General features: G+C 46.3%; 45 protein-coding genes and 2 tRNA genes. 24 read left to right on the top strand and 23 right to left on the bottom strand.

Translation table 11 applies throughout. The features are described from left to right. Window positions 1–377: 377 nt before the first annotated feature. Window positions 378–2,555: an O-linked N-acetylglucosamine transferase, SPINDLY family protein gene (locus QZ918_RS07555; RefSeq protein WP_293333012.1), complete on the bottom strand. Its 2,178-nt coding sequence runs from the start codon at window positions 2,553–2,555 to the stop codon at window positions 378–380. Between the two features lie 99 nt (window positions 2,556–2,654). Between QZ918_RS07555 and QZ918_RS07550 the strand changes: the two genes are divergently transcribed. From QZ918_RS07550 to QZ918_RS07535, 4 genes are all read left to right on the top strand, one after another. Continuing rightward, window positions 2,655–3,317: a glycoside hydrolase family 108 protein gene (locus QZ918_RS07550; RefSeq protein WP_293333008.1), complete on the top strand. Its 663-nt coding sequence runs from the start codon at window positions 2,655–2,657 to the stop codon at window positions 3,315–3,317. 371 nt (window positions 3,318–3,688) lie between these two features. Beyond that, on the top strand, window positions 3,689–3,853 hold the full coding sequence (locus QZ918_RS07545) for a hypothetical protein (RefSeq protein ID WP_293333005.1): 165 nt from the start codon (window positions 3,689–3,691) through the stop codon (window positions 3,851–3,853). A 257-nt stretch (window positions 3,854–4,110) separates the two neighbouring features. Beyond that, entirely contained in the window at window positions 4,111–5,250 is a 1,140-nt protein-coding gene (locus tag QZ918_RS07540; RefSeq protein WP_293333002.1) for a serine/threonine-protein kinase, read from the top strand. 840 nt (window positions 5,251–6,090) lie between these two features. After that, complete coding sequence (locus tag QZ918_RS07535) at window positions 6,091–9,234, top strand: PAS domain S-box protein (RefSeq protein WP_293332999.1); 3,144 nt, start codon at window positions 6,091–6,093, stop codon at window positions 9,232–9,234. Between the two features lie 130 nt (window positions 9,235–9,364). Here the strand turns inward: QZ918_RS07535 and QZ918_RS07530 are convergent, their stop codons facing one another. Then, a complete protein-coding gene (locus QZ918_RS07530) occupies window positions 9,365–9,556 on the bottom strand; it encodes a hypothetical protein (protein ID WP_293332996.1) in 192 nt (63 codons plus the stop codon). Between the two features lie 39 nt (window positions 9,557–9,595). Here QZ918_RS07530 and QZ918_RS07525 point away from each other — a divergent pair, with 39 nt between their 5' ends. The 3 genes from QZ918_RS07525 to QZ918_RS07515 all read left to right on the top strand — a co-directional run bounded on the left by QZ918_RS07525 (window position 9,596) and on the right by QZ918_RS07515 (window position 15,568). Further along, window positions 9,596–10,867 carry an FAD-dependent hydroxylase gene (locus QZ918_RS07525; protein WP_293332993.1) on the top strand — a complete coding sequence of 424 codons (1,272 nt, stop codon included), beginning with the start codon at window positions 9,596–9,598 and terminating at the stop codon, window positions 10,865–10,867. Between the two features lie 342 nt (window positions 10,868–11,209). Then, a complete protein-coding gene (locus QZ918_RS07520) occupies window positions 11,210–11,887 on the top strand; it encodes a helix-turn-helix domain-containing protein (RefSeq protein WP_293332990.1) in 678 nt (225 codons plus the stop codon). 363 nt (window positions 11,888–12,250) lie between these two features. Continuing rightward, window positions 12,251–15,568 carry a CHAT domain-containing protein gene (locus QZ918_RS07515; protein ID WP_293332987.1) on the top strand — a complete coding sequence of 1,106 codons (3,318 nt, stop codon included), beginning with the start codon at window positions 12,251–12,253 and terminating at the stop codon, window positions 15,566–15,568. Here the strand turns inward: QZ918_RS07515 and QZ918_RS07510 are convergent. From QZ918_RS07510 to QZ918_RS07495, 4 genes are all read right to left on the bottom strand, one after another. Next, the gene (locus QZ918_RS07510; RefSeq protein WP_293332984.1) at window positions 15,565–15,942 is read right to left on the bottom strand and encodes a hypothetical protein; all 378 of its coding nucleotides are present in this window, start codon (window positions 15,940–15,942) and stop codon (window positions 15,565–15,567) included. The genes QZ918_RS07515 and QZ918_RS07510 overlap by 4 nt on opposite strands. A gap of 344 nt (window positions 15,943–16,286) precedes the next feature. Beyond that, entirely contained in the window at window positions 16,287–16,631 is a 345-nt protein-coding gene (mazF, locus tag QZ918_RS07505; RefSeq protein WP_293333157.1) for an endoribonuclease MazF, read from the bottom strand. After that, a complete protein-coding gene (locus tag QZ918_RS07500; RefSeq protein ID WP_293332981.1) occupies window positions 16,628–16,870 on the bottom strand; it encodes an AbrB/MazE/SpoVT family DNA-binding domain-containing protein in 243 nt (80 codons plus the stop codon). The genes mazF and QZ918_RS07500 overlap by 4 nt, the downstream gene beginning before the upstream one ends. Window positions 16,871–17,102: 232 nt before the next feature. Beyond that, a tRNA-Leu gene (locus QZ918_RS07495) sits at window positions 17,103–17,186 on the bottom strand. A gap of 229 nt (window positions 17,187–17,415) precedes the next feature. Between QZ918_RS07495 and accC the strand changes: the two genes are divergently transcribed. Beyond that, a complete protein-coding gene (gene accC / locus QZ918_RS07490) occupies window positions 17,416–18,768 on the top strand; it encodes an acetyl-CoA carboxylase biotin carboxylase subunit (RefSeq protein ID WP_293332978.1) in 1,353 nt (450 codons plus the stop codon). Window positions 18,769–19,038: 270 nt separating this feature from the next. Here accC and QZ918_RS07485 read toward each other — a convergent pair whose 3' ends face one another. Further along, window positions 19,039–19,323 (bottom strand): YggT family protein, encoded by a 285-nt coding sequence (locus tag QZ918_RS07485; RefSeq protein WP_293148966.1) that lies wholly within the window; start codon window positions 19,321–19,323, stop codon window positions 19,039–19,041. Window positions 19,324–19,605: 282 nt separating this feature from the next. Between QZ918_RS07485 and psbX the strand changes: the two genes are divergently transcribed. The 6 genes from psbX to QZ918_RS07455 all read left to right on the top strand — a co-directional run bounded on the left by psbX (window position 19,606) and on the right by QZ918_RS07455 (window position 26,593). Further along, window positions 19,606–19,725, top strand: a complete 120-nt coding sequence (gene psbX, locus QZ918_RS07480; RefSeq protein ID WP_293148964.1) for a photosystem II reaction center X protein — start codon at window positions 19,606–19,608, stop codon at window positions 19,723–19,725. Window positions 19,726–20,017: 292 nt separating this feature from the next. Then, window positions 20,018–20,833 (top strand): Ycf66 family protein, encoded by an 816-nt coding sequence (locus QZ918_RS07475; protein WP_293332975.1) that lies wholly within the window; start codon window positions 20,018–20,020, stop codon window positions 20,831–20,833. 461 nt (window positions 20,834–21,294) lie between these two features. Further along, window positions 21,295–22,728, top strand: coding sequence for an RNA-guided endonuclease InsQ/TnpB family protein (locus QZ918_RS07470; RefSeq protein ID WP_293332972.1), 1,434 nt, complete (start codon window positions 21,295–21,297; stop codon window positions 22,726–22,728). Window positions 22,729–23,022: 294 nt separating this feature from the next. After that, window positions 23,023–24,162 (top strand): redoxin domain-containing protein, encoded by a 1,140-nt coding sequence (locus QZ918_RS07465; RefSeq protein WP_293332969.1) that lies wholly within the window; start codon window positions 23,023–23,025, stop codon window positions 24,160–24,162. Between the two features lie 198 nt (window positions 24,163–24,360). Next, complete coding sequence (locus QZ918_RS07460; protein WP_293332966.1) at window positions 24,361–25,809, top strand: trypsin-like peptidase domain-containing protein; 1,449 nt, start codon at window positions 24,361–24,363, stop codon at window positions 25,807–25,809. Between the two features lie 151 nt (window positions 25,810–25,960). Then, window positions 25,961–26,593 (top strand): pre-peptidase C-terminal domain-containing protein, encoded by a 633-nt coding sequence (locus QZ918_RS07455; RefSeq protein ID WP_293332963.1) that lies wholly within the window; start codon window positions 25,961–25,963, stop codon window positions 26,591–26,593. Between the two features lie 31 nt (window positions 26,594–26,624). Here QZ918_RS07455 and QZ918_RS07450 read toward each other — a convergent pair whose 3' ends face one another. The 4 genes from QZ918_RS07450 to QZ918_RS07435 form a co-directional block, all read right to left on the bottom strand. Then, window positions 26,625–26,762, bottom strand: coding sequence for a hypothetical protein (locus QZ918_RS07450; protein WP_293332960.1), 138 nt, complete (start codon window positions 26,760–26,762; stop codon window positions 26,625–26,627). A 240-nt stretch (window positions 26,763–27,002) separates the two neighbouring features. Next, window positions 27,003–27,194 carry a CAB/ELIP/HLIP family chlorophyll-binding protein gene (locus QZ918_RS07445; protein ID WP_293332957.1) on the bottom strand — a complete coding sequence of 64 codons (192 nt, stop codon included), beginning with the start codon at window positions 27,192–27,194 and terminating at the stop codon, window positions 27,003–27,005. A gap of 5 nt (window positions 27,195–27,199) precedes the next feature. Beyond that, window positions 27,200–27,406 (bottom strand): hypothetical protein, encoded by a 207-nt coding sequence (locus tag QZ918_RS07440; RefSeq protein ID WP_293332954.1) that lies wholly within the window; start codon window positions 27,404–27,406, stop codon window positions 27,200–27,202. Between the two features lie 34 nt (window positions 27,407–27,440). Beyond that, window positions 27,441–28,457, bottom strand: coding sequence for a succinate dehydrogenase/fumarate reductase iron-sulfur subunit (locus QZ918_RS07435; RefSeq protein ID WP_293332951.1), 1,017 nt, complete (start codon window positions 28,455–28,457; stop codon window positions 27,441–27,443). 327 nt (window positions 28,458–28,784) lie between these two features. On the opposite strand from QZ918_RS07435, the gene QZ918_RS07430 reads away from it, so the two are divergent. Both QZ918_RS07430 and radC read left to right on the top strand, forming a co-directional pair. Then, on the top strand, window positions 28,785–28,943 hold the full coding sequence (locus QZ918_RS07430; protein ID WP_293332948.1) for a hypothetical protein: 159 nt from the start codon (window positions 28,785–28,787) through the stop codon (window positions 28,941–28,943). A gap of 265 nt (window positions 28,944–29,208) precedes the next feature. Then, complete coding sequence (gene radC, locus QZ918_RS07425) at window positions 29,209–29,940, top strand: RadC family protein (protein WP_293148944.1); 732 nt, start codon at window positions 29,209–29,211, stop codon at window positions 29,938–29,940. Window positions 29,941–29,972: 32 nt separating this feature from the next. Here radC and QZ918_RS07420 read toward each other — a convergent pair whose 3' ends face one another. Next, complete coding sequence (locus tag QZ918_RS07420) at window positions 29,973–30,104, bottom strand: hypothetical protein (RefSeq protein WP_293332945.1); 132 nt, start codon at window positions 30,102–30,104, stop codon at window positions 29,973–29,975. Window positions 30,105–30,258: 154 nt separating this feature from the next. On the opposite strand from QZ918_RS07420, the gene QZ918_RS07415 reads away from it, so the two are divergent. From QZ918_RS07415 to QZ918_RS07400, 4 genes are all read left to right on the top strand, one after another. After that, window positions 30,259–30,603: a DUF1815 family protein gene (locus QZ918_RS07415; RefSeq protein ID WP_293148941.1), complete on the top strand. Its 345-nt coding sequence runs from the start codon at window positions 30,259–30,261 to the stop codon at window positions 30,601–30,603. Window positions 30,604–31,558: 955 nt separating this feature from the next. After that, window positions 31,559–32,038 carry a DUF4079 domain-containing protein gene (locus tag QZ918_RS07410; RefSeq protein WP_293332942.1) on the top strand — a complete coding sequence of 160 codons (480 nt, stop codon included), beginning with the start codon at window positions 31,559–31,561 and terminating at the stop codon, window positions 32,036–32,038. A 670-nt stretch (window positions 32,039–32,708) separates the two neighbouring features. Further along, window positions 32,709–35,141: a ComEC/Rec2 family competence protein gene (locus tag QZ918_RS07405; RefSeq protein ID WP_367275278.1), complete on the top strand. Its 2,433-nt coding sequence runs from the start codon at window positions 32,709–32,711 to the stop codon at window positions 35,139–35,141. Between the two features lie 60 nt (window positions 35,142–35,201). Then, a tRNA-Ser gene (locus QZ918_RS07400) sits at window positions 35,202–35,288 on the top strand. Between the two features lie 656 nt (window positions 35,289–35,944). On the opposite strand, the gene QZ918_RS07395 is transcribed toward QZ918_RS07400, so the two are convergent. Next, window positions 35,945–36,106, bottom strand: a complete 162-nt coding sequence (locus QZ918_RS07395) for a hypothetical protein (RefSeq protein ID WP_293332936.1) — start codon at window positions 36,104–36,106, stop codon at window positions 35,945–35,947. A 550-nt stretch (window positions 36,107–36,656) separates the two neighbouring features. Between QZ918_RS07395 and QZ918_RS07390 the strand changes: the two genes are divergently transcribed. Together QZ918_RS07390 and QZ918_RS07385 are read left to right on the top strand one after the other, a co-directional pair. Then, window positions 36,657–38,030, top strand: a complete 1,374-nt coding sequence (locus QZ918_RS07390) for an ABC transporter substrate-binding protein (RefSeq protein WP_293332933.1) — start codon at window positions 36,657–36,659, stop codon at window positions 38,028–38,030. Between the two features lie 185 nt (window positions 38,031–38,215). Beyond that, window positions 38,216–39,454 (top strand): FAD/NAD(P)-binding protein, encoded by a 1,239-nt coding sequence (locus QZ918_RS07385; protein ID WP_293332930.1) that lies wholly within the window; start codon window positions 38,216–38,218, stop codon window positions 39,452–39,454. Here the strand turns inward: QZ918_RS07385 and QZ918_RS07380 are convergent, their stop codons facing one another. The 9 genes from QZ918_RS07380 to pilM form a co-directional block, all read right to left on the bottom strand. Next, window positions 39,455–39,877, bottom strand: coding sequence for a hypothetical protein (locus QZ918_RS07380; protein ID WP_293148931.1), 423 nt, complete (start codon window positions 39,875–39,877; stop codon window positions 39,455–39,457). Window positions 39,878–40,162: 285 nt separating this feature from the next. Then, window positions 40,163–41,638 (bottom strand): dihydrolipoyl dehydrogenase family protein, encoded by a 1,476-nt coding sequence (locus QZ918_RS07375; protein ID WP_293332927.1) that lies wholly within the window; start codon window positions 41,636–41,638, stop codon window positions 40,163–40,165. 109 nt (window positions 41,639–41,747) lie between these two features. Beyond that, window positions 41,748–41,909 (bottom strand): hypothetical protein, encoded by a 162-nt coding sequence (locus QZ918_RS07370; protein WP_293332924.1) that lies wholly within the window; start codon window positions 41,907–41,909, stop codon window positions 41,748–41,750. Between the two features lie 27 nt (window positions 41,910–41,936). Next, complete coding sequence (gene cobD, locus QZ918_RS07365) at window positions 41,937–43,073, bottom strand: threonine-phosphate decarboxylase CobD (RefSeq protein WP_293332921.1); 1,137 nt, start codon at window positions 43,071–43,073, stop codon at window positions 41,937–41,939. 15 nt (window positions 43,074–43,088) lie between these two features. Continuing rightward, window positions 43,089–43,382 carry a non-specific DNA-binding protein Hbs gene (hbs, locus tag QZ918_RS07360; RefSeq protein ID WP_293148925.1) on the bottom strand — a complete coding sequence of 98 codons (294 nt, stop codon included), beginning with the start codon at window positions 43,380–43,382 and terminating at the stop codon, window positions 43,089–43,091. Window positions 43,383–44,426: 1,044 nt separating this feature from the next. Beyond that, a complete protein-coding gene (locus QZ918_RS07355) occupies window positions 44,427–46,871 on the bottom strand; it encodes a type IV pilus secretin family protein (RefSeq protein ID WP_293332918.1) in 2,445 nt (814 codons plus the stop codon). Window positions 46,872–47,167: 296 nt separating this feature from the next. After that, complete coding sequence (locus QZ918_RS07350) at window positions 47,168–47,983, bottom strand: pilus assembly protein PilO (protein ID WP_293332915.1); 816 nt, start codon at window positions 47,981–47,983, stop codon at window positions 47,168–47,170. Then, complete coding sequence (locus tag QZ918_RS07345) at window positions 47,980–48,897, bottom strand: PilN domain-containing protein (RefSeq protein ID WP_293332912.1); 918 nt, start codon at window positions 48,895–48,897, stop codon at window positions 47,980–47,982. Before QZ918_RS07345 ends, QZ918_RS07350 begins: the two co-directional genes overlap by 4 nt. A gap of 443 nt (window positions 48,898–49,340) precedes the next feature. Next, complete coding sequence (gene pilM, locus QZ918_RS07340; RefSeq protein WP_293148917.1) at window positions 49,341–50,435, bottom strand: type IV pilus assembly protein PilM; 1,095 nt, start codon at window positions 50,433–50,435, stop codon at window positions 49,341–49,343. 62 nt (window positions 50,436–50,497) lie between these two features. Here pilM and QZ918_RS07335 point away from each other — a divergent pair, with 62 nt between their 5' ends. After that, entirely contained in the window at window positions 50,498–50,806 is a 309-nt protein-coding gene (locus QZ918_RS07335; RefSeq protein WP_293148915.1) for a hypothetical protein, read from the top strand. Window positions 50,807–50,823: 17 nt separating this feature from the next. Continuing rightward, window positions 50,824–52,107: an ABC transporter substrate-binding protein gene (locus tag QZ918_RS07330; RefSeq protein ID WP_293332909.1), complete on the top strand. Its 1,284-nt coding sequence runs from the start codon at window positions 50,824–50,826 to the stop codon at window positions 52,105–52,107. A gap of 448 nt (window positions 52,108–52,555) precedes the next feature. Here QZ918_RS07330 and QZ918_RS07325 read toward each other — a convergent pair whose 3' ends face one another. Beyond that, complete coding sequence (locus tag QZ918_RS07325; RefSeq protein ID WP_293332906.1) at window positions 52,556–53,008, bottom strand: transposase; 453 nt, start codon at window positions 53,006–53,008, stop codon at window positions 52,556–52,558. Window positions 53,009–53,118: the final 110 nt, after the last annotated feature.

Raw genomic sequence — 53,118 nt, 5'->3', positions numbered from 1 at the left:
ATAACCTTTCTCGCTTTGTTTGTAGTGAGGACTTTAGTCCTCTGATTGATGCGGACTGAAGTCCTCACTACAAACCTATTTAATCGCGGTCATTCCATCAGTAGTCAGTAATTAAATAGCCTTCGAGTAAATAACCTTTCTCGCTTTGTTTGTAGTGAGGACTTTAGTCCTCTGATTGATGCGGACTGAAGTCCTCACTACAAACCTATTTAATCGCGGTCATTCCATCAGTAGTCAGTAATTAAATAGCCTTCGAGCAAATAACCTTTCTCGCTTTGTTTGTAGTGAGGACTTCAGTCCTCTGATTGATGCGGACTGAAGTCCTCACTACAAACCTATTTAATCGCGGTCATTCCAGTGAAAATTATACTATTCATTCAGATTTTACATAGCTTTTCAAACACCGCATACATATCACGAGCAAACTTTTTCGGATTCCACAACGGCGACAAATTGGCGGGGTCTTTAGATTTCATCAACTGTGCTTGAACTGCCTTTCTTAATTGACCATTTTTACCCAATTTTACACCCAGATCCACATATTCAGCCCAAGACCAAGCTACACCAGTTTCAATTCCCAAAGCCTGCAAAAACGAATAACCCATTCTCGACAAAAACTGTTCTCCAGTGCGAGTCACCACAGGCAAATTAAACCACAAAGCCTCTAAAGTGTGAGTACCTCCATTATAAGGATAAGAATCTAACAAAACATCAGCCAGCAAATAGACAATTCTGTGTTCTTCCTCCGTAGCAAACCTGGGCAAAAACTTAATTCTGTGCCGGCTAACTCCCTCAGCTTCGCAAGCTTGATGGTACGCACCTTCAAATACAGCAGCATCGCCTAAAGCCTTATGAATCAAAATACTGTTCGGCACTTGTTTGAGAATCGCAACTTGTGCTTTTACTAAATCGGAATTAAATTTTCTGCCGGGAGCGACGCACAGGTAAACTATTTGATCGAAACCGATGCGATTCGACTTTCTTAACGCCACCGGATCGACTCCATACCTCTGAAAACCTGACACTGCGACAAAGGAATCCGGCATTCTAATTAGCTGCTCGTCATAATATTTTTCCGTACCTGCTGGGTGCGAATGCCAGTCGGTAAGAAAGTAATTTTCCGAGGATATGTATGGGGCGTCAAATCCGAGCCAAGAGACACAAACTGGTGCGGGTTTTTGGTGAATAATTTCAGCGTGAATTGGGACGCTGAGAGAATCTAAATCGACTAAAATATCCAATTCATCTTGCTGAATTTGGTTGATAATTTCTGCGGAATTGGCAAGTCCGTTGGGGTAAGTTTTGGGGAAAGTGAGTTTGCCCAAACTATCAAATTGCTGAGTGCGATCGTCAGGAGTAATTCTTTCGGAAGCGTACAGATATAAATTGGGTGTGAACTCGGACAATTCACGAATGATGTCAGCGCTGCACCAACCTACAGAATGACGGCTGAAGTGATTGGACAAAAACCCAATTTTTAATTTGCTGGCTGGGGATTGTGGTTTTAAACTGTAATTTGCGGGTTGAGAAAAATTGGGTTTGATACATTTTTCGATATACTTTTGGGCAATTAATCTGTAAAGTTTAGAGTTGGCTGCTAAGTCATCTCGCACGTAGGGCGTGCTGAATAAGAAGTTTGCATAAAGCGATTTAATTTCTACCGAGCTAGCCGTTTCTAAGTTCTGTTGCAAGTACGACTCTAACTCTAAAAATCGATCGCCCGCAATTTGATTCAATCCCGAGACTTGATAGGTGCTGACGTAGTAAATCGCCGTCATAATTGGATCGGTTTCGGCGCACATTTGGCTGTATTTGTGTACGGCTTGCCGCGCGGCCGCTAAATCGCTAGTATCTCGGAGGATGCCACACAAATGTTGGTGGGCGGCAATAAAATCTGGTTTGATTTCTAGCGCTTTTTGCAGGTTGGGTATGGCTTCTTTTGCTTTGCCCTGGTGGCGCAAAATTATGCCAATTTGACAGTAGGCTTCGGGTAAATCGGGTTTAAATGCGATCGCCTGTTGCCATGCAGCCACAGCCTCGTCTAACTTCCCTTGTCGCGCTAATTTATCGCCTAAATTTATGTGAAAATCTACCTGAGCGAGATGGGGATTGAGTTCTAGGGCTTTTTGCTCGTAGGCTACGGCTGCATCCGACTGCCCTTGCTGCTTCAGTGCGCCTGCCAAATTCCAGTAAGCAGCAGCCAAAGTTGGTTTAAGTTCGATCGCCTTTTGGTAATTAACGATCGCCTCCACGAAATGCCCTTGTTTGTAGAGCATACTCCCCAAATTAGCATAAGCCTCAGCAAAATCGGGATTCAGGGCGATCGCCTCCGAATAAAACCGCATTGCTTCCTGAATCTGGCCGCTTGCTTGCTGCACATTGCCCATTGTCACGTAAGCCGCCGCCCAATTCGGTTGCAATTCCAGAGCTCGGCGACAAGCAGCGACGGCGGCTGCTAAATTGCCTTCAGAGTAATAAGTTTCTGCAACGACAGTCAGCGATGCAGCATCTTCTAATTGGGGTGTTTCGGATTGGTTGTGAAAATCGGAATTCATTTGGCGCCCTATCTGTGCTATCAAGTTAGAGGTTGAATCTAAATCATTTTGCAGAGTAGCAGTTTTAGCGGAACTACGGGCGATCGTCACAGATAATTTATGAGCCAGAAGCAAGCGACACAGCGCCAACATCACATCAAGTGGAAACCAAACCTCCTGCTGGGGATACTCTTGTTAGCCTTAGCAATCCCCTTACCCTTTGCCCAAAATACTCTCGCGCAAAAGCAGACAGCCGACTTTCGGCAGCGACTATTTCAAACAGCCCTTTATTTCACCCTATATTTTGAGGGCGGATTCAGCAATCACCCCGCAGATAAGGGCGGCAGAACCTATCGGGGCATCCTGCAAACGGAATACAACTCCTACCGCTACAGTCGCGGGCTGCCACCCCTCGACGTGACGCAGATGTCGGAAGCAGAGCTCATGGAAATTTATAAATATTACTGGGATTCGAGCCTGTCGGGTACGATGCAGCCTGCTTTGGCGATCGTCATGTTTGACACTGCTGTTAATTTTGGTATTAATAATTCTATTACATTTTTGCAGCAAGCTTTAGGATTGCCACAAACTGGTGTTTTTGATGCGCGCACGAGGGATGCGCTAAAATCTGCTAATAACAAAAATACGGCGCTGCAAATGATTAACGAACGGATTATTTACCGCTACAAACGAGTGCAAGAAGATCCGAGTCAAATGGCTTTTTTCCGGGGTTGGCTGAGTCGCGATTACAGTTTGTGGGGCTACGTGAACAAGATTAAGTAATTAGGAATTGGGCATTGGGCATTGGGCGGAGCGTAGCGGAGGAATTGGGCATTGGGCATTGGGAATTAATAGCCGTTTCTCCCTCTCTTCAATTGTCCAATTCTTCCCTTCTTCCCTCTTCCTTATTCATTCTTCCATCGGAATTCCATCCGTTACATCCGTTACACAATCCGTTGCCGAACTTCCTTCTGCCTTTTTAATATTATCTCTCTCTTCTTCTCTGCGCTCTCTGCGGCCTCTGCGGTAAAATCATCCAGAAAAAATCGTAGTTGCGAGATTCCCCACTTCTTAAAAAAGTAGGGAATCTAAAAAATGAATCTACAGCAACACAAAATCCCATGCAGTAACCAAACTATTGAACCCAGTCACCGTTGCCAAAACTTGATTATCTGCCGCTGATAAAATCGTTACCGCTGGCGCCGATTAAAGTAACGCTACGATCGGTACCGAGTCGATCGCACTTTGCTGTAGTTATAGAAGAAAGACAGCCCTTCGGCTTCGCTCTGCGTAAAAAGCTAACTAAGGATTTTTTTTAATTGGGTACAGCCAAATTTGCAACGTGCTAATTTGGGAATATATTCCGTAGTTAAAACTTGTACTTGATACAATAATCGGAACTGAGAATAATGTCAATTCATAAAAATCATAACTTAAAATCATAAAAGTCATATTTATAAAAATATATTTCAATCAGTAGCCAAAGCTATCAAAGTTAAGTCAAATCATGTATAACAGAAACTCAGGCATAGAAAAATGCGTGACTCCCGTACAAATCACTTAAAATATGAAGCCTATGACGGTAGAAGAAGCAATATTTTTTTTGGACAACCTGGTATACCAACAAACAGAAAAAAACCTGAGTCGGTTGCAGCAGTCGATAATTAAAGGCGTTTTAACTGGTTTGACGTACCAAGAAATTCAGCAAAACGATCCGATCGCCCGCGGGTACACAGTGGGATACCTGGGGCGATATGTCGGCTACAAATTGTGGAAAGATCTCACCAAGGTATTGAAGCAAGCAGAAATTATTCGACCAGAAGAAAGAGTAGTCGGAGCAAATCTTTGGGACTGTATCATGAGATCTCTAGAAAAAGGCACAAAACCTGTTAAATCTGTCGATCCGATCTTGCAAAGGCTGCTGCGGATGCGTTACCGAATCCGAGAACACTTAGTCAGCACCGAGTACAGCGATACATATCTCGCTGAAGATGAAAATTTGCCCGATCGACCTTTGTGTCTCGTCAAGCGCCTGAAAAGCCAGTCAGAGAAAACCAGCAAGCTATTCGATTTAGAAACGCGAGTGCTATATCGCTTAGGCCAACACGATCGCATACCAGAATTATTAGCTCGATTTGAAGAAGATGGATATTTTTATTTAGTCTATCAATTCATCGAAGGACAACCACTCTATCAAGAACTCATCGAAGGCCACCCCTGGAAAGAAGATGAAGTTATTGCTTTGTTGAAAGATATCTTAGAAGTGCTAGTCTTCGTTCACAAAGAAAATGTAATTCACCGCGACTTGCACCCTCAAAACTTAATCAAGCGCTCACCAGATAGCAAAATTGTATTAATTGACTTTGGGGCAGTCAAAGAAATCAATACCTCGCAAAATAGCAACGGTCAAACCAAATCGCGTGGCGGTGGCACTCAGCAAGAGTACATACCACCCGAACAAGCCATCGGTGCGCCGAAGTTTTGCAGCGACATCTATTCTGTCGGGATCATCGGGATTCAAGCCTTGACAGGGATGCGCCCGAAACACCTCAAAGTCGATAATTTAGGCAATCTTATTTGGCAGAAAAATGCAACTGTGACGCCGGAGTTTGCTAGCATTTTAGACCAGATGGTGCTGTACTCTTTCCCCCAGCGTTACCAGTCAGCAACTGAAGCTTTGGAAGCAGTTCAAAACTTGGGAGTCTGTCGTCATTAGTCATTAGTCAGTTGGTAGGGGCGGTGCCCCCGCGCCCGCCCTCCTGGTTGTCAGATTTGATACCAAATCTGGCTTGAATATCCCCTTTTTGAGTCCGCGAAACCCAGGGCAGTTTTATTGTCGGAAAAAGAAATCTGAAACTATCGAAAGCATCGCTCAAAGGTCGGATAGCACTTTTGCCAAGGTACGTAGTTGCGCTTCAGCGCTCTGTCCTAATCTTAGAAAGAGCGCTGAAGCGCAACTACGTACCTAATTTATATGACAACAATAAAACCACCCTGCTCTTGAGTCCGCGAAAGCGGACGAAAGTTTGTCTAGGATTGGTTTCAAGCGCACAGTTTTATCTTTTGTGAGGTTAGCGGAGCCAACGGATAGGATAGCACGAACCACAGCCACAGCAGCCGGTTGACAATCCGACTGCTATTTTTGTTGTTAGCGCCCTGCGGAGTCGATCGCACAATCCTTTACCATTACCCCTCGAATGAGTGAGTCAAAACACTCTGCCCGGAAGATGAATCGGGCGATCGCACTTTTTACCACCTCGCTGGAACAAGGAATAAGTAACAAACAATAAGGACAAATCCGAAAGAAAAAAGAATTTTTTATTTTAACTAACAATCAAGAAAAATCATTGAATTCTGACGAATGCCTTATACATCAAAGCCTGTTACTTTTAGTTGACAATCTATCTCAAGTTAGATAAGATCGTTAGTATTATGTGCTATCTACACCGTTATAACAATATCTTAAGCAGCTTGGTATATCTGGCAACAATATAAGTAGAGTGTTTATTGTTACCTTCTACACCTAGAAACTCACATAATTTGAGGGAGCGAGAAATTGGAATTTTTTGAACGATCGCAAAAAGTGCAGCCGCCCTCAACCCCAATTGCAGCACTCCAGTCTTTTTCCAAAAAAGCTGGTATTGCAGTAATCGCGATCGGCTGTACAGTCATGTTGGGTTGGATCTTTGACCTGCAACTCTTAAAGAGCATTTTTCCAGAACTCCCGAGCATGAAAGCGAACACAGCGTTCTGCTTTATTTTGAGCGGATTGTCTCTATTTCTGCAACAGCGCAGGCGCGCCAAATCAACAACAATTAAACCTCAGAAAATAGATAAAGCTTTAATTGTTTCCAGTTCACTTTTAATTATATTCATCAGTCTATTCACCCTAATTCAATATAGCTCTAATTTAGACTTAGGCATCGATCAACTGCTATTTAAAGACAATTCTAACCTCACAAGTATCTCAGCACCGGGACGGATGGCGCCGAATACTGCCACTGCTTTTTTATTGCAGGGAACTGCCTTGCTGCTGCTGTCTCTACGCCGCCCCAAATACCTGCCGGCTCAAATCTTAAGCTGTTGTGCATTTTTAATTGCATATCTGGGCTTGATCGGCTACATCTACGGCAAACCTTTCTTTTACACAATTGGCTATACAGGAATGGCTTTGCACACCTCCGTAGCATTTATTTTGCTGAGCCTCGGCATTTTATTTGCCAGTCCAGAGCGAGGATTGATAGCAGTAATTGCGAGCGATCGCGCGGGCGGTGTCATGGCAAGGCGGTTGTTACCACAGGCGATGGTTATTCCGCCTTTGGCAGGTTACTTCATCATCTCGGGGGAGCGGTTGCAAGCCTACTCCCCGGAGTTAGGAATATCGCTGTTAAGCGTATTGAACGCGATCGTTTTTACTGTTCTGATTTGGCAGAATGCCAAAACTATTTGCATCGCAGACAGGAGGCGCTATCGAACCCAACTGGGGCTGATCAAAGCTAAATCAGACTTAGAAAGTCAAGTTGAGAAACGGACTCTTGAACTGCAACTTGCTAACGAGCAATTGCAGCAGCAAATTCTCGATTCTCACACAACAGAGCAGGCGCTCCAAAAAAACTACAACCTGTTGCTCACAGTCATTAACAGTACGCCGACCGCCCTATTTGTCAAAGATATTCAGGGCTGCTACATGATGCTCAACGCTGCGGGAGCTAGCATCATTGGCAAGTCTTTTGACGACATTATCGGCCGAGATGACAGCGAGTTATTTCCGGCGGAAATTGCGGCCAATATTACCAAAACCGATCGCCAGATCGTGACAGCGGGAAAAACCCAAGTAATAGAAGAAGAATTGCCAGTTCAAGGAAAATTGCGGACATTTCTTTCGACAAAAAACGCTTATCGAGACGGGCAAGGAGAAATTAGCGGTATAGTTAGCATCGCGCGGGATATTACCGATCGCAAACAAGCAGAAGTCGCCAACAGAAGTCTGGCAGCAATTCTCGAAGCAACGCCGGATTTTGTAGGTATCTGCGATCTCGACGGGCACGCTGTTTACATGAACAAAGCAGGCAGAAAAATGGTGGGTATCGACGAAAACGAAGATATATCGAACAAACAAGTTGGAGAATTCGCCGCAGCCTCAGCCCGCAACACCTTCCAGGAAGCGATCGCCACCGCAATCTCAGGCGGTGTTTGGAGTGGAGAAACAGCCTTCGTGTCAGCCTCGGGAGTCGAAATTCCCGTCAGCCAAGTCATCATCTCCCACTCAGCACCAGACGGCCAACTCGCATATATTTCTACCATCGCCCGCGACATCAGCGATCGCTTCCAAGCCGAAACAGCCCTGCGTTTGAGCGAGCAAAGATACCGATCGCTGATCGCTGCTACCGCGCAACTCGTATGGATCACAGACGCACAAGGAAAGCCGATCGCGCCCACAGACTGGATGGCATATACAGGCCAAAGCTTGGAGGAAGCCACAAACAACTGGTTTTCGGCAATTCACCCAGACGATCGCGATCTCACGCTGCAAGCTTGGATGCGCGCAGTCGAAACCAAAAACCTTTATGAAGTCGAACACCGCTTGCGGGCGTCAGACGGCAGCTACAGGTACTTTTGGGTGCGCGCAGTCCCAGTTTTAGCAACAGACGGCAGCATTCGCGAATGGGTGGGCACGCACACCGATATTAGCGATCGCGTCCAAGTATTGGAAGCACTCAAGCAATCAGCAGCACAGTATCGATCGCAAGCAGCCCAGCTCGAAAAAGCTTTCCGCGACTTGCACGAAACCCAAGCCCAACTAATCCAAACCGAAAAAATCTCATCACTAGGGCAGCTAGTTGCCGGAGTCGCCCACGAAATCAACAACCCGATTAACTTCATCTACGGCAACATAACCCACGCCAGCCAATACGCCAAAGACTTGCTCGAATTGCTCCACCTTTACCAGGAAAAATATCCAAATCCCGTCACGGAAATTGCTATAGCAGCCGAAGAGATAGAAATTGACTACTTAATGGAAGACTTTCCGAAGATTTTGGAATCAATGAAAGTAGGAGCCGATCGCATCCGCGACTTAGTTGTATCCTTGCGTAACTTTTCCCGACTCGACGAATCGCAGATGAAGCGAGTAGACATTCACGAAGGAATCGAAAGCACTTTAGTAATTTTGCAGCACAAGCTCAAAGCTAATTCAGTTCGTCCGGCGATCGAGATCGTCAAAAACTACGGTAACTTCTCCAAAGTCGAGTGCTATGCAGGTCAGCTCAATCAAGTATTTATGAATCTGTTAGCAAATGCGATCGATGCCCTCGAAGAATACAATAGCAAGCGTTCTCCAACAGAAATATATGCTAGCCCCAACACCATTCAGATTAACACCAGTGCGAATACAGACACAGTAACCATTCGGATTGCCGACAACGGGATGGGAATCAATCCTGAAGTTATGAGCAAATTGTTCGATCCATTTTTTACTACCAAACCCGTAGGCAAAGGCACTGGCTTAGGACTATCAATCAGCTATCAAATTATAGTTGAAAAACACCGAGGAAAATTGAAGTGTGTTTCTGCACCCGGCAAAGGTGCAGAGTTTATCATAGAGATTCCCATTTCCCAGAATCTATCAGCCCAAGCAACGGAAAACATCAAAGAAAAGGAAATGGTGAGCAGTCATCAGTCATTAGTCATCAGTCATTAATTTCTGAGTATCACAGAGGTACGTAGTTGCGCTTCAGCGCTCTTAGGTACGTAGTTGCGCTTCAGCGCTCCGAGGGCTAAAGCCCAACAACATACCAGAGATACCATAGGCACGTAGTTGTGCTTCAGGGCTATTGGGGCTCCCATCCCAACAACATACCTTTCTTGGTACGTAGTTGCGCTTGGGCGCTTTTGGGGCTAAAGCCCAGCAACATACCTCGCCACAAAAAAACCTCCGCACTACTAAACGACGCACCGCGCAAAACATTCATCTCCCCGTCAGGGTCGATCGCCCAAAATCGAAATAATTCTTTACAATACAAGAGTAAATATAATTATTCACTTAAAAAAATCCCTTGAAAATGGCCGTAAACCAACTTTCTGCAACAACAGCCTCCGCGCAAACACCGGAATTAGACTTTGACATAGCCATTGTCGGAGGCGGCATAGTCGGCGCCACCTTAGCGTGCGCCCTCAAAGATTCTGGCTTAAAAATCGCCATAATTGAAACCCAACTCCCCGCAGCCGCCGCTGCCAAAAAACAAGCCTACGCAGTCACCCTGCTGTCAGGAATGATCTTAGAAGGAATCGGAGTTTGGCAACAAATCTTACCGCAAATTACCACCTTCGAGCAAATTAGCCTCTGCGACGGCGACAATCCCGGAGTCGTCGAATTCCACCGCCCAGACTTGGGAAATACAGGCAAATTACCCGTACCAAAAGCCGCTTTAGGTTATGTCGGCGAACACCGAGTCATGCTGTCAGCTTTGCAGGAATCCTTGGCAAGAAATCCGAATTTTAGTTGGGTTTGTCCCGCCGAAGTAATCGAAGTAAAATATTTAACCGATTGCGCCGAAATAGCAGTCAAACAAAACGGTGAAACTCGCACAATTCGGACTAGATTATTAGTTGCGGCTGACGGTTCGCGATCGCAAATCCGCACAGCAGCCAACATCACCACTCGCGGCTGGAAATACTGGCAATCCTGCGTTGCGATCACCATTAAAGCGGAAAAACCGCACAATGATATCGCCTTTGAGCGCTTTTGGCCGAGCGGCCCGATGGGAGTATTACCATTACCGGGAAACCGCTGTCAAGTAGTTTGGACAGCGCCCCACGCGGAAGCAAAAGCTTTGCAGTCAATGGAAGAAACAGAGTTTTTAGCTTTGTTGGAACAGCGCACCGGCGGGCTGTTAGGGCGTTTGGAATTGGAGAGCGATCGCTTTTTGTTTCCAGTGCAGTTAATGCAGAGCGATCGCTACGTGTTACCCAGATTAGCACTCATTGGTGACGCCGCCCACTGCTGCCATCCCGTAGGCGGACAGGGATTGAACATGGGCATTCGAGACGCAGGGGCGATCGCCCAAATCTTGCAGCAAGCCCACCAAAAAGGCGAAGACATCGGCGACTTGCGAGTGTTGAAACGGTATCACAACTGGCGCAAAAAAGAAAATTTAATCGTGTTAGGATTTACCGATTTTCTCGATAGATTGTTTTCCAATACATGGCTGCCGATTGTAGCATTTCGCCGCTTCGGATTGTGGTGTTTGCGGACAATTCCCCCGGTGAGGTTTTTAGCATTGCGCTTGATGACCGGCTTGATGGGGCGGCCGCCAGAATTAGCACAAAACTAGGTTATTTCATACTGTAGGGGCGGGTTCACCGATCGTAATCGCCCCAAACAAACAATCTGAAAAAACCCGCCCCCACCCAACCAACAATCATCATGTACATTTTGGTGATGGGATGCAAATTTCAGGTTGACGTGGGCGATCGATGGTGGCAGGGCGGGTTTATTTAGATGGTTGGTAATTGTTATATATTGTTGGCGAACCCGCCCCTACAAAATATCGTACAATACCACCAAAGAAACCGGGTTTTTTCCGGGATATTTGCAATTTTAAGAAGTTTGTCGCAAAAACGCGCTACAATGATCCGCTCAGATCAAACCCAGCTATGACGGGAGTAGACAAACGATGCAAACCGAACAAGAACAAGAAATTCTCAATTTGCGCGATCGGCAATTAACGCCCAAACAAATTGCCCGAAAATTAGGATTGAAAGTGTCCGAAGTCAGTACCTTCCTGATATCTCATGCAGAACAAACAGCCCTCGCTAGCGCCGAAAAAGGAGAGTTATTGCCTGTTGTTCAATGTCTCGTCAATGTAAATTTTGCAGATGCCTTGTTGCGAAATGAAACCACTGAAGCGGGCGGTTTGGGTTTAGTGATGGTTACTCGTTCCAAGGGATACAATCGTTTTGTTGTAACTTCTTATTTGATCGACTACTGGTGTTTGGGAGTGAAGGATGCCATGCCGCCGCGCAACTGCAACGATAGCCAATATAAAAATCTCATTGAGCATTCTTACTCGCCATTTATGCAACAATACGAGGAGATTAGCTTAGAGCAAGCACAAGCTTTGGTTTGGGGTGCGATCGCCTATGCCAAAAAATTAGGCTTTCAACCGCATCGCGATTTCGAGGAGTCGAAGGCTCATTTAGGAGAACCAACCAGCGAAATCAGCTTGAAATTCGGTCGCAATGGAAAACCTTATTATATTGAGGGGCCCTACGATGACACAAAGAAAATCATCAATACCCTTAGAAACTCTGTGGGAGACGGTAATTTCGATTACTTGTACGGGATTGGGTAGAAATTGATACGGTTCAGTTAATCCTTAAGAGGTATGAAATCAGCGCTTATATTCCTACCGCGCGCGATCGAATATTTCGATCGCCGTCAAAAAATCTCCTTCAAAATCATTCGCTGTAGGGGCGGGTTCACCAACAATAATCGCCTGAAATAAACAATCTCAAAAACCCGCCCCAACCCAACCAACAATCATCCGGTTTTTACGATGCGATGCAAATTTCTGGTTGATGTAGGCGATCGGTGGTGTGGGGGCGGGTTTATTTAGATGGTTGATAATTGTTAGATATTGTTGGTGAACCCGCCCCTACAAAATATCGTAAAATCATGATAAAATAAACATCGGTGTTATTGACAACTCCCCACAATGGACGAAACCCGCGATCGAGCCTACCTCCAATTAATTCACACCCTGTTGAATTGCCCTAACGGAGAAGAACCGCAGGTATTACAGGATAACTTAGAATTATTGGATCGCGAATTTCTAGAAACTTGCGAGTTAGTAGCATCAACCTTGGCAGCACAAGGACGCGAAAATGGTGCTAATTTCCTGGGAAATCTGGCTCGTCAGCTAGCGGAATTTATGGATGAAAATCCTGAAACTGAAAATCCCCAAGAGTATGCAAAGCTTATCCTAGAATTACTGCAAGCAGCAGAAAGCTCTAGTGGTGTTGCCGTAATTTACCCTATTCTGGCACAAAAGGAACATCTCCTCAATCTCCGTTTTGCCGAAACTTTAGAGCAAGTGGCCGAGAATTTAATTGCCCAACATCCCGAAGCAGTTGAATACATTGTCGCCATGATTGAAAATTTGAGTCTTCATATTTCTCAATTTCCGCACGGCAATATAGCGAAAAATATTGAAATTGCCATTACAGGTTATCAAATAGTTTTAAACAATCGGGAACCGGGGAGCGAAAAATACGCTGGAACTCAAAACAATCTAGCCGTTGCCTACATAAACAGAATCAACGGTTCGCGGGCAGATAATTTGGAGAGGGCGATCGAGTTTTTTCAGGCAGCTTTAACAGTTTATACCCTTGAGAATTTCCGCGAAGATTGGGCAATGACTCAAAACAACCTAGCTATTGCCTACAGTGACAGAATCAACGGTTCGCGAACGGATAATCTGGAAAGGGCGATCGAGTTTTTTCAGGCAGCTTTAACAGTTTATACCCTTGAGGATTTCCGCGAAGGTTGGGCAATGACTCAAAACAACCTAGGAGAAGCCTACAGAAACAGAATCAACGGTTCGCGGGCCGATAATCTGGAGAGGGCTATCGAGTTTTTTCAGGCAGCTTTAACTGTCTATACCCTTGAGAAATTTCGCGAAAAATTGGCAACGACTCAAAACAACCTAGCTATTGCCTACAGTAACAGAATCAACGGTTCGCGGGCGGATAATCTGGAGAGGGCGATTGAGTTTTTTCAGGCTGCCTTAACTGTCCGTACTCGTGAGGATTTTCCCGAGGATTGGGCAATGACTCAAAACAACTTAGCTGTTACCTACAGTGACAGAATCAATGGTACGCGAGCGGATAATCTGGAAAAGGCGATCGAGTTTTATGAGGCTGCTTTAACAGTCTATAAGGTTGGGGATTACCCTGAGGATTGGGCAACGACTCAAAACAACCTAGCTGCTGCCTACAGTGACAGAATCAATAGTTCGCGAGCGGATAATTTAGAGAGCACGATCGAGTTTTATGAGGCTGCTTTAACTGTCCGTACTCGTGAGGACTTCCCTGAACAATGGGCAGAGACTCAAAATAACTTAGCTAATGCCTACAGTGACAGAATCAACGGTTTGCCGGCGGAAAATCTGGAAAAAGCGATCGCACTTTATCGCAATGCTTTAACTATCAGAACGCGCGAGGATTTCCCACAAGAGCATACAGAAACTTTGTTTAATTTAGGTGATCTTTACCAAAGTAACCAGCAATGGCAACTCGCTTATGATACCTACGCCCCAGCCATTGAAACAGTAGAATTCTTACGGGGTGAGATTCAATTTGGGGATCAAACAAAGCAGAAATTAGCCGAAGAATGGAATCAACTCTATCTGGGAATGGTGGAAGTTTGCATCGAACTCGAACGCGACACCGAAGCGATAGAATACGTCGAACGCAGCAAAGCCCGCAACCTTGTAGAACTCTTTGCCAACCGTGACATCAAACCTAAAGGTAATATCCCCGAAACTGTTCTCAACGAATTGTCGCGCCTCAATCGAGAAATTGAGGCCGAACAGCGACGACTGGAAATCGAACAGATAAACCGTAATAGTAATCGTGGCATAATATTGGGAGAACGCAGCCTCCAAATCGACAGCCTAACAACTAGCCGCGATGCTACTCATCTGACCAAATTGCGTCAACAACTAGATGAATTGATTGCTCGTGAAATTACACCGATCGATCCTAACTTCAGCCTAACCCAAAAAGTTAAGCCCATCCTCTACAAAGACATTCAAACTCTGATAAGTGAAAACACCGCTATTCTTGAGTGGTACATCGCAGGTGACAAATTTTTCACTTTCATCATCACCCCGCAAACCCCAACACCCATCATCTGGCAATCTTCAACAGAAGACTTTCAAGCATTAATAAATTGGGATAACGAGTATAGGAAAGACTACGAAGAGAGTAAACCACGAGAAAGAAAACCGCAATGGCAGGAAAAACTAGCCTCTCGCCTCCAAAACCTAGCTGAGATTTTGCAGCTAGATCGGATTTTAGAGAATATTCCGAAACAGTGCGATCGACTGATTTTAATTCCCCATCGCTTCCTGCATCTTTTCCCCCTTCATGCGTTGCCAATCTCCCACGAAAGGGATTTTGAACGTGGATGCACCGATGAACAGAATTATGCTACTACTGTATCCCTATCCAAATCAGAGTTGTGCTTCCTCGACTTATTCCCAGGTGGAGTCAGCTATGCCCCCAGTTGCCAACTGCTGCAACAAGCGAAACAGCGACAACGCCCCAATTTCTATCACCTATTTGCGATTGCTAATCCTACCAAAGATCGCTATTTACTTGAACTTCAAGCGGCGAATATCCGCGATCGATTTAAATCTAATGATTTCTTGGCAAAAGATGATGCTAATAAGAACGCAATTCTAAACGCGAAACTCAATTTTGCCAACTGCGCCCATTTCGGTTGTCACGGCAAGTTTGAGCCTGACTCGCCTTTGGAATCATCCCTGGTATTCGCAAATAAAGAACGTTTGACACTGTTGGAAATCTTGAATCTTGACCTAAATCAATGTCGTCTTGTCACCCTCTCCGCCTGCGAAACTGGATTGACAAAATCCAAAACCAGCGATGAATATATCGGCTTACCTTTCGGATTTCTCTTGGCTGGTAGCCCTAGTATAGTCAGCACCCTTTGGGAGGTGGATCAAGTCACCAGCACTTTATTACTAATGCGGTTCTATGAAAACCTAGAAACTATGTCAACGGTTACTGCTCTCAATGAGGCACAGCAATGGCTGCGGAATCTCACCTCAGAGGGGCTAGAAGCCTTATTAAAAGACCTCAAACCCCAAATTGACAAAATTTTTGATCGACTACCCCTAATGGAACGCACGCGCTATGTTCAAGCTCCTCTGAAGGGCGCACAGAACCGCAAGCCATTTCCCTTTGTTGAACCTCATTATTGGTCTGGCTTCATTGCGATCGGCGTTTAGGACTCCTTACAAAACTCATCCAGATTCTTTTCGTTTATGTAAAGAATTACTAATATTAATAATGCTGGAACACCAACATAAGGCATTAGCAAAGTCATTGCACCACCAAAACCCTGTTTTAATGATTCTCTAAAGGCTGAGGTACAAATATAAGGACGCAATTTTTTAGTTGACTTTTCTAACCAGCTAGGTTCATTCGGATCTTCCTCGCTCAAATTGTCCGGTAATTCTCCTGACTCAATTCCTATAGCGTCGGCGGCATATTCTAAATTGCCTTCACACGCTTCGAGCACCTCAAGGCCTTTCAGAGCATCGGGATATTCTTGTAGTTGGGAGCGATATTGTTCAATTTGTGCTTGGGTAACGGTAATCATTGGGATAATGGCGATCGATTAAATGAGTAATTCTTATTTTGCCATAGATTGTATTTTTTTTGTGCACACAAGTTTCCGTAGTTAAAGAGTATTTTGTATCGTGCGTCGCTGTCAGAAGTTCGATCGTACTTGAAGATATCTGATAGCGACGCACCCGACGATACTCGCGCAAAACTACAGAAACCGGGTTTTTTCCGAAATCTGGGAGTTGTCACCAAGTCTGTCGCAAAAACCCGGTTTCTCGCCACCCACCCACAATCCAAAATCCAAGAAACCGGGTTTTTCCCGAAATCTAGGACTTGTCACCAAGTCTGTCACAAAAACCCGGTTTCTCGCCACCACTTTTAGAATAACAACGGCTCAATTTTGGTTTGTACTTCCTCAATCACATCTTCAGATACAGACTCAACGAATCGAACACCGCGAACTTTCCAGTCTAGACACTTGATTTGATCTGCAAGAATCACTCCCTGAACTTTTAATCCAATTGGCAAAGCAACTTCAAAAGGATACCCTTTTTGTTGCTTGGTAATAGGCATAAATAAAGCTAAAGAACTTTTCTCATTATAAGCACGAGGCGACAGCACAAAAGCAGGTCTAAGTCCTTTTTGTTCGTGTCCTTTAGTGGGGTCAAAGTCTAAATAAACAATATCGCCTCGACTCGGAATGTAGGGATTTGATTGTGTCACCAAACTTCATTCCCCACAGCAACTCCACTGTCAATCTCAGTATGAAGATTTTCTGGAGTAATCGCCTCAATCAACTCCTCAAGCGAATACCGCCGACGAGTTATCGGCTCGATCGTCAGCTTACCATCTATCAAGACAAGCTGCACTTGGGAACCTTCCACTAAGTTAATCTCTTTAGCCAAATGCTGTGGAATCCGAATAGCAAGACTGTTTCCCCACTTTGCGATCGTCCCAACCATAGTCAAATCCTCTAGCTAGTAATATTATTCTCAGGAGTTCACCTTGTTTAAGGATGTATATACATAGTGTCTACAGTATAGCAGCAAATAAAATCCAAGAAACCGGGTTTTTTCCCGAATCTTCGCCTGTAACCAAATATTCTCGCAAAAACCCGGTTTCTGGCCACCCACCCATCAAAAACAAAACAACTGCCAACAGCCAAAACTGTCAACAGTTGTTTTACATATTCAATGCGGATGGCGAGACTCGAACTCGCAAGGACATAATGCCACACGCACCTCAAGCGTGCGCGTATACCAATTCCGCCACATCCGCTCTTTCCGACAATCTCTGGGATTTTTTTGCGTTACCAGTTAAACACGCACAGGTTGAGGTTCCTGACATTTAACTCGTGACTAGCCCTTTTCGACCACCGATTTAAAACCATAGCACAACTATCACCAAAATGTAAAATAAATTTTTATTAAGAATTTATGGGCAACCATTATCCAGAAGATACCGAAAGGGATTATTCTACAGAATATTGAGTGAATAAGCACCGAAGATGGGGTTCTCGAAAATTTTAATCGCTAATCGGGGGGAAATCGCCCTCCGCATACTACGCACCTGCGAGGAAATGGGGATTGCCACGGTCGCCGTTCACTCCACCGTAGACAAGCACGCCCTGCACGTTCAGTTGGCCGACGAAGCCGTTTGCATCGGCCCCCCCACCAGTAGCAAAAGCTATTTAAACATCCCTAACATTATCTCGGCTGCCCTGACGCGCAACGCCGCAGCGATTCACCCTGGCTATGGCTTCCTCGCCGAAAATGCCCGATTTGCCGAAATCTGCGCGGATCATCAGATTACTTTCATTGGCCCGTCTCCGGCAGCCATGCGGGCAATGGGCGACAAATCTACTGCCAAAGAAACCATGCAGCGGGTGAAAGTCCCCACGGTTCCCGGTAGCGGCGGATTGCTGGCAGACGAACACGAGGCATTGTCGATCGCCCGCGACATCGGCTATCCTGTGATGATCAAAGCCACCGCCGGCGGTGGAGGTCGCGGCATGAGGCTAGTCAGAGAAGCATCGGAACTCCCCAAACTATTCTCAGCAGCCCAAGGCGAAGCCGATGCAGCTTTCGGCAACCCAGGAGTTTACCTCGAAAAATTCATCGAAAAACCCCGCCACATCGAAATCCAAATCCTGGCTGACAACTACGGTAATGTCATCCACCTCGGCGAAAGAGATTGTTCGATTCAGCGCCGGCACCAAAAACTCCTGGAAGAAGCGCCCAGTCCAGCCCTCAGCCAGAAACTGCGAGATCAAATGGGTCACGCCGCCATTGCCGCGGCCAAATCCATCAACTACACGGGTGCCGGGACTGTGGAATTTTTGCTTGACAAATCGGGCAAGTTCTACTTCATGGAAATGAACACCCGGATTCAGGTGGAACATACAGTCACGGAGATGATTACGGGGCTGGACTTGATCGCGGAACAAATTCGGATCGCCCAAGGTGAAAAACTGCAAATTAAGCAGAACCAAGTAATTCTCAGCGGCCACGCCATAGAATGCCGGATCAATGCTGAAGATCCCGATCGCAACTTTCGACCCCATCCCGGCAGAATCACCGGCTTTTTGCCTCCCGGCGGCCCTGGCGTGCGGATGGACTCCCACGTTTACACCGATTACGAAATACCGGCTTACTACGATTCTTTAATTGGTAAATTGATTGTATGGGGGCGCGATCGACCTTCAGCCATCCGCAGGATGAAACGGGCGTTGCGGGAATGCGCCATCACCGGCGTCCCCACCACCCTCAGTTTCCACCAAAAAATCCTCGATTCCCCCGAGTTTCTCAGGGGCGAAGTTTACACGAATTTTGTCGAACAGTTCATGGGCCAAAATGGTTAGTGGTCATTAATCAAACCCTGCCAGCAACAAAGGTACGTAGTTGCGCTTCAGCGCTCCTTATATATGCAAAAGAGCGCTTTCATCGCAACTACGTACCTAGATTTGAGTAACAAATTTTACAGTATTGTGGGATGGGCGTCTCGCCCGTCAAGAAAGGACGGGCGGGACGCCCATCCCACAAAATATGTGTAAATTATTTAATTTGGGTTCCTTGACATATGCAAAAGAGCGCTGAAGCGCAACAACGTACCTTGATGTGAGTAATAAATTTTACATCATCATCGTCAGGATGCCTTGCTGGCCGAGCATCATTTCTCGCAGCAAGCTACAGATGCCCACCCAGATAATCGGCGTAATGTCCACTCCGCCGATCGGCGGTACAATCTTTCTAGTTACGGCTAAAAAAGGTTCCGTCGGCCAAGCAATCAAACTCAACGGTAAACGACTCAGATTCACCTCGGGATACCAAGTCAGAACGATCCGAAAAATAAATAGCAAAGTCATCAATACTAGAACAGAGCCCAGAATCCAACTTGCAACGGTAATACCAGTCATGGGTCTTATCTCGAAAATCTTAAGTTTTGTGAAGTCAGCCTTTCATAATTTTAACCGTTTCACAGGTGCGATCGAACACGATCGGCAGAATTATTCCGGCCTTATACCTTCGGATGGAAAGAGTTAGAGGGTTTGAGGCTGAGAGGTTTAGAGTTTTCCAGGGTAAAAATATTGCTGGTAGCACCACATCCATTGCAAAATCCGTTGCCGAACTTCTCCCTGAGAACTGACTGCTGATAAAATTAATAAAAATCAAATTGTTGTAACAAAGGTCTTGAATTTATGACTCCTTCACTCGCGAACTTTTTGTACAGCCTGCTGGTCGGCGTTTCGCTGGTAGTCATTCCAGCAACCATCGCCCTGATCTTTATCAGCCAAAAAGACAAAATCAAGCGCACCTAAAAAGTCGGCGGGACTTAAGTCAGGCGCTGTAAGTCAGTATTCGGCTGCACGTCGGGCATTTTCCTGCTTGTGAAACCTCGGCTACCAGCAACTGTGAAGGCAAAACCTTCGGTTGAGGGCCAAGCTGAGGTTTTTTCCCGTTAAACTCATAACTATAAGGTGCGCTTCCCTGTTCTGAAAGCTTCACCGGATGCTGCCCTGTGAAACCACAGTCGGGATAACAGACTGACAGACTTATTGATAGATGTAAAATCTAACTCGCTAACATAGGAAAGAGATAGGAGATAGGCTAATGGTCAATTTAGGATTGAACTTGAGCAGCCTGTTAGGGATCATCCTAGCAGTAGCAGGGGCAGGACTGTATTTTCTGCGATCGTGGCGTCCCAAACTAGCCCGAGACCACGATATTTTTTTTGCAGCCGTGGGCTTGCTCTGTGGCGGTATTCTGTTATTTCAAGGATGGCGGCTTGACCCAATTCTGGCATTCGGTCAATTTTTACTTGCAGGTTCCGCCATATTTTTTGCAGCCGAAAGCATCAAACTGCGGGGAGCGACCACAGCCCAAGCTAAAAGTCGATCGCAATACGTAGATGAAGAGCGACCAGTCAGCAACGCTTACGCTTACGATGGCTACGATAACGACTTCGACCAGATAGAACCAGAGGAAGACTACCCGCAACGTCCCCGGATTAGAGGCAGTCAAGAAAATCGTTCCTCGCGGGAAGCCTACGACGATGAGCCCCGCCGCCGTCCCTCGTCGAATCGCAACGGTAACGGGAACGCATCTCGGGAGTCGTCGATCGATCGCCCTCCCTCGCGCAAACGTCCGGCGCGCCCAGAAGCCCCGCCCGCCCAAGGCTCTGACAACTGGGACGTTTCAGACAACCCCGAAGAAAGACCGGCCCGCAGCAGCCGCAACCGCCCCCCAACTTCGGAAAACCGCAATTCTGACGGGCCACCGAGAACCAAAAAACCCCGGCCTTCCGAAGCATCAAGGTCTCGCCCCAGCAACCGCGAGATAGAAGCACCGCCATCAGACTACGTGGAGTATCGCCCCGTAGAATACCCGGAAGACCAACCGGATAGTTCCCCCAATTTCGATAAATAGGCAAAGATTAAGTAGGTGGGTCAAACTAAACATTTCTCGCGCGATCGAGACAAATATCGCTCTTTCGTCACTTTCATGAGAGTAAATTCTCGAATACACGACAGCAAAGGATCTCTTCCCAAATGCTCCCAACAAACGAAGGTGTTAGAAAATCGATCCACAAAGCCATACTAGATAAGCATTATCAAATTATGGTCAGATTTTTCCTTTCTTAGAGTGATGGAAGAGCGATATTAACTGCCAGCCGAGAAGTCCCTCGGTATATTCAGAGGGGATGAATCTGAGCGTTAAGCGAAGTACCCCGAATGAATTACCGGAGGGATGAAAGGCTCGTCGGATGGAGGAACGGAAGCCGACAATTAAGCTTAGCCACGATGAATTAGTCTTCGGGGGCGTCTTGATTTTCAATGTACTTCCTAAGTGCTAAAACTGTGAGCAGGTCGAAAAAAAAGGAAGTTTCTATGCAACTGACGTACAAATACCGCCTCAAGCCCACAAAAACCCAATTGGTAACGATTGCGACTCACCTAGAACTATGCCGCCGTCAGTACAACTACCGATTGAGCGAAAGATTTATATGGTGGGAAGCAACGAGAACACCCGTCAACTCTTGCCCTTTAACTGCATCCATAGTACCTGTTGACGAGATTTATCAAAATATTCCCTTGACCAGAGTGCAAACTAGGGATGGCAGAAAGAAGGATGAGTCAGGCAATCCTGTAACCAGGAAAGGTGATGTTTTTTCAAACATTGAAGGCGGATATGTGCAGTGGCAAACCATCCAGTTAGCCGATCTAAAAAACATTAAGAAGCTGTTTCCTGACTACAAAGTTTTGAATTCTCAAGTTTTGCAGGATGTGGTCAACCGAGTGGAAACTTCCTTCTCAAATTTCACCACGCCCGACAAAAATGGCAATCGTAGAGGCAAGCCTCGGTTTAAAGGATTCCATTACTACAAATCTTTCACTTATCCCCAATTAGATAATTTAGATATTATCAAGGATCGGCAAAATAGGATTTGTATTAACCTTGCCAAAATAGGTCAAATACCGATGGCATTCCATCGTCCAATACCTACAGGATTCACGGTTAAGACGGGGACAGTTATCAAAGGATCAGACGGGTGGTATATTGCCCTGACGCTAGAAGATAAGACGGTTCCCGTGACGGTTGCCGAAATTCAACCGACTGATGAAAACACTCTTGGTATTGACTTGGGAATTACCAATTACGCTTACCTTTCTAATGGCGAAAGGATTGAAAATCCTAGGTTCTTGAGGAAATCTGCCGAGAAATTAGCTCATCTTCAGGCGAAACTAGCGTCGAGAGTTAAAGGTTCTAAGCCTTGGAAAATTATCAAAGACAAAATTTCTAAGCTGCATCAATTTGTAGCCTTAGCGAGACTTGATTTTCAATTCAAAACAGCACATGAGTTGTTTGGCAAATGCGATGTTTTAGTGGTTGAAGATTTGAGTCTCAAGAATCTAACTAGATGTGCCAAACCCAAGACTGAGATTGAAAACGGTAGTCTGGTTTATCTGCCAAACGGTCAAGCGGCTAAAAGTGGCTTGAATAAATCAATACTTGATGCTGCTCACGGTCAATTTGCCAACGTCCTCAAGTATGTCGCCTGGAAATTGGGTAAAATCGTTTTGTTTGTCGATCCGAAGGGAACTTCCCAGCATTGTTGGCATTGCCTCAACAAAGTTCCGAAAGAATTATCCCAGCGGTGGCATTCTTGTCAGTGCGGCGAGTCTTTGGATCGAGATGAAAATTCGGCCAAACTTATCAAGAAAATTGGTCTGAATCACGAAAGTGGCGGGGGAACTCCGTCACTCAAAAAAGCCTTTGCAAAAAAGGAAAAAGAAGCCTGCGGTCTAACTGTACTCAGTTGACCGTCAGGTTTGTTCACGTTGCGTTTATTGATGCCCATCTACTTATTCTCAGATCTTAGAATGTTTAAATAACTAAAGTAGTGAAAAAAGCTAATAAAAACAATCTTGAAATATATTTAATAGTATTCCTATAAATAATCCTTATGAGGTTTGTAGTGAGGACTTTAGTCCTTCTCATATTTGCGGACGAAGGTCATCACTACAAATCTTTGCGATCGCACAAAATACAAATTCTGGAACTAACCCAAAGTACAATAGTCTAAAATCTAAAATCTAAAATCTAAAATCTGCAATATGCCCTTACTGGAAATAGGAGATCCGGCGCCTTGGTTTTCGATTGCTTCGAGCAATAACCCCTTATTTCATTTCTCGACGGTTGGTGGCCGACGAGTCGTGCTATTTTTCTTTGCTAGCGCAGCTTTTGAACAAATCCAAGTTATGCTCAAAAGCTTTCAAGAGCTTTCAGAAGAATTCAAGACTTTGCAAGTAGCGCTGTTCGGAGTGAGCGTTGATGCAGCAGACAAAGAACAAAACACAGCCCCACTAATTGCTCCGTCATTCATCTTTTTCTGGGACTTCGACAAAAAACTCAGCCAGCAGTACGGTGTTTGCAAAGATGTCGAACAAAATGGAGTTGGTGGAGTTGAATATGCCCCCCAAACCTTTGTTCTCAACGAAAACCTTCAGATAATTAACATTTTGCCGATGGGCGAACCGCACCAACACGCCCGACAAGTGTTAGATTTCATCAAAACTTTGCCTCCTATTGAGGAAGCCCGAGCCGCCACTCGCCACGCCCCGGTGTTGGTAATTCCTAACGTTTTGGACAAAGCATTTTGTCGCAGTTTGATCGATATATACAAGGCTGACGGTGGCAGTCCCTCAGGTTTTATGAGGCAAATAGATGGGAAAACTGTTGGCATTCACGATGATAATTTCAAGAAACGTCGAGATTTATTTATTGAAAACCCGAATTTGCAGCGACAATTGAGTGCGATTATTCTGCGTAGGGTGGTACCGGAAGTACAAAAAGCTTTCCAGTTTAAAATTACTCGGTTTGAACGGTATTTAATAGCTTGTTACGATGCCCAAAGTGGCGGTTATTTTAATCCACACCGCGACAATACGAGCAAAGGTACGGTACACCGCAGGTTTGCGATGACTTTGAATTTGAATGTGGGGGAGTACACGGGGGGATTTTTGCGCTTTCCGGAGTACGCACCGCACGGTTATAAAGGAGATTCTGGTACGGCGATTATTTTTTCGTGTTCTTTGCTACACGAAGCGACGGCGATGATTAGCGGTGAGCGTTTTGCTTTGCTGTCTTTTTTCTACGGCGATGAGGATGCTGTGGTGCGGGACGCTAATCTTAAGTATATTGTCGATCGCTCGCCAGAAGATTCGAGAATTGCCGAAACTGCTGGCTTATCTTAGTTTTGCAACCAAACTCTGGCCCTATAAGTCGATCGACTTACCGAAAACTCAGCAGCAGGCGAAATCTTAAAGCAATCTCAAGCTTTAATTTATCCATACCCTTCTCGAAGTCCTAAAATAATTACAGGTCATAGTTAGCAGTTGACCCGAACACCTAACTGCTAACTGCCGATCGTTAAAAAATACTAATTCACGATCATGAATTTCAAACTTCTAAGTTTAGCGGTATCAGGAATTTTCATAGTTGGGGTTGCAGCCAGGGCTGCTGCGGTTGTTAAGGTGCCCCCCGGACAGCAGAAGGCAAATTTAGCGGAATTTAACTCAGTGCCTCGGACAGGCCCGATCGCCGAAAATGCCGAAGAACAAACGAACATTCGGGTATACGAAAAAGCCAGTCCGGCGGTTGTTACCGTCGATACAGCTAAATCTAACGGTAGCGGCACAATTATCAGCCCCGACGGCATGGTGTTAACCAACGCTCACGTTGTTTCTGCCGGCGGTACCGTAAATATAATTTTGTCAGACGGTAGAAAACTGGTTGCCGATGTCGTTGGATTCGGCGAAGAAGGTTTAGACTTAGCGGTGGTAAAGATTCGCAATCAAAACAATTTGCCCACAATTCCTTTAGCCCGTGCCGGTTCGGTGAAAGTCGGACAACAAGCATTTGCGATCGGCAATCCATTCGGTCGATTTCAAGGTACTTTTACAGTCGGAATCGTCAGCCGCATCGACGCAGCCCGTGGCTTAATTCAAACTGACGCGGCCATCAATCCCGGTAATTCCGGTGGCCCGCTGCTGAATAGTTCTGGAGAATTAATTGGCGTCAATACTTCTATTTTTACTCGCGGCCAGGGCGGAGGCAATATCGGTATCGGTTTTGCAATTGTCATAGACAAAGTGCCAGCTTTCTTGAGTGCGGTGCGAGAAGGGCGAGCTCCCCGCGTTGCTCAAAGGCGATCGCCATTTGGCAACAAATCACCTCAAAAAGTTGCGTTAAACGGGCCCGCCGTCACAGGCAAACTTACCGACAAGTCTAGCATTCTACCTGCAGACAACAGCTTTTTTGACCTCTACTCCTTTGAGGGAAAAGCGGGACAGCAAATCACAATAGAAATGAAAAGTCAAGAGATAGACCCTTATTTAATTTTGCTCGGCCCCAACGAGCGCGAAATCGCGCAAGATGATAACGGAGCGGGCAATAAAAACGCCCGAATTACAGTCAGGCTCCCAGCAGATGGCACTTACACGTTGCTGGCAAATTCCAACGAAGCTAGGCAGTTGGGGGCTTATACGTTAGAACTGAAAGCGAGTGCTCCTAGCGCACCTTCTCGGGCGATTTTGCAAGAAGAAGGCGCTTTAGTCGCAGGTGGCCCGGTATTGCCTTCTGATAACAGTCTGTATCGCGAGTATACTTTTGAAGGTCGATCGGGTCAGTCTGTCAGCATTTCCCTGGAAAGTACAGATTTCGATCCCTATGTGGCTATCTTTGACCCTAACGGCAAATTAGTGGCAGAAAATGACGATGCGAGCGATTCGAGCAAAAATGCGTTTCTGAGCGTTAATTTGCCAGCTACGGGTCGCTACCGCGTGATTGTCAATGCTTATGATGCTTCAGGTCGGGGTCGTTACAATCTAACTATCCGCTAAAAGTTGGTAATTGGTAATTGGTGATTAGTGATTGGCAGTTAAAACGTTCTTCATTCTCATAACTAACAACTAACAACTGACTATTGACAACTGCCACAGGTCAACTGTCAACTGTCAACTGTCACAGGTCAACTGACTATCGAGGTAATTCATGGGTCAAATTAGATTTTGGGCGATCGCGCCAATTGCTCTACTAGCTATTTTTTCTGGGAAACCGACTCTCTCCGTACCAGTGTCAAATTTAGGTGGAGTTACTAACAGCATTTCCCCGATCGTTTCAGCAGAATTTCCTCAAAATTCACATAATGCGAGTCAAGCGGGCAAGGCTGTTTTAGCTCAAGCAAGCCCCAACCCGTCGCCTTCTGGGCTGCCAACTCCAAAGGCCTCGCCAACTCAGACCCCAACTGTACAACCTTCGCCAAGTCCTGATGGGCGATCGTCTAAAATCATTTTAGAGCAAAAGGGAGAACTCACAACTTCTAAGTCTTCGGTACTGCCCTCGGACAGCAGTTTGTACGATGAGTACACCTTTGAAGGCACTCAGGGTCAGAAAGTGGTTGTCAATGTAGAAAGTAGCGAGTTTGATACTTATCTGGCTGTCCTCAACTCCCAGGGCGAGCTACTGGGAGAAAATGATGATGTCACGCAGCAAAATTCCAATTCTGAGCTAACTCTTACCTTGTCTGCAAGCGGTCGCTACCGAGTAGTTGTCAATGCTTACGATCCACCTCCAAAAGGTAGAGGTAAGTACAGTTTGATTATCCGTGAAGTGACTGGAAATTAGTTTGATATCGTATCCGATCGATTAACCGCAATCAGATAAGTTCGTAGTCCGCACTACAAACTGCAAAATGCAAAATGCTGCGGACTGAAGTCCGCACTACAAACTGCAAAATGCTGCGGACTGAAGTCCGCACTACAAACTGTTTTTGTGATGGTAATTGACCGGACATGATATGAACGCAACTTCGGAGTCAGGACACGGCATTGCCGTGTCTTGATAATTTTAGGACGATCGCACTACAACCAACTACTATTAACTTTGGTAAATTCATCGGTTTGCCTGCAATTATCAGTGTTTTAAAACTGCATTTCTAATTGAAACGACTGTATTTTAAATATTTATTAAAATCAGAATGAAAGCTGAAAAATGATAACTTTTCAACCTTCATTCTGGATTGATTTACATTAATTTAACGGAGACCCAGCCAGGTAAAAAAATCCTGGCGGGTGAAAAATTCTAGCAGCAAAAGTCCCACGAATCCCACCATTGCAAATCGTCCGTTGATTTGTTCGGCGTAGGCATTCCAACCAAATGCAGGTTCGGGTTTTTTGGGGGATTCAGGAGTTGATGGTGTTGGAGACGGAGGAGTTTTAGCAGTCATTTTATTCAGTTGACAGTTGACAGTTGACAGTTGACAGCGGGAGCATCTCCGTTTTGCAAAAAAACCAATTTCTTAAAAATCAAAAATGAGATGCTCCGGTTGACAGCACTTCGATAGTGGGAAAAGGATTGAAATAATGAACTATCCTTATTTAATTTCCACCTCAACGGGGTGGCTTTTGACCCATCTTCTGTGCTCAATGTTTTGAACACAACTTGTAATTTACCGGAAAATGACAGCAGAAAGTTAATCTGCTGACTTTTCTAAATTTTGCACCGATTCGATCAGATTTCGCACGGTTTCGGTACCTTCAGAAGGCTCAAAGGACAGCGGGAATTTGCCGCGGGCGAGCATTCTCAAACCCAAGGGGCCCAGACTCAGCAAACCTTGAACGTCGCGGAAGTAGTTTCCGACTACTTCGATGCCAAATTTCCGCTCGTCTATCCAGCCGCCTTCTTTGACGAGATTAATTAAGACTTTGCGGTGGCGGATCGATCGACTGGCTTGGTCGTCTTGGCGATCGAGAATCTCCTGTTTGATCTTACCAATTTGATCCATCGGCGCCACTTCCATCGGACAAACCGAGTTGCAGTAGTAACAGCGGGTGCAGCCCCAGACGCCTGCGGTTCCTTCGTTGTACTTTTCCAGCCGATTTTCGGTTTCGCTGTCGCGGGAATCGGCGATCGTCCGGTAAGCTTTGGCTAGGGCGTGGGGACCGACAAAATCCGGGTTGACTTCCCGAGCGTTGCACTCAGAATAGCACGCGCCGCAGAGGATGCAGTTGCCGGTTTGGTCGAGTTTCGATCGCTCTTCGGGAGTTTGCAGAAATTCGCGTTCGGGAATTGCTCGCGAGGCAGTGCTGACATAGGGTTCAACAGCTTCCAGATTATCCCAAAAACTGGTCATGTCAACCACCAAATCTTTAATTACCGGCATATTTCCCATGGGGGCGACGGTAATTTCTGGGATGACATCGGCAGGCTGTTGTGCTGAACTCGAATTAGCTATTTTTTGCAATCTCGCAAGTTCGCTACCGACATTTTCTTTGCAAGCTAAAGCCGATCGCCCGTTAATTCGCATCGAACAACTGCCGCAAATTGTATTGCGGCAATTTTTGCGAAAAGCTAAAGTGCCGTCTTGTTCCCACTTGATGCTGTTGAGGCAGTCTAGGATGGTATTGCTCTCATCCACGTCTAAGGTGTAAGCGTGAATGCGGGGAGCCTCATTTTGATTTTGGCGGACTACGTTAAAGCGGACTTGCATATTTTGAGTAAAGAATTTAGTTTCTATTTTAAGCTAGATTTTCTGGCGACATAAAAAGACATTTATTTTTTAACAACTAGCTAAAGCATGAGATTTAAGCAGCTTGATTATTGTTTGAGAAACGGCAATAATCCTTAAGTTATAAATCATCAATCGCAACTGTTTTCAGCGGATTTTTTAGCTGATAATTGGATAAATATAGCGGTTCTAGCGAAAGATTCGCGGACGTTGTTGGGATGCGAGCCCTCTTGGTTTCAGTGGTTATGTAACCTCTGTGTCATACCTCACCTTATCGATCGGTGCAGTTCGCGAAGGAGGAGGTGCCTGATGTCCAGCTTATTTGTTTTAACTTTCCTGTTTTCAACGCCAGCATTTTGTCTGGATTTGGTAAATCCTCAATGGGTGGGACTAAGCTGTCGTGCATTTAAATTGCATATTCGGGACGATGCTCAAAGCCCATCCCACAAGACTTGGATTATTTCTTGACATACAGTTTAAATGCAGAACAGCTTAGCAACTCGCAAGCTATCTGTCGCTGTTTACGGCGTTTTGATGGTCACTTCGTTTGTATCGGTTGGCTTGGCAGCACCCTAAGCAGCAGTCGCTCCAGAATAGAAACATTGTGTTAAATTTCCACGCACAAACAACATCGGTTAATTATTTAGTTGTTTTGGGCGATCGTACTGATTTCAAGAAGCACGATCATCGGCTAAGATGATTTAATTGTTGAGCTTGCGGTGCCAGTGCATCTATGACTTACAGCTTAAGAATTGTGGATTTGCCGAGTAGCGAACGGCCGCGGGAACGGCTGATGGCCGGCGGCCCGAAAAGTTTAGCGACTGCGGAATTGATTGCTATTCTACTGGGTACTGGTCAGGGCCCCGGCAAACTTTCGGCTGTCGGACTCGGACAGTATATTTTAAATCAGTTGAGCTTGCACCAGCGCGATCCTCTGGGTGTACTGCGGAGCATTAGCGTCCAGGAGTTGACCCAGATTCACGGGATTGGCCCAGCCAAGGCTACTTCGATTTTGGCTGCGGTGGAATTGGGAAAACGAGTGTTTCAGTCGCGGCCGCCAGATATGGCCGTAGTGGACTCTCCACAAGCTGCTGCGGATGCTCTGAGTCAGGATTTGATGTGGCAGTCTCAGGAGCGTTTTGCTGTAGTGTTGCTGGATGTCAAAAATCGGCTGCTGGGTACTCAAGTAATTACGATCGGCACAGCTACCGAAACTTTAGCTCACCCGAGGGATATTTTTCGGGAAGTAATCCGCCTTGGGGCAACGCGGGCGATTATCTCGCACAATCACCCCTCGGGGAATGTCGAGCCGAGCCCGGAGGACATAGCTTTGACACGGCAGTTGCTTGCTGGAGCGCAGTTTTTGTCGATTCCGCTGCTCGACCATTTGATTTTGGGAAATGGCGATTTTCGGAGCTTGCGGCAGACTACGACACTTTGGGATGAGTATCCCCAGGGCGATTGAACTACTATACTTAACTAACTTCATTGCTATCATTAGTTATTTGTATCTTTGGGCTGTTCGAGGGCTGAATCAGCCGTCACAGCACAAGTTTTTTCGGGGCCAGAGTCTCGGATTAGATAGTGTTTGAGGTGAATGTCGCTGCTGATACTTAGTTGCGATCGCAACTCGGTTAATCTAGTAAAGGTAGGCTGAAGAGGTCGCTAATTCGATTTTTTTTCAGCATACTAAACGTATACTGAACCAGCACCTAGATACTCAATTCTTAAGAAATTATGAAATTGGGTGTAAAATATACGGCGTGGTGATAGGAGAAAAACTGTGTTTCTGAGACTTGCAGAACAACACCGTAAATTCGTCCAAGATTTGGTCATGAACCTCCAGGCTTTGGCGATCGTGCTAGAGCGTCGAGGTTATCTGGCATCCTGCTACACTTGCGGGGGTCAGATGAACAGTGCCTCATTTATGGTCAGTTTGACGGACAACCATCTGATTCGATTTTTAGTGTCAGATTACGGTATCACATGGACTGAGATGCGGGACGATCGCGAACTGATGAAACTAGAAGGTGCAGAGGCGATTAGTCAGTTACAAGAACTGGCAAATCTCGTAAAGTACCAAATCCAACCTTCGGAAGCTACTTTGGCGACGGCGCAGCGAGTTTAGCAATTGCACGGTTCCGAGGAAAGCGGCAGCGAAAGTCGGTGTTTGCCACCTGCAACCAAATCCCCAACGAGTTAGTTGAGAGGAACAGGTTGCACAGCAATGGCAGCTCAATAGACAAGGCGAATTTCAGGGTGCTTTTAGACACTCATTTTAGCCGTCAGTCGATCGAAGTCTGCCAGGGCCGACATCAGTCATGCTATATGACGCGATATCAATGGTGCTTTTAACATTCAGTTAAAAGCTTTGACAGATACCGCAACATCTGACGTGAAAGTTTCATTTCAGATTGTGCCACAGACAGAAAACTCCGGCATCAGCCTGATTTTCCTGGTTTAAAGGTATCTGTATACTTTATGCAAAAAGTGTCTAACTTGGAACCTCTAGTTTTTTGGCAGCAGTTGATTCTGTCTTAAGAGCGATTCGCCAAAAGTAAAAGTGCTAATGCTCGTCGCCTGCGATGTTAATTTCTCACTTTGACATTCAAAAGTCAAGGCATTGAAATTAACTATGAGCAGGCAGGTAAAATTTAACATCCAGAGTGAGGATGAGGCTGTGAAGATTGGGCGAAAAGCCGCCCCAGGGTGGATATGCGGACGAATTGCGTTTATTTTTGCTTTTCGATTGAGCTGATAAGGCTCAAAATTAACTTAAAACAGCATCACTGCTGTAACAAATCTCACAGCCGGCTTTAGCCGGCTAAGTTTTGTCTAAATTTAAGCTACTGCGTCATGTTTGGCTGTTGTAGCACAAGTCTCAGTCATCAGTCATCAGTCATCTTGCCCCTAGCGAACTCAAAGGGTAGTCATCAGTCTGTCAACTGTCAACTGTCAACTGTCAACTGTCAACATGGTTAAACTGTTTTTTGAAGTGGGCGATCGCAGTTGCTACTAATATTTTATAATATCTTAATAATTTCTCCCAAAATATTTATCACCAAGCTTGGAGTCAGAATCAAATGGTAAATTTAAGCGAACTTCTAGAACCCATCGCCAGCCAATTTCGCAGTCTCGGAATTCCCGAACCAATTACCCATTGGGGACATCCTGTAATGATGGGAATCGTGGTTGTGGCCATGGGTAGCTTCGTTGGATATACGGGATGGCAAGGACGTTTGGCCGCCGATAAGGATGTCGCGCTCAAAAGTCGAGCAGATCACCGCAAGCTAGCACCGTGGATGTTTCTGTTTCTAGCTTTGGGCTATACAGGCGGCTTGCTGTCGCTGGTAATGCAGCACAAGCCTGTTATGGAAAGCCCGCACTTTTGGACGGGATCGGGAGTGCTGGTTTTGCTCGCTGCTGGTAGCTTGATTTCGCTTACAGGTTTTGGAGGCAATAAGCTGGCACTGCGGGCGGTTCACGCTTATTTGGGAACAACTGCCCTGGCACTTATGGTGCTGCACGCGGCTTTCGGTTTAAAATTAGGTCTGTCTATTTAGGGTAGTACCAGTCTGTTGTCGTTAAGATGAGCTCTTGTCCCCCCTAACTCAGCTTAAAAAAGGGGGGACAAAAGACCCAAAGTGTCTCTTAAACCGGGAACATGACTGGAGTGCTTAAAGTCAACTCCTACTGCCATTTTTTAGCAGAATTTAGGGGAATCCAGTCCAAAAATCAAATCTAAATATCGAGTTTTTAGCTTAAACTGTGCGGTTTGGAAAAGTAAAACAAACTGTATTTGCGATCGCAAAAATTGCTAATCTTAGTAACTACCAAGACAGTCAGGACGTTATTAAATTGCGGGAACGATGGATTCTATTTATTTCATTGTCCCTGATGAAAGTTGACAGTTGACAGTTGACCTACTAATAACTAATGACTAATAACTAATGACCAATGACCAATGACTTATTCCATAGTTTCTAATTAATGAATCAAGCAACGGGTGTCATTTTCTGTCTTGCCTACATTGTGGGATTGATATCTACAGGAGTTTCTTGGGGTAGATACGCAATATTTGCTTTAGGAATAGCGGTCGCAGTCGCTATGCCAAAATTGTTGTTAAAATATACAAGGAATTCTTTCAAAACCACTAATAAAAGACGCAGCAGAACTAAAGAAAATGGTCTGGAGGAACCCTTAGAGACGAGGGAAAAATTGAGTTTGCTTGAGATGCTGCCGAGAGCAAAATGGGTGTGGGCTGTCGCGGGTTCGATCGCATTTTTGGCTAGCATTTATTTTGCAATTCGATCGCCCCAACCGGCAATGAATGACATCAGCAAACTGATTCCCGTTGGTGGAAACACTCAAGAAGTGGCGGTGACAGTTCGCGGTAGACTGGCTAGTACGCCCCGATTAACTCGATCGGGTCGATCGCAATTTTGGCTAGATACGGATGCAGTTAGCGAAATCAACGGCGGCGAAGGAGGAGTAGTCGTCAACCGCCCAGTATCCGGCAAACTCTACGTTACAGTACCCCTGCTGCAAGCAACGGGCTTGTACGCCGACAATACAGTCGCAGTTGTGGGCTCGTTGTACAAACCGCAGCCGCCGTCGAATCCAGGGGCTTTTGATTTTCAAGCATATTTAGCCAGAGAAGGGGCTTTTGCAGGACTCAAAGGGCGTCAGATTGACTGGAAGAGAGAAAATGCGATCGCGGATGTCAACCGACTTAACACCAAAATGGGTGCTTTCTGGGAGTCAACCGGGATGCAGCCGTCGCCAATTCAAGCGATGCGGATGCGGATTGTGCGATCGCAAGTATCGCAGTTGAGTGTTCCCGAAGGGCCGTTGATTAGTGCGATCGCCCTGGGCAAACAAGCAGTTGATTTACCTTACAACATCCGCGACTCTTTTGTGCAGGCTGGATTGGCCCACGCGATCGCAGCTTCGGGTACTCAAGTTTCGATGGTTTTGGGTTTAGTTTTAGCTTTAACCAGGCGTTTTTCCAAACAATTACAATTTGGTTTTGGCGTCGGTGCTTTATTTTTGCTGGTGGGATTAACAGGCTTTGAAGCTTCCATCTGCCGCGCCGCCTTGATGGGATTTGGTACACTATTTGCTTTGGTACTAAGTCGCGAAGTTAAGCCGTTGGGATTGCTGTTAATCGCTGCTACTATTTTACTGCTAGTTAACCCTTTGTGGATTTGGGATTTAGGTTTTCAACTGAGTTTTTTGGCGACTTTGGGATTAGTGGTGACAGCGCCACCGCTGATGGCAAAGTTCGACTGGATGCCGCCTGCGATCGCTTCAATTCTGGTGGTTCCCATCGCCGCTTCGGTTTGGGTGCTACCGCTGCTACTTTACGTTTTTAGTGTGGTATCACCTTACAGCATTTTAGTCAATATTATTGCGGCTCCTTTACTGTGGATTTTGAGTATTGGCGGGATGGTTAGCGCTTTGGCTGGATTGATTTTTCCGCCGGCTGGGAGTGTGTTAGCGCAATTGCTTGACTATCCGGCAAAGGGGTTAATTGCGATCGCCGAATATTTCTCGCAATTGCCCGGTAATTCAGTAGCAGTCGGTCAAGTATCGGTGTTTCAGCTAATCGCGCTTTACAGTTTAATCTGCTGGGTTTGGCTGGGGGGAAGTTCGGCAACGAGCAATGTGCGGGATGTAACGGATGTAACGGATATAAGGAAAAAGTCCGAGGGAAAAGGGAAACAGGAAGATAGGAGAGGGAAACAGGAATTAGGAAAAGGCAAGAATCAAGGAAATGGGAGAGGGAAGAAAGGGAAAAGCCGAGTTTTTGCGTTGCGGATTTCTTCGGCTTGGATTTTACCGCTGGCGCTGATGGCGGGAATTAGTATCATAGTTTTACCAGCTTGGCACGTTCAAGCATCTTTGTTTCAAGTTACTTTACTGGCGACGACATCTGATGAACCAGTTTTAGTGATTCAAGATAAGGGAAAAGTGGCGCTAATTAATACTGGTGATGAAAATACGGTGAGGTTTACAGTATTGCCTTTTTTGCAGCAGCAAGGAATTAATTCTGTAAATTTTGCGATCGCCACTCACGGTCATTTAGGTTTGAGCGGCGGTTGGGGAAAATTATTACAACGCTTGCCAATTAAAACATTTTATGATAATAACGCTCCCAAACAAATTCATCGCGGCAGCAATCAGGAATTTATGACGGCTGTCCAATCTCGCCAAGGCGTTTACTTTCCTTTAGAAACTGACAGCAAAATTGATCTGGGTTTGACGCGGTTGCAGTTCGTGGATGCCGAAATCCCGGTGGTAGAATTGCTGGTGGGCGATTCCCTTCGGGATAGCTTCGCTTCACGCACTTGGTTGCTTGTCGGTGAAATGACACCGGAAGCGCAAAGTATGTTATCAAAGAGATTAGCAGCCACGGGAACATTGAAGCGGGTAGAAGTGCTGTTGTGGTCGGGAAAAACCCTGACAGCGGAGTTATTGGGTGCAGTTCGGCCACAAGTGGCGATCGCATCTGCGGACGAAATCGACCCAGAAACCGCCGCCCAACTGCGCCAAAGCAAAACCCAGATTTTCTGGACAGGGCGCGACGGAGCTCTTCAGTGGACGCCAGCAGGGGGATTTAAGACGACTCTGGAATCGGAAGAAAATCAAACTTCTTTTCTGTAAGGATTTACAATGTGGCGCATAGTGCGGTAAAATACTTTTAGCTCGCATCCCAAGTTTATTGGAGAGGTGGCAGAGCGGTTGAATGCGGTAGACTCGAAATCTACTTTAGGGGTGACTCTAACGTGGGTTCAAATCCCACCCTCTCCGTTTTTGAAGACTTCTGGCGTAAGATATGCAAAGTACATCAAGAAAAACTTGCATATCTTACGCCATATTTTAGTGAAGATTTAGCAAAAGCCAATAATTCCTTCACCTCGCTGTTATACCATTTTTGTCAAGTTATGACAGACTTTAGAAAACAGGGAAAGTGGATAAATTACAATGTCTTGTCGTCCTCTATCTCTATCGGATCTTTAGAAAAATGGTATTACTGTTGGGTGGGGGCGGGTTTACAAGATTGTGGGTTATTGACGATTATTGTTGGCGAACCCGCCCCTACAAATCGGGGAAAAATGTACATTTGAATTTACGGTTGCATCTAAAAATTTGGTTGGTAGGGGCGGGTTCACCCACAATATCTAACAAATACAAACAATCTAAATAAACCCGCCCCCACCCCACCAATAACCTACATAAACCTTGATTTCATCCAAAGGTTTAGATAGATTTATACCATTTTTGTCAAGTTATGAAAAACTTTAGAAAACAGGGAAAGTGGATAAATTACAATTTCTTGTCGTCCTCGATCTCTATCGGATCTTTAGAAAAATAGTATTACTAGAAGTTTGTGTGACAACTCATTTGAGGGACTTGACAATTTGCTTTTGTTACAATTAGAGAAAGTTTGACACAATTCTTAAACTTTAAACCGCGCGTGTAGGGAATATAGAAGCAGTGAGGGCAGGCGCGATCGCAACGTAGCTTCTACTCTCCGCGTGCAAGGAACACATATTACGCTCGGAAAGAGCGATCGCCCAACTGCTGTTTTGAGCCACATACACAGTATTGTGGAAGAATTCTATCATGTCCGAAAAGAACGCTCCCAATAAAGTTGGTTCGTAGTGAGGACTTTAGTCCTCGGATGATGCGGACTAAAGTCCTCACTACAAACACGTTTTATTGCGGTAATACAACAGGCATGAGATGAGTTATTGAAGCCAACCTAGGCGAATATGACTTTTATGAACTTAATAATATGATTTTTATGAGTCCATCCAATGACTTTATGAATTGACTTTAAAAAAGCTTTTATTCATAATCATCATATAAACCTAGGACAGGAAGAAACTCATGTCGCCAAAGCCTAGCAGCTAATATTGCGCTCGTCGAGCTAAATCAAATATATAGCCTTTCTCAAAAACATGAGGTATGACTGACAGCTTATATAACCGCTTAAACTCAGAGGGCTAAAGCCCAACAACGTACCTCACCTATCTGAGAAGGGCTATATGTAGATATTTCTACAGGTTGTAAGCGGGAGTATTTGCTGGTAAGTAACAGATTTATTAGACTGTGCCAGGAAATGCTGACAGAAATCAAAGTATCTAAACAAAATCTAGTGCAGGAGAACTAATTATGTATCAGCAACCTCAAAAAAGGAAAGGCCCGCCCCCAATTGTTTTTATTGCATTTCCTTTGATTGCCTGGGGTGCATTCACGTTTATTCCACAGATATTAAATGGCAGCACTGCACCTAGATTAGTTTCTGGTAACAGTCGTCTCAGTTGGGGAGATAAGATATTGATGCCATCGCAAACAACAGCAGGAAAACAAGCAGGTGTCAAAGCTTTTGCTGAGGGTAATTACAAAGAAGCTGTTAAAAACTTTCGGGAATCGCTGCAACAAAATCGCAACGATCCAGAGACTCTAATTTATTTAAATAATGCCAAAATCAACAATGATAATTCTCTGCAAATAGCCGTCAGCGTTCCGATTGGCACTAACCCGAATGTAGCCCAAGAAATGCTCCGAGGAGTTGCCCAAGCTCAAGAGGAAGTTAATGCTGGGGGAGGGATTAATGGTGCGGGTTTGCAAGTTTTGATTGCCAACGATGACAACAGTCCAGATTTTGCCAAAGAAGTTGCAACCGAATTCGTAAAGGATCAGAAAATTTTAGCAGTCATCGGGCACAATGCTAGCAATGCTTCTTTGGCTGCTGCTCCCATTTATCAAGAAAAAAAATTGGTGATGGTTACACCAACTAGCTTTGCTAACAATTTATCAGCTTTCGGTAGCTATATTTTTCGGACAGTCCCCGCGATTCAATCGATGGCGGCTCCTTTAGCAGAATATATGGTTAAGAAAGCTGGCAAAACTAATGTTGCTATCTGTTATGATTCTCAAGCTCCTGATAACGTATCGTTTAAGGATGAATTTGTTTCGTCGTTTTCGGCTTTGGGTGGCAAGGTAGTGCCTACAGTTTGTGACTTTTCAACGCCAACTTTTAATTCGAGTGCTAGCATTGCTGATGCTGTTAGCAAAGGTGCACAAGCGTTAATGCTAGCACCTCATATCGATCGCATCGATCGCGCGATCGACCTAGCTCGCCTCAATGCTGGCAAATTAGCACTCTACGGCAGCACGACACTGTACACCTTTCAAACGGTAAAAGAGGGGAACAAAGACGTTGACGGGCTGGTTTTGTCGGTTCCGTGGCATCCTGACACTAATCCCAACAACCCATTTTCTAAGAATGCGATTCAAAAGTGGGGAGGTGCCGTGAATTGGCGAACCGCTACGAGTTTTGACGCGACTAAAGCTATTATCAGCGGTTTGCAGCGCAGCAATACGCGAGAAGGATTGCAACAAGCACTTAGGGCTCCGAATTTCGTTACCTCTGGTGCGAGTGAAGATGTGAGGTTTTTGCCAACGGGCGATCGATGGAACAAAGCGATTTTAGTACAGGTTCAACGCCAAGGCAATGATTACAGGTTTGTGGCGCTGCCTTAGAGTTGCGTAAATCTTCGATCGACAGAGCAACCGCAGATATGAGGCTCCTTAACACTGATTAACGCAGATAATTCCTAGAATTGAGAGCGAATGCTTGGAATACAGTCTATTTGGAAACCTGCAAGCGGAAATGCTCGATCGACCTATAATGAGAATTGTTATCATTCGCAAATCAGCAATTCTCCATGCAAGCGACATCAGCAGCTACGCCGCCCCAAATTGATTTAGCTTTAATCGGCGCTGGGCCCCACGCCCTAACTCTAACTGCACACATTTTGCAAAAACGCAACTGCCTGCGGGATAAACTTTTAGCATTCGATCCGAGCGGCGAATGGCTGACACAGTGGCGGAGGCAATTTGCAGCTTTAGAAATTGGGCATTTGCGATCGCCCGCAGTGCACCACCCTGATCCCAACCCTTACGAATTGCGGAGGTTTGCCGAAAATCGCTCCTCCGAATTGTTTCCCCCCTACGATTTGCCAGGAAGTCGGTTATTTGAGGAATTTTGCGCTGATACAGTTAAACGGTGGGATTTGGGCGATCGAGTTATCAAAGCAAAAGTAACTCGCATTCAGCCGAAATCTGACCGTTTTCGCCTGTGGTTTGAAGATGGCAAAAGTGCGATCGCCCGCCGAGTAATTGTCGCCACAGGCGGCGGAAAACTGAATTTCCCAGCCTGGGTAAATCAAATTAAAACACAGCATCCCGCCGAAAGAATTCGCCACTCTAGTCAAGTAGATTTACGAAATTTAGAATTATCAGGAGAACAAATATTAATTGTCGGTGGCGGGCTAACTAGCGGACATTTAGCAGTAGGAGCAATTGCCAGAGGATCAAAAGTGATGTTAATGACGCGGCGCTATTTCCAAGAAAAACTATTTGATGCCGAAGCTGGTTGGTTGGGGCCAAAATACCTGAAAGGATTCGCCGCTGAAGCTGATTGTCATAAACGTTGGGAAGCTATTCAAGAAGCTCGCAATGGCGGCTCGATGACACCGGAAATCATGACGCAGTTACGCAGGTTGTCTCACAGCCAAAAACTGAAATTTCACGAAGAGTGCGAAGTTGTTGGAGTTCGGTGGGAAAATAACAGATGGGCTGTTGATTGTAGCGGTGGGGAGATGTTATTTGTCGATCGCATTTGGCTGGCAACCGGCACTAAATTAGATATTACAGCCGATCCTTTGTTCGAGGAAATGCTAGAAACTCATCCGATTGAAATTGTTAAAGGTTTGCCAGTTTTAGACAAACACCTGCGTTGGGCTGGATGCGAATTATTTGTAACTGGTGGTTTAGCAGCCCTGCAAGTTGGCCCAGTCGCGAGAAACCTTTCAGGGGCGAGAATGGCGTGCGATCGCATTGTACCAGCGATCGTCAAATCCAGCGTTGCACTCTCGCCCGCAATAATTAGAACAACAGCTTAACTATTGCAACTTAACCGCAGCCCGCTGAATCGGCAAAACTTCGTCTAATGTCAATTCGCGATCGGCTGTCAGGTGACTGGAGCAGCAAATTGTGCTGAAATAAATAGGACGACCGACAACTTGAGAAAAATGCTGTTCCAAAAGTAAGCGAGAAGTGATATCGCCCAACAACTCAGAGATATCTTTTGTCAATTGTTCCGTATCGTCGCGGTGAGTAATTCTGAACTCAAAAGGCGTTTTGCCGTTAGCGCAGCCCTCGGAGAGGATCGACTTTTTAATCTCTGCATCAAAAGCATCATCTTTACCAGCCACAAAAGCAGCAGACTGAGCTGTCAAAAATTGCCAAGCTTCGGGAAACATCTTGCGAATGTTTTCCAGGGGATTTCCTGTTTCGTAAACCAAAGTAGCAGTTTTGCAATCCATGAATCAAACCTCGGGTAGTTAGTAGTGTGTCTAGACTGTATTTCAAGTTTTGATATTGATTATCATATTCATAATCGGCCACTAAATCAAGGGCTTTTCTCTCTTCTCTTCCTCTGCGCTCTCTGCGGCCTCTGCGGTTTAATCATTCAGAAACCGGGTTTTTTTCCCAATTTGCACGCCATAACAAAGCATTCTCCCAAAAAACCCGGTTTCTGACTACCCGCACCCCAATGCCCCATGCCCCATGCCCCATGCCCCATGCCCCATGCCCCATGCCCAAAACTATCAATTCCAATACCTGCGCCAGTGAAACAAATTCTCCCATAAATTCTGCATAAAAGTATTGCTGCGGAGACGCTGCGACTCCCAAACAGCAGCAGTTTGACCGTTAATTGCCGAAAAACTCGACCAAATATAAGGAAGTTCGGCGATCGCCTCAACCTTCATTCCGTGACGCACAGCAAAGGCGATCGCATGAATCAACTCCGCAGCTTGCGGGCCGACAATAGTCGCTCCCAAAATCTCCCCGTCACGCCGCCCGACAATCTTACAAAAACCCGTTGTCTCCCCGGACATTTGAGCTCTTTCAACATTCTTGAAATATTCCCGAGCCACAATCAGATCGTCTCCAAAACGTCGCCTTGCTTGCGCTTCTGTCAAGCCAACTCTCGCCAACTGCGGATCGGAAAAAACTGCCCAAGGAATTCCGCGATAATCTATGTGAAACATCGGCAAAAACAAAGCATTTTTCACAGCCACCGCAGCTTCGCAATTGGCGATATGAGGGAACGAATAACCGCCAGCAACATCGCCACAAGCGTAAATTCGAGAATTAGTTGTTTGCAGCTTTTCATTTAAAATCAACCTGCGATCGTTAAATTTAACCCTAGCAGCTTCCAGATTTAACCATGCAAAATTGTGTCCGCGGCCAGCGGCGAGAAAAATCTCCTCAGCTTCGATCGCCCTTGGCCCAGCTTGAATCCACTTTTTACCGTCAATCATCCTAGCTTGAGTCACCTCAGTCGCAGTCAGAATCCGCACTCCTTCAGCTTCCATTCCAGCTTGCACCAAACCAGCAGCCTCGCGGTCTTCTTTAGCCAAAATCTGCGAACTTTTCACCACCAAAGTCACAGCAACGCCCAGCCGAGAAAAAATCTGAGCCACTTCGACACCGCTGGGATCTGCACCGATTACAGCCAAACTTTTCGGCAACTTTGGCAGTTTTGCTAATTCCCCGACTGTTTCGGAAGTAAAAAAGCCGACAGACGAAAGTCCTTCAATATTGGGAATTGCAGGCATTGTTGGACAAGCTAGCAAATAACAGCGCGATCGCAATTTCCGATCGCCCGCAATCAAAGCCAAATTCGGTTTGGCAACAAACTCGCTATTACCAAAAATAATATCAACCCCGCGAGCAGCTAAAACGCCAAGATCGTCAATTTCTGACAAATTAGAAACAACGCCGTCAGCCCACTTCTTAACCCCGTTAAACTGCAATGCGATCGGCATTTCGGAATTAGCCAGATCTGGGCGAAGTCCGAACTGTGGGTGGCTAATCTGGTGAGCAAAACGAGCAGCCTCCCTCAAAGTTTGGTTGTATTTCAAACCCAGGGCGATCGACTCTTTCCCCCCCGCCGGCAAATCTTGGGAATTACTGAGCGGTTCCACCAAAGCAACGCGAGCCGGGAAATTAGTTGCAGTCAAAGCAGCATAACGTCCGGCTGCTGTTCCACCAATAATCACTAAATCATAATCAAGCATAAATAGTCAGTGGTCAGTTGTCAGTTGTCAGTTGTCATTTGTCATTTGTCATTTGTCATTTGTCATAGCAAGCTTAAAAATACCAGCGAATCTTTATATTTCTATTTCTTTATTCTCCTTCTTCTCCTTCTTCTCCTTCTTCTCCTTCTTCGTGTCCTTCGCGTCTTCGCGGTTCGTTCAAAAAATCAATCAACAGCGCGAGCGAGAATATATTATTACTTCCAAATAATTTATAAGAGTGCGAGCATCTCTCTCGCAATGCAAGAAACATCTCGCACTCCCAGCAACATCAGGGGATTCACAACTGACAACAGACATCGGCAAGTCCAGCAATCAATCGCAGATTGTCCGCCCTCCCGCGCACGGCGACTCGGAAAAATCGATCGCCCAACTCAGGAAAACTCAAACAATCTCGAATCAAAATCCGGTGTTGTTGCAACAGACTTTTTTGAATTGCAGCCACCGACACCGACGACTCAACTAACAAGAAATTAGCCGCCCCAGCCATTGGCCGCAAACCGGGTAAATCAGCCAAACCCTCAAACAGCTCTCGCCGAGCCACAGGCAGCCAATCCCAAGTTTGCCGCTCAAAAGCAGCATCTCGCACCATAGCAGCAGCCGCAGCCGCCGCCAAGGCATTCACAGGCCAAGGATCGCGCAGCAACTGCCAGCGACGCAGGATGTCGGGATGGGCGATCGCACATCCCATCCGCAGCCCCGGCAGAGAATAGAATTTGGTGAGCGATCGTAAAATCACCAAATTCGGAAATTCCTCAACAAGAGCGATCGAACTTTGCTGCTCTGCTGGCGGTAGAAAGTCCATAAAGGCCTCATCCACCACCACCATACCCAACTGCTCCAAATAAGGCCGAATCGCCTCCCTACCGAAGAGCAAACCCGTAGGATTGTGAGGGTTGTTTAGCAGCAAAGCTCGATCGGCACCGAGAGCAAGAGGAACCGGGAGAGCGAAAGAAGGAGAGACAAGGGAACCGTTAGAAACCGATAAATCATCCGTTACTAACCCGTTACCAGTCTCCGGGTTCAACGATTTCAGATCCAAAGGACAATCGAGCACCTGCGCGCCGAAAGCCGAAAGAGCCCGCCAGTAATCGCCAAAAGCCGGAGTCACCAAATAAGTCGCCTCCAGCTTCGACAAATCAAGAGCCGCCCAAGTCAACAATTCCGCCGATCCATTCCCCGGCAAAATCCAATCCGGATCAACATTCAATGCTTCACCCAAAGCAGTCCGGAGCTCTCCATAATCCGGATCTGGGTAAGCCGTGAGACTGCTCAAATGAGCTTGAATCGCAGCCAGGGCAGACTCAGGAGGGCCCAAAGGACTGATACTGGCAGAAAAATCGAGAATAGCAGAGGGAGGGCAGCCAGCCAATGCGGCTGCCCAAGCTAAATTCCCACCGTGTACAGGTCTAATCAAGACTCAGTTCACCAATTAAATTTTGGGTTCTTTCGGCGGTGCAACTCTGTCCTTGAACAACTTACCTGCGGAAAATGCAGGAACTTTAGTTGCCGGGATTTCCATCTTGTCGCCAGTTTTGGGATTGCGACCCTCCCGGGCCTTGCGTTCCCGCGACTCAAACGAGCCAAAACCGACCAATGTCACCTTGTCGCCGTCGGAGACAGCTTTCATGATTGCTTCCAAGGCTGCACTCAAAACGGCATCTGCCTGTTTTTTCGTGACACTAGCATTTTCGGCCACTACATCAACCAATTCACCTTTGTTCATTCCGAACTCCTTCTGGGATTTGCAAAATACGTTAAACAGAGTTCAACTATTAGCTGTGAGTTGTAACTGTATTGGAGTTTGGGTTGGGAGCGTTTGGGTTGTCCCCTATTACTCCAGCCCGCTTCCCCAATTAAGAACTCCTGCTGAATACTAATTACCCTAGGGTAATTGGTCAGAAAAGGAATTTTCGTTTTTAGTTGCTGAAAACCCGACAGCATCTAATTTTCACTGCATTATTCTAAAGTCTTGCCGACCGTTATGGATCGGTGGAACCTTTAATTTATATGGATTTGGACAATTTTTTAAATTAATACCTAAATTTCGGTAAAAAAATACCTCTTTGGAGAGAAGATTTCTCGCCTCCGTGGATTTGAAATGAGGGAAAAAGCATAAATAGAAGGAATAAAAGGTCATTTGTCAAGGGTTAAACAAAACTTTTTTTCCTGATTCCTGATTGCTTCTGAGAGAAAGAAGGTGAATTAAAAGGAATAAAGTCTGAATTGTCAAGGGGAAAATAAAAATTTCTTTTCCTCGAACCTCTTCTCTCTTCCAATTCGTGTCACCAATGGCCTAAAAACCTTTGTATCTCTCGTTTATAGCCGAGTCTAGATCCCCCTAAATCCCCCCGATAGTCGGGAGACTTTGAGAAGAATCCTGTCCCTCTCCCCGGATAGTCGTTTGTATCTCTCGTTTATAGCCGAGTCTAGATCCCCCTAAATCCCCCTTAAGAAGGGGGACTTTGAGAAGAATCCTGTCCCTCTTCCCGGAGAGTCGTTTGTATCTCTCGTTTATAGCCGAGTCTAGATCCCCCTAAATCCCCCTTAAGAAGGGGGACTTTGAGAAGAATCCTGTCCCTCTCCCGGATAGTCGGGGGACTTGGACGACGCTCTTGTCCCCCCCTTCTTAAGGGGGGTTAGGGGGGATCTAGACTCGGCAAATCGTCAGACAGCACGCCGGCACGACTTTTGACCTTAAGTTGACACCTCTTCTATCTTCCTTCTTCCCTCTTCCTTCTTCCCTCTTCCTTCTTCCTTCGTCCGATGACTACTGTCTGGGCTGGACGGGTTGACTGCGCTGCAACAGTTGGCGGGCGTCGGGACTGATGTTGTTTTGGTAGCCAAAGTTCGATCGATCGCTATCATCCAAAATCTGGGGAGTCAGCAATACAATCAACTCTGCCCGCTGGTTGTCCTTATTGGTACTTCTGAATAGCGAACCGATAATCGGCAAATCTCCCAAAATCGGAATCTTGTTGGCTGTAATCCGTTCTTCGTCGCGGATAATCCCCGAAACAATCAAAGTTTGACCGTCCCGCAGGCGAATTAAACCAGACTGCAACGCTCGCTCACCCAGCAGCGTTATCTGATTGGTGTTCCCGCCCGTCGCCAGATCTCGAGTGGATCCCGGAGTCCTGATAACCGGGTTCACCCGCAAAGAAACAAAGCCATTATCATCAACCCGATCGATCGCCACCCCCAACTGCAAACCGGCCTTATCTTTCACAGCCGTCGTGGTTGTGGTACTTGTATTTCCCGTCGTCTGCGTTTGCTGAGTGATGTTAGTGATTACCTCATCAGTAATATTCACATTCGCCGTTTCTCCTTCTTGAACCACCAGAGTTGGATCGGTCAGGATTTTGGCATTCCGGGTTTCAATAGTTGCCTGCAACGCCGACAGGAACCTCCTCGGATATTGCAACAGCGGGAACAGGGCGAAAGTCGCAGGGCCACCGCCAGGCTCGTAAGTTTCAACCCCAATTCGTCTGGGGTCACCAGTAATTGCTGACGGGCGGAGGAACAACCCGCCACTGTTAGGCACGATTAAATTGCCATTCCGATCGTAGCTAGCAGTCCCTGCTAGAGGCACGTTGAGTAAATTGCCCTTCTGATCGAAGATGGGTTCCGTGGCTCCTATGGGGTTGGCGACGACCGGCGGAGTCGATCGATTGTTGGCACTGTTGACATCACCGACTGTAGCCGGCCGCAAGCCACCAAAATTGAGACTTGCTACTCCCTCCTCATTGACAAAGAAATTGTTATTAATTCCGAAAGAGAAACTGCTGCTACTTCTGTTGTTTCCCAGCAAGTTGACATCGATCACCTTGACGTTGACAGCCACTTGACGGCGGCGCAAATCTAGCTGAGTTAAGAAAGCTACTGCAACATCAACTTTGCGCGGATCGCCCACCAAAGTGATCGAATTTAGCCTCGCATCCGCCAGCACCGACAGTCCCCTCAGCAAGAGCGGCCCGTTGCCATCCTTAGCGCCAATTGCCTTAATGTCCGGTTCCCGAATTTCCACATCCCGCGCCGTATTTCCCTGGCCCACGGTTTGAATAGTCACCCGAGTAATGGGGAGTTGAGTTTCCGCACCTTGAGCGCTCAAAAAGTTAGCTGCATCCGTAGATCTGACTTGATTGAGTCGCAGCGTCCGAACGATAATATTGCGGGAGTCCAGAGGCAAATTAGAACCCACAAAAATCGTGCGCCCGACGCGGTTGGCTTGCAGCCCGCTGATTCGCAGCACGTAGTTGAAAACATCTTGCACCGACTCATTTTCGATGTCCAAGGAAATCTTCGGCCCTTCATCGGCGCCTCCTGCTGCTCCCGGTGCGGCCGCCGGAGCGGCTTGGCCTGGTTGGCCGGGGGCCCCGCCGCCTGTAAAAGCAATGTTCAATCCGGCAGCGCGGGCCAGCAGAGCTAAAACGTCGCGGACTGGGGCATCGCGCAGCACCAAACGGGGGATGCGTTCTCCCGAACTCAGTTCAATATTTGCCCCAGCCGGCGCGATGTTAGAAACCGCGATATCTCCCAAGGGTGGCGCTACAGCCCGGGGCTGGAAAGACGGAGCTTGATTGTTCTGAGATTGTATTTCGCTGGGGAGGGGCGGGCGATCGTTCCTAGTAATAGTAACTTCGGGATTTTGCAGCATCACGCCCGGGGTTTGCGACGTGCGGACGGGGGCAGGCCGGGAAGTTGTTGGGCTCAGCGGCAGTCCTGGAGGTGGCGGAGGTACATTTTGGGCTTGGTTTAGCGAGGGCAATGCAGCCTGTGTTGCTGGGGCAGACTGGGCTGTCCCGCCCTGTCCGGCAACGCTGAGGACGATGTTTTGGCCTTGTCCGGGGACAACTTGTCCGTTGGGAATTCCGTTGGTTCCTGCCACTACAACGCGGATGCTGTTAGCTTCTACCTGGGTGATTTCTACTGAGGAAATGCCCGGAGCTGGGTTATCTTGGCGGAAGCTGTTGCCTTGGCGCAGGCGGAGCTGGGTGTTGGTAATTGTGGCTTGGTAAGTATTGCCGTTGTTGATGGCAAAAACTTGCGGGCGATCGCCCTTTTCGGTAGCTAGAACAATACTTACGCCATTATTAGCTTGACTTACTTGCACTCCTGTGACTTTAGTCGGCGCGGCCGAGACGGGCGCTTGGGCGATCAGAACTCCGGCAACGCTGCTCAAGAGTCCTCCACTTAACCGTAGATGCTGTTTCACGTTCTCTCCTCTACACTTATATTATTTATGGGCATGGGGCATGGGGCATGGGGCATGGGGCATGGGGCATGGGGCATTTATAGCATTATTGGTTGCTTTTCGTAGAAGGGAATTGCCAATTGCGATCGTGAGTACCTGAATTACTTGAGAACGCCTTCTTCGGTTCTCAAGCATTGTGAGGTATGGGGACTTCTACCCATGCCCTATGCACTGTTTGGCCCATGCCCACGAGTCCCTCATATGGGATCTCGAAAGGCTATAGCGACTCAGAATACCTAATATCTGACCAACTACTGCTACTTAGCAGGAGGAGTTGGAGCAGCAGGACTTGGAGCCGGAGTTGGCGGTTTTTCTTCTTGCTTTAACGGCAGCAGTGCGTGCAAGTCAAAAGTCGTTTTAATTTTAGTTTGCGGCTGCTCCACAGGGACTATTCTTCCCTTCAAAAAATCGACATTTAGTGTCCCAGTTGCTGCTACCAATTCAGATTTCAAATTTTTCACTACCAACAGCGACTGCATCAACTCCAAGTTACGCATGAAATTGCGGGTTTGAGCGAAACTGCCTTCAAACTCTACCTTATATTTTTTGCGTCTGAGCTTGCCAGCCAGGGACGGCCCGAAGGACGTATCGCTGAGAATATCAGGGTCAGGAGCTCCCGGCACAGGTGCTGGTGCTCCTGCTGGCGGGACATCCGGCTCAAATTTGGTAATTTTAGCCTTGAGGTCGTCCCCTTGCACGCCAGCGTTGATCCGATTAACCAGTTGGTTCATGTCAAACAGCAGAGTGTTGGAGCCTGCGTCGCTGGCAAACATTGCCGTCACGTTGGCCCGGCGCTGTTTGGCTTCTTCTTGCTTTGCTTGTGCTTCTGACTTTTTGAGAATTAGAGTTTGCAATTCGACTTGCGTTTGCTTGCTGGCGGCAATTTTTTGCTTGATTTCGTCGCTTTTTTGGAATTCGGGGAGTACGAACTGGGAGCCGATGTAGCCGGCTACTCCGAGGCCGAGAACCGCGATGGCTATTGCTTGGACTTGGGGTGTCAGCTTAATGCCGAATATTTCCTGAGTCCCTGCTTCTTCTGCTTGTGCCCCGCTGGGAATAAACTCTGCTGTCATGGTTTTTTCACCTCTGTTTTTTGTGGTTCTAGCACTCCTTTTTCTTGAAGTGTTTCTATCCGTATTGCTAGCCCGTCTGCTTGCTTGCTCCGCAGCTCGGGGAGCAACTCGGAGGCGCCAGTCGGGCTGAGCGTTGTTTCAATTTTATATTCCACCACCGGCCGCAGTTTGGGAAGTTCTGCTGCTGCTGCGTTTGGGTTGCGTACTTGTAATTGGGTGGGGTTGCTTTTTAATGTGGCCGCTACCAGTTTGGTATCGGTGTTGAGGAAGAAAGGAGAGCGCTGGACTAGAAGCATAAAGTCGTTAACTTGAGCAAAGGTACTGGCTATCCCTGAAATTTGTACTTTTGCCGCCTGTGGCGGGGCGACTGGGATAGGAGCAGCCACCGGCGTAGGGCTAGCTGGGGATGGACTCGCGCCGGGGGATGGACTCGCGCCGGGGGAAGCGGCGGGAGTTGGTGGGGGGGGAGGCGGTGCTGCTGCAACGGCGGCGGGACTGGGGTCGATTTGCTCGATTTTGGCAATTTGCAGTCCGGCGGGAGTGCGGGCACTCAGGTCTTGCAGCATCGCCGACCAAGGTTTAATTTGGTCGAATACTCCGGCTAATGCTTTGTATTCGGCGGTAACTTTGTCGGTTTCGGCGTTGATGGCTTTGATGGCGTTGGCTTGAGTGCTTAACCTTGCCAGTTCTTGTTCGATGTTTGCTTGTTCTGTAGCCAAGCTGCTATTTTGGCTGGTCGCCCACCACCAGGCGCCCATGACGGCGGCATTGAGACCCAAGGCAAACAGCCCCGCCCCAATTAGGGGCAGTTGGTCTTTGGCTCCCCCGGAACTTCTTCTAGCTGAGCTTTTGGCTGCTGTGACTGGTTTGTAGTCGGGGCGATCGTTGAGAAAATTAATATCTAGGCTGTACATGGCTTCACTCGATTTTATAGCAGAAGGAAGTTCGGCAAGGAATTCTGTAACGGATGTAACGGATGTCAGGAAGAAGGTTTTAGTTATTTAGGAGAGAAGGAAGAAGGAGGAAATCCTATGGAAGGTGCCATCTGCCGCATGGTTTGAGCAATTAAGAACGTCCCAACCGTCTTGGCTGTTGCTATAGATTTTAATTTGAAATTTTAGATTTTAGACAGAGCGCCAGATTGCCGGTATAAGTGAAGGATTTATTTAGGGAAGAAAGAAACAACTTTCTGCCTTCTACTGAAGGAAGTGGTTGCTTCTACCTCCGATATTCTACCTTTTACCTTTTACCTTTTACCTCCAATATTCTACCTTGTGCATCAGGGGGCTTCTTTTTGCGGAAGAAGCTTTTTCCTAAAATTCTCAAATCTGTTTTTCTATTATCTAAAACTCTTAGGTCACATTACCTCCCTGAGTCCTAAACCTAAGGCTACTCCTAAGCCTGCTCGCTGTTCTGGGCTAATTTCTTCGCTGATTTCGAGTCCTAGGGTTTCGATTGGGTCTACTTGAGATGCCGGCAAGCTTAATCTTTGCATGAAAAATTCGTCAAGTTTGCCGATCGCAGCTCCTGGCCCTGCTAGCAACAGTTGTGCTACTTCGAGTTCTTCGCTCTGGTTGAGGTAAAAGTCTACTGAGCGGCGGAGTTCGTCTGCTAGTTCTCCCAATACTTTAATCATCGCATTGGTGCCGGGATTGGTGTCTCCAGACGCGCCCATTGTGTCTGTGACTGGCAGGGTCATGCCTTGCAGTTCGCTGGTGTCTCTGGTGGGAGGCAGGTTCATGGCTTGGTTGAGGGCGGTCTGGATTTGGTAGGTGCCGATCGGGATGGTACGGTTAAATTGCGGTATGCCGTCCACTACTATAGCTAACTCGGTACTGTCAAATTCTATAGCGGTGAGAACTGCGGCCTCTTGGGACGAAAATTGTTGCAGTTGGTCTTTGAGGGTGCGGATCAGGGCAAAGCTGGTTACTTCTAGTACGTCTATATCCAGTCCGGCTTCTTTGAATGTTTCGATGTAGGTATCGGTAACTTCTCTGCGTGTTGCAACTAATACCACTTGCACTTTTTCTACGCCGTCGTCATCTACAAATAGGCCTATTTTTTGATAGTCTACGTCGGCGTCTTCTCTGGGAAACGGCAAGTACAGCCCTGCTTCTGCGTTCATGTAATCCCGGAGTTCTTCTTCGTTGAGTTCTGCGGGAACTGGAATTAGCCTGATCACGGCTTCGCGGCCGGGAATGGCTGTGGCTACTTTCTTGGCTTTGATTTTGTTTTCGGCGAGGAGAGTGCGTATTAGTTCTGCAATTCCAGGCGGATCGACTATTTGCCCTTCTTGTACCATGTCTTCTGGAACTTCTATTGAAGCCAAAGTGGCTAGTTTTAATCCCTGAGTTTTCTTTTCGAGCTGAATGATGTTGATGCGGTCTGGGGCTATTTCGATCCCGATTCCTGGCTTGCGTGGGGAAAGTAGATCTTTGAAAAAGTTAACCATAGGATTGGGTCGTCGGTAATTGGTATTTTTTATGTTGTACGCTTGCCAGCCTGATTGGGCCGTTGGCTGTTGGAAGATTGGTTTCCAACTCCCGCCGATACTGCGATCGCAGCGATCTCGGTATCCCGCCTGATTCTGCGCTGCACAGTCTTTGTGGCGCGATCGCCAGTTCCGATTTTATGCTATCCAATTTACTTGACAATAGCTATTCTGCTGCGAATGTCAACAAATTTAAACTCGATCGACCGAAAACTGCCGGTTATGCAGCAAAACCGACTCTCTCCCTCCCAAAGCCCGCACGCCAAACTCTGGCGCTTAAGTCTCTCGGGTTTTGGGAGGGCGATGCTTGTTTTCTCCTTAGCCAACCTTGAATCTCAAATTAAATCCTATGAAACGTAAATCTTGGCAACTGTTCGCTGTGTTTGGGCTGGTGGGGCTGCTGCTGGCTGCGGTGGTAAGTTGCAGCAAGCCGGCTGTTAATTCCCAGACCAACAATGCCGACGCGATCGAGTTCTGGACTATGCAACTGCAACCTCAGTTTACTGAGTATTTCAACAAGACGATCGCCGGTTTTGAAGCGGAAAATCCCGGAGTGAAGGTGCGCTGGGTAGACGTGCCTTGGTCGGCGATGGAAAGCAAGATTTTGGGGGCTGTGTCGGCGAAAAATGCGCCGGATGTGGTGAACCTGAATCCTGATTTTGCTTCGCTGTTGGCGGGGCGCAATGCTTGGCTGGATTTGGACTCTCGGATTCCGCAGCAAGTGCGATCGAGCTATCTCCCAAATATCTGGAAAGCTAGTGTACTTGAGGGCAAGACGTTTGGCATTCCTTGGTATCTGACAACTCCGGTAACTATTTACAATACGGATTTGTTTAAAAAAGCTGGAATTACCAAGCCTCCGGCTACCTATGCCGAGTTAGCAACTGTTGCAAAACAGGTAAAAGAGAAAACTGGTAAGTTTGCTTTTTTTGCGACTTTTGTACCGGAGGATTCGGCGGAAGTGTTGCAATCTTTCGTGCAGATGGGTGTGCCGTTGGTGGACGCTCAAGGTAAGGCTGCTTTTAATACAGCTAAGGGCAAAGCTGTTTTTCAGTATTGGGTTGATTTGTACAAAGGCGGGCTGTTACCGCAGGATGTTTTGGTGCAGGGACACCGCAGGGCGATCGAGCTTTATCAAGCTGGAGAAACTGCTTTGTTGGGTTCCGGGCCTCAGTTTTTAAAGGCGATCGCGGAGAATGCTCCGAGTATAGGTGCTGTTTCAACTGCTGCGCCTCAAATTACCGGAGAAACTGGCAAGAAAACTGTGGCAGTAATGAATTTAGTTGTCCCTCGCGATAGCAAGCGCCCTGATGATGCTGTCAAGTTTGCTTTGTACGTAACTAACTCTCAAAATCAGTTAGCTTTTGCCAAGGCTGCCAATGTTTTGCCTTCCACGGTTGAGACTTTGCAGGACGGTTATTTTAAGAGCGTGCCTGCCGATGCTGCTTCGAGCGATCGAGCTAGGATTATCAGCGCTTCTGGGTTGGATAAAGCCGAGTTGTTGATTCCGCCTCTCAAGGATGTTAAGAAATTGCAAAAGGCAATTTATGACAATTTGCAAGCGGCAATGTTAGGCGAAAAACCTGTAGAGCAAGCTGTCACTGATGCAGCGGCGGCTTGGAATCAAAGGTAGTTTTTCATTAAAGCTGGGGCAACTTTTTTTTAGTTCGCCCCTTGCTTTCTTTTGCAACTTGACATATCATTAAATAATGGAAATCCGTGCCGCAATATATATATACGTCAATATCAGCATTAAAATTATTATCTTAGGTTCGTAGTGAGGACTTTAGTCCTTCTTTAGTACAACTAATATTATCGTTTCCGGTTGTATGGTCAGGTGATTTAACCGCAGAGAACACAGAGGACACAGAGAGAGAATAGAGATCTGAATGCAAGACGATGGTATCGGATTTGATATAGATTGCTCACGAGAAACCCGTGCGATCGCTCCTGCATATAAGTTATAATTAAACTAGGTAATAACTCCGACGCTACCGCAGGAGGCAACTATGCAAATTAAAAACAGCAATCCAATGGGAAAAGTTTTTGCGGCTCTCCAGAACTTATGGTGATAATTTTATCTAATATAAAAAACAAGCTAATACGCGATTTCTAAAATTATCAAAATTAGAAAAGCCATACCCTTGTCGCATAATTAACTTAATTTTATTATTAATTCCTTCCATCACTCCACTGGTTGTGCGATGAACAAAGTAGTTGCAAATACCTTCAAAATGATTCTCAATTGTTGATGCAGATTCTCTAAAAAATATTTGTGCATGATTCAGCCATTTTTTGAATTTTTCCTGCCCTTTCTTGACGGTTAAATTAGTTTCATATATTTTTCTGAATTCTTCCTTCATCTGATATGCAATTCTCAAACATTCTGATTTTTTTAAGATCAATTCTAATCTATCAAGCTGTTCTGGATTGAGATTTTCCCCATTATTTAATAATAAATATTTACTACGTCTGTCTGTAATTCCTGCTGCTCTACGTAATTTATTTAAATCTCGATTTAAGCTGTCAAACATCTAAACTGCATTAACTCGCGTTACCTTTATTTTTTATTTTTCTGTTCCATTTCATAATTAGTCCTCCTTCATTTAATAGTTTATGTAACAGTGATTCTAGTTTTTCAATC

It is taken from the genome of Microcoleus sp. CAWBG58 (assembly GCF_020883045.1).
GTDB lineage: Bacteria > Cyanobacteriota > Cyanobacteriia > Cyanobacteriales > Microcoleaceae > Microcoleus.
Note: the sequence above shows the minus strand (reverse complement) of the source record. Positions and strands in the feature narration are given on the sequence as shown.

Coding starts and splice junctions, on each gene's coding strand:
- QZ918_RS07555 (WP_293333012.1), bottom strand. CDS start 2,555: ATGAATTCCGATTTTCACAACCAATCCGAAACACCCCAATTAGAAGAT.
- QZ918_RS07550 (WP_293333008.1), top strand. CDS start 2,655: ATGAGCCAGAAGCAAGCGACACAGCGCCAACATCACATCAAGTGGAAA.
- QZ918_RS07540 (WP_293333002.1), top strand. CDS start 4,111: ATGACGGTAGAAGAAGCAATATTTTTTTTGGACAACCTGGTATACCAA.
- QZ918_RS07525 (WP_293332993.1), top strand. CDS start 9,596: ATGGCCGTAAACCAACTTTCTGCAACAACAGCCTCCGCGCAAACACCG.
- QZ918_RS07520 (WP_293332990.1), top strand. CDS start 11,210: ATGCAAACCGAACAAGAACAAGAAATTCTCAATTTGCGCGATCGGCAA.
- QZ918_RS07515 (WP_293332987.1), top strand. CDS start 12,251: ATGGACGAAACCCGCGATCGAGCCTACCTCCAATTAATTCACACCCTG.
- QZ918_RS07510 (WP_293332984.1), bottom strand. CDS start 15,942: ATGATTACCGTTACCCAAGCACAAATTGAACAATATCGCTCCCAACTA.
- QZ918_RS07500 (WP_293332981.1), bottom strand. CDS start 16,870: ATGGTTGGGACGATCGCAAAGTGGGGAAACAGTCTTGCTATTCGGATT.
- accC (WP_293332978.1), top strand. CDS start 17,416: ATGGGGTTCTCGAAAATTTTAATCGCTAATCGGGGGGAAATCGCCCTC.
- QZ918_RS07485 (WP_293148966.1), bottom strand. CDS start 19,323: ATGACTGGTATTACCGTTGCAAGTTGGATTCTGGGCTCTGTTCTAGTA.
- psbX (WP_293148964.1), top strand. CDS start 19,606: ATGACTCCTTCACTCGCGAACTTTTTGTACAGCCTGCTGGTCGGCGTT.
- QZ918_RS07475 (WP_293332975.1), top strand. CDS start 20,018: ATGGTCAATTTAGGATTGAACTTGAGCAGCCTGTTAGGGATCATCCTA.
- QZ918_RS07470 (WP_293332972.1), top strand. CDS start 21,295: ATGCAACTGACGTACAAATACCGCCTCAAGCCCACAAAAACCCAATTG.
- QZ918_RS07465 (WP_293332969.1), top strand. CDS start 23,023: ATGCCCTTACTGGAAATAGGAGATCCGGCGCCTTGGTTTTCGATTGCT.
- QZ918_RS07460 (WP_293332966.1), top strand. CDS start 24,361: ATGAATTTCAAACTTCTAAGTTTAGCGGTATCAGGAATTTTCATAGTT.
- QZ918_RS07455 (WP_293332963.1), top strand. CDS start 25,961: ATGGGTCAAATTAGATTTTGGGCGATCGCGCCAATTGCTCTACTAGCT.
- QZ918_RS07450 (WP_293332960.1), bottom strand. CDS start 26,762: ATGTCCGGTCAATTACCATCACAAAAACAGTTTGTAGTGCGGACTTCA.
- QZ918_RS07445 (WP_293332957.1), bottom strand. CDS start 27,194: ATGACTGCTAAAACTCCTCCGTCTCCAACACCATCAACTCCTGAATCC.
- QZ918_RS07435 (WP_293332951.1), bottom strand. CDS start 28,457: ATGCAAGTCCGCTTTAACGTAGTCCGCCAAAATCAAAATGAGGCTCCC.
- QZ918_RS07430 (WP_293332948.1), top strand. CDS start 28,785: ATGTCCAGCTTATTTGTTTTAACTTTCCTGTTTTCAACGCCAGCATTT.
- radC (WP_293148944.1), top strand. CDS start 29,209: ATGACTTACAGCTTAAGAATTGTGGATTTGCCGAGTAGCGAACGGCCG.
- QZ918_RS07410 (WP_293332942.1), top strand. CDS start 31,559: ATGGTAAATTTAAGCGAACTTCTAGAACCCATCGCCAGCCAATTTCGC.
- QZ918_RS07405 (WP_367275278.1), top strand. CDS start 32,709: ATGCTGCCGAGAGCAAAATGGGTGTGGGCTGTCGCGGGTTCGATCGCA.
- QZ918_RS07395 (WP_293332936.1), bottom strand. CDS start 36,106: ATGATAGAATTCTTCCACAATACTGTGTATGTGGCTCAAAACAGCAGT.
- QZ918_RS07390 (WP_293332933.1), top strand. CDS start 36,657: ATGTATCAGCAACCTCAAAAAAGGAAAGGCCCGCCCCCAATTGTTTTT.
- QZ918_RS07385 (WP_293332930.1), top strand. CDS start 38,216: ATGCAAGCGACATCAGCAGCTACGCCGCCCCAAATTGATTTAGCTTTA.
- QZ918_RS07380 (WP_293148931.1), bottom strand. CDS start 39,877: ATGGATTGCAAAACTGCTACTTTGGTTTACGAAACAGGAAATCCCCTG.
- QZ918_RS07375 (WP_293332927.1), bottom strand. CDS start 41,638: ATGCTTGATTATGATTTAGTGATTATTGGTGGAACAGCAGCCGGACGT.
- QZ918_RS07370 (WP_293332924.1), bottom strand. CDS start 41,909: ATGTTTCTTGCATTGCGAGAGAGATGCTCGCACTCTTATAAATTATTT.
- hbs (WP_293148925.1), bottom strand. CDS start 43,382: ATGAACAAAGGTGAATTGGTTGATGTAGTGGCCGAAAATGCTAGTGTC.
- QZ918_RS07350 (WP_293332915.1), bottom strand. CDS start 47,983: ATGACAGCAGAGTTTATTCCCAGCGGGGCACAAGCAGAAGAAGCAGGG.
- QZ918_RS07345 (WP_293332912.1), bottom strand. CDS start 48,897: ATGTACAGCCTAGATATTAATTTTCTCAACGATCGCCCCGACTACAAA.
- pilM (WP_293148917.1), bottom strand. CDS start 50,435: ATGGTTAACTTTTTCAAAGATCTACTTTCCCCACGCAAGCCAGGAATC.
- QZ918_RS07330 (WP_293332909.1), top strand. CDS start 50,824: ATGAAACGTAAATCTTGGCAACTGTTCGCTGTGTTTGGGCTGGTGGGG.
- QZ918_RS07325 (WP_293332906.1), bottom strand. CDS start 53,008: ATGTTTGACAGCTTAAATCGAGATTTAAATAAATTACGTAGAGCAGCA.